This window comes from Nocardiopsis rhodophaea (genome assembly GCF_039530945.1).
GTDB classification, from domain to species: Bacteria; Actinomycetota; Actinomycetes; order Streptosporangiales; family Streptosporangiaceae; genus Nocardiopsis_C; species Nocardiopsis_C rhodophaea.
The window spans coordinates 1-44,397 of sequence record NZ_BAAAPC010000022.1 but is presented as its reverse complement, the minus strand read 5'-3'; the positions used below and the strand labels follow the sequence as shown (position 1 = coordinate 44,397).

34 protein-coding genes and 2 tRNA genes are annotated in these 44,397 nt (G+C 70.2%); 23 read left to right on the top strand and 13 right to left on the bottom strand.

The features are described from left to right. The first annotated feature begins 127 nt into the window (after window positions 1-127). Window positions 128-1,912, top strand: a complete 1,785-nt coding sequence (locus ABD259_RS21510) for an ABC-F family ATP-binding cassette domain-containing protein (protein WP_344103617.1) — start codon at window positions 128-130, stop codon at window positions 1,910-1,912. Window positions 1,913-2,543: 631 nt separating this feature from the next. On the opposite strand, the gene ABD259_RS21505 is transcribed toward ABD259_RS21510, so the two are convergent. The 3 genes from ABD259_RS21505 to ABD259_RS21495 all read right to left on the bottom strand — a co-directional run bounded on the left by ABD259_RS21505 (window position 2,544) and on the right by ABD259_RS21495 (window position 4,787). Beyond that, window positions 2,544-3,500, bottom strand: a complete 957-nt coding sequence (locus ABD259_RS21505; RefSeq protein WP_344103618.1) for a GDSL-type esterase/lipase family protein — start codon at window positions 3,498-3,500, stop codon at window positions 2,544-2,546. A gap of 90 nt (window positions 3,501-3,590) precedes the next feature. Beyond that, on the bottom strand, window positions 3,591-4,100 hold the full coding sequence (locus tag ABD259_RS21500) for a MarR family winged helix-turn-helix transcriptional regulator (RefSeq protein ID WP_344103620.1): 510 nt from the start codon (window positions 4,098-4,100) through the stop codon (window positions 3,591-3,593). A gap of 72 nt (window positions 4,101-4,172) precedes the next feature. Next, a complete protein-coding gene (locus ABD259_RS21495) occupies window positions 4,173-4,787 on the bottom strand; it encodes a TetR family transcriptional regulator (protein WP_344103870.1) in 615 nt (204 codons plus the stop codon). Between the two features lie 453 nt (window positions 4,788-5,240). Here ABD259_RS21495 and ABD259_RS21490 point away from each other — a divergent pair. The 11 genes from ABD259_RS21490 (at window position 5,241) to ABD259_RS21440 (ending at window position 17,483) form a co-directional block, all read left to right on the top strand. Next, window positions 5,241-5,312 (top strand) — tRNA-Gln (locus ABD259_RS21490). Between the two features lie 353 nt (window positions 5,313-5,665). Beyond that, complete coding sequence (gene glmU, locus ABD259_RS21485; protein ID WP_344103622.1) at window positions 5,666-7,117, top strand: bifunctional UDP-N-acetylglucosamine diphosphorylase/glucosamine-1-phosphate N-acetyltransferase GlmU; 1,452 nt, start codon at window positions 5,666-5,668, stop codon at window positions 7,115-7,117. A gap of 31 nt (window positions 7,118-7,148) precedes the next feature. Continuing rightward, window positions 7,149-8,120 (top strand): ribose-phosphate diphosphokinase, encoded by a 972-nt coding sequence (locus ABD259_RS21480; protein WP_344103624.1) that lies wholly within the window; start codon window positions 7,149-7,151, stop codon window positions 8,118-8,120. 244 nt (window positions 8,121-8,364) lie between these two features. Next, window positions 8,365-8,997, top strand: coding sequence for a 50S ribosomal protein L25/general stress protein Ctc (locus ABD259_RS21475; RefSeq protein ID WP_344103626.1), 633 nt, complete (start codon window positions 8,365-8,367; stop codon window positions 8,995-8,997). A 25-nt stretch (window positions 8,998-9,022) separates the two neighbouring features. Next, window positions 9,023-9,700 (top strand): aminoacyl-tRNA hydrolase, encoded by a 678-nt coding sequence (gene pth, locus ABD259_RS21470; RefSeq protein ID WP_344103628.1) that lies wholly within the window; start codon window positions 9,023-9,025, stop codon window positions 9,698-9,700. A 323-nt stretch (window positions 9,701-10,023) separates the two neighbouring features. Continuing rightward, a complete protein-coding gene (locus tag ABD259_RS21465; RefSeq protein ID WP_344164884.1) occupies window positions 10,024-11,490 on the top strand; it encodes a sugar transferase in 1,467 nt (488 codons plus the stop codon). A gap of 5 nt (window positions 11,491-11,495) precedes the next feature. After that, window positions 11,496-12,287 carry a 3'(2'),5'-bisphosphate nucleotidase CysQ gene (locus tag ABD259_RS21460; protein ID WP_344164881.1) on the top strand — a complete coding sequence of 264 codons (792 nt, stop codon included), beginning with the start codon at window positions 11,496-11,498 and terminating at the stop codon, window positions 12,285-12,287. Window positions 12,288-12,336: 49 nt separating this feature from the next. After that, the gene (gene cysD / locus ABD259_RS21455; RefSeq protein ID WP_344103634.1) at window positions 12,337-13,269 is read left to right on the top strand and encodes a sulfate adenylyltransferase subunit CysD; all 933 of its coding nucleotides are present in this window, start codon (window positions 12,337-12,339) and stop codon (window positions 13,267-13,269) included. Window positions 13,270-13,540: 271 nt separating this feature from the next. After that, entirely contained in the window at window positions 13,541-14,872 is a 1,332-nt protein-coding gene (gene cysN, locus ABD259_RS21450; RefSeq protein ID WP_344103639.1) for a sulfate adenylyltransferase subunit CysN, read from the top strand. 91 nt (window positions 14,873-14,963) lie between these two features. Beyond that, window positions 14,964-15,887, top strand: coding sequence for a sulfotransferase (locus ABD259_RS21445; protein WP_344103641.1), 924 nt, complete (start codon window positions 14,964-14,966; stop codon window positions 15,885-15,887). A gap of 645 nt (window positions 15,888-16,532) precedes the next feature. Next, on the top strand, window positions 16,533-17,483 hold the full coding sequence (locus ABD259_RS21440; protein WP_412759391.1) for a glycoside hydrolase family 26 protein: 951 nt from the start codon (window positions 16,533-16,535) through the stop codon (window positions 17,481-17,483). Between the two features lie 60 nt (window positions 17,484-17,543). Here the strand turns inward: ABD259_RS21440 and ABD259_RS21435 are convergent, their stop codons facing one another. From ABD259_RS21435 to mfd, 8 genes are all read right to left on the bottom strand, one after another. Further along, entirely contained in the window at window positions 17,544-19,034 is a 1,491-nt protein-coding gene (locus ABD259_RS21435; RefSeq protein WP_344103644.1) for a glycosyltransferase, read from the bottom strand. Continuing rightward, window positions 19,031-19,492, bottom strand: coding sequence for a UDP-N-acetylglucosamine--LPS N-acetylglucosamine transferase (locus tag ABD259_RS21430; RefSeq protein WP_344103646.1), 462 nt, complete (start codon window positions 19,490-19,492; stop codon window positions 19,031-19,033). The genes ABD259_RS21435 and ABD259_RS21430 overlap by 4 nt, the downstream gene beginning before the upstream one ends. A gap of 46 nt (window positions 19,493-19,538) precedes the next feature. Beyond that, a complete protein-coding gene (locus tag ABD259_RS21425; RefSeq protein WP_344103649.1) occupies window positions 19,539-21,125 on the bottom strand; it encodes a lipopolysaccharide biosynthesis protein in 1,587 nt (528 codons plus the stop codon). Next, window positions 21,122-22,003, bottom strand: coding sequence for a sulfotransferase domain-containing protein (locus ABD259_RS21420; RefSeq protein WP_425573555.1), 882 nt, complete (start codon window positions 22,001-22,003; stop codon window positions 21,122-21,124). The genes ABD259_RS21425 and ABD259_RS21420 overlap by 4 nt, the downstream gene beginning before the upstream one ends. 112 nt (window positions 22,004-22,115) lie before the next feature. Then, the gene (locus tag ABD259_RS21415; RefSeq protein WP_344103651.1) at window positions 22,116-23,366 is read right to left on the bottom strand and encodes a phosphotransferase; all 1,251 of its coding nucleotides are present in this window, start codon (window positions 23,364-23,366) and stop codon (window positions 22,116-22,118) included. Then, window positions 23,363-24,763 (bottom strand): ligase, encoded by a 1,401-nt coding sequence (locus ABD259_RS21410; RefSeq protein WP_412759393.1) that lies wholly within the window; start codon window positions 24,761-24,763, stop codon window positions 23,363-23,365. Before ABD259_RS21410 ends, ABD259_RS21415 begins: the two co-directional genes overlap by 4 nt. After that, a complete protein-coding gene (locus ABD259_RS21405; RefSeq protein WP_344164878.1) occupies window positions 24,763-26,391 on the bottom strand; it encodes a Wzz/FepE/Etk N-terminal domain-containing protein in 1,629 nt (542 codons plus the stop codon). The genes ABD259_RS21410 and ABD259_RS21405 overlap by 1 nt, the downstream gene beginning before the upstream one ends. A gap of 329 nt (window positions 26,392-26,720) precedes the next feature. Continuing rightward, complete coding sequence (gene mfd, locus ABD259_RS21400; protein ID WP_344164875.1) at window positions 26,721-30,329, bottom strand: transcription-repair coupling factor; 3,609 nt, start codon at window positions 30,327-30,329, stop codon at window positions 26,721-26,723. Between the two features lie 386 nt (window positions 30,330-30,715). Here mfd and cysC point away from each other — a divergent pair, with 386 nt between their 5' ends. Beyond that, window positions 30,716-32,353 (top strand): adenylyl-sulfate kinase, encoded by a 1,638-nt coding sequence (gene cysC / locus ABD259_RS21395; protein WP_344164872.1) that lies wholly within the window; start codon window positions 30,716-30,718, stop codon window positions 32,351-32,353. 32 nt (window positions 32,354-32,385) lie between these two features. After that, on the top strand, window positions 32,386-33,150 hold the full coding sequence (gene mazG / locus ABD259_RS21390; RefSeq protein WP_344164870.1) for a nucleoside triphosphate pyrophosphohydrolase: 765 nt from the start codon (window positions 32,386-32,388) through the stop codon (window positions 33,148-33,150). On the opposite strand, the gene ABD259_RS21385 is transcribed toward mazG, so the two are convergent. After that, entirely contained in the window at window positions 33,098-34,636 is a 1,539-nt protein-coding gene (locus tag ABD259_RS21385) for an FtsW/RodA/SpoVE family cell cycle protein (protein WP_344164868.1), read from the bottom strand. The two genes, mazG and ABD259_RS21385, sit on opposite strands and share 53 nt — an antisense overlap. 255 nt (window positions 34,637-34,891) lie before the next feature. On the opposite strand from ABD259_RS21385, the gene ABD259_RS21380 reads away from it, so the two are divergent. Together ABD259_RS21380 and ABD259_RS21375 are read left to right on the top strand one after the other, a co-directional pair. Next, complete coding sequence (locus ABD259_RS21380; protein ID WP_344164865.1) at window positions 34,892-35,092, top strand: hypothetical protein; 201 nt, start codon at window positions 34,892-34,894, stop codon at window positions 35,090-35,092. A 304-nt stretch (window positions 35,093-35,396) separates the two neighbouring features. Further along, complete coding sequence (locus ABD259_RS21375; protein WP_344164862.1) at window positions 35,397-35,564, top strand: PIN domain-containing protein; 168 nt, start codon at window positions 35,397-35,399, stop codon at window positions 35,562-35,564. Here the strand turns inward: ABD259_RS21375 and ABD259_RS21370 are convergent. Then, window positions 35,548-36,831, bottom strand: a complete 1,284-nt coding sequence (locus ABD259_RS21370) for an FAD-dependent monooxygenase (protein ID WP_344164859.1) — start codon at window positions 36,829-36,831, stop codon at window positions 35,548-35,550. The genes ABD259_RS21375 and ABD259_RS21370 overlap by 17 nt on opposite strands. Window positions 36,832-36,995: 164 nt before the next feature. On the opposite strand from ABD259_RS21370, the gene ABD259_RS21365 reads away from it, so the two are divergent. The 7 genes from ABD259_RS21365 (at window position 36,996) to ABD259_RS21335 (ending at window position 43,903) form a co-directional block, all read left to right on the top strand. Further along, window positions 36,996-37,532, top strand: a complete 537-nt coding sequence (locus ABD259_RS21365) for a TetR/AcrR family transcriptional regulator (RefSeq protein ID WP_344103676.1) — start codon at window positions 36,996-36,998, stop codon at window positions 37,530-37,532. 223 nt (window positions 37,533-37,755) lie between these two features. Further along, the gene (gene eno / locus ABD259_RS21360; RefSeq protein WP_344103679.1) at window positions 37,756-39,039 is read left to right on the top strand and encodes a phosphopyruvate hydratase; all 1,284 of its coding nucleotides are present in this window, start codon (window positions 37,756-37,758) and stop codon (window positions 39,037-39,039) included. Between the two features lie 458 nt (window positions 39,040-39,497). Continuing rightward, window positions 39,498-39,986 carry an FtsB family cell division protein gene (locus ABD259_RS21355; protein ID WP_344164857.1) on the top strand — a complete coding sequence of 163 codons (489 nt, stop codon included), beginning with the start codon at window positions 39,498-39,500 and terminating at the stop codon, window positions 39,984-39,986. Window positions 39,987-40,086: 100 nt separating this feature from the next. Next, window positions 40,087-40,650 (top strand): DUF501 domain-containing protein, encoded by a 564-nt coding sequence (locus ABD259_RS21350; protein ID WP_344164854.1) that lies wholly within the window; start codon window positions 40,087-40,089, stop codon window positions 40,648-40,650. A gap of 286 nt (window positions 40,651-40,936) precedes the next feature. After that, on the top strand, window positions 40,937-41,929 hold the full coding sequence (locus tag ABD259_RS21345; protein ID WP_344164851.1) for a Ppx/GppA phosphatase family protein: 993 nt from the start codon (window positions 40,937-40,939) through the stop codon (window positions 41,927-41,929). A gap of 363 nt (window positions 41,930-42,292) precedes the next feature. Next, window positions 42,293-43,672 (top strand): NAD(P)/FAD-dependent oxidoreductase, encoded by a 1,380-nt coding sequence (locus tag ABD259_RS21340; RefSeq protein ID WP_344103687.1) that lies wholly within the window; start codon window positions 42,293-42,295, stop codon window positions 43,670-43,672. Window positions 43,673-43,829: 157 nt separating this feature from the next. Continuing rightward, a tRNA-Leu gene (locus ABD259_RS21335) sits at window positions 43,830-43,903 on the top strand. Window positions 43,904-44,397: the final 494 nt, after the last annotated feature.

Sequence of the window (44,397 nt, the reverse complement as noted above, 5' to 3'; positions counted from 1 at the left end):
GTCCACCGCCGCCCAGCCTCCACAATGGGTACACGATCTGTATTTGCCCAGGGGGCGACCCCCTTCGACCCCCGGTGGGGCGGGCGTGGTCTGTCCACCGCCGCCCAGCCTCCACAATGGGTACACGATGAATCTCGTCAATCTTCAGGATGTTTCCCTGGCCTATGGGCCGCTCGTCCTCCTCGACAACGTCTCGCTCGGTGTGGAAGAGGGCGACCGGATCGGTGTGGTCGGCCGCAACGGTGGCGGCAAGTCCACGCTGGTTTCGGTGATCGCCGGCCTCACCGAGCCCGATTCCGGGCGGGTGATCCACGGACGCGGTCTGCGCGTCGGATACCTGCACCAACGCGACACCTACCCCGACTGCACCGTCGGTGAGTTCGTGCTTGGCGAGCTCGCGGAGCACGAATGGGCCGGTGACGCGCGCGTCCGCGACATCTTGCGCGGGCTGCTCAGCGGCTGGGACCTCGGCGGGGCGATGGCCAACCTCTCCGGTGGCGAGCGCCGACGGGCCACGCTGGCACGGCTGCTCATCGATACGCATGACGTGATCATCCTCGACGAGCCCACCAACCACCTCGACATCGAGGCCATCGCCTGGCTGGCCAGGCACATGCGGCAGCGGCGCGAGGCGCTCGTGGTCGTCACTCACGACCGCTGGTTCCTCGACACGGTCACCACCTCCACATGGGAGGTCGTCGACGGCCGGGTCGAGCAGTACGAGGGCGGGTACGCCGCCTACGTGCTCACCAAGGCCGAGCGCGAGCGGCGCGCCGCCATGGCCGAGGAGCGGCGGCAGAACCTCATGCGCAAGGAGCTGGCCTGGCTCAGCCGCGGCGCGCGGGCCCGCTCGACCAAAGCGAAGTTCCGGGTGGACGCGGCCAACGCGCTCATCGCCAACGAGCCGCCGCCGCGCGACACCGTCGAACTCGTCCGCTTCGCCAGCTCCCGCCTCGGCAAGACCGTCATCGACACCAAGGACATGACGCTCACTGCCGGGGACGAGACGCTGATCGACCGCCTGACGTGGCAGCTCGGTCCGGGTGACCGGATCGGGCTCGTTGGTGTGAACGGTTCGGGCAAGACGTCACTGCTGCGCGCGCTCGCCGGTGAGCGCGCGCTCGACGGGGGCTCGATCCGGCACGGCAAGACGGTGAAGCTCGCGCACCTGTCGCAGGCCCTCGACGAGCTGGAGCCCGGTCGGCGCCCGCTGGAGGCGGTCGAGGAGGTCCGCAAGTACGTCACGATCGGAAAGAAGGAGTTCTCCGCCAGCCAGATGCTGGAGCGCTTCGGTTTCCGGGGCGAGCGCCAGTGGACCCCGATCGGGGACCTCTCCGGCGGTGAGCGGCGGCGGCTCCAGCTGCTGCGGCTGTTGATGGACGAGCCGAACGTCATCCTGCTCGACGAACCGACCAACGACCTCGACATTGAGACGCTGACCGAGCTGGAGGACCTGCTCGACGGCTGGCCGGGGTCGCTGGTGCTGGTCAGTCACGACCGGTACTTCCTGGAGCGCGTCACCGACCGCGTGATGGCGCTGATGGGCGACGGCAAGCTGGTCTTCCTGCCCGGCGGCGTCGACGAGTACCTGGCGCGGCGGGAGGCCACCGCGGACGCGGGGGAGGTGCCCGGACTCGCGACGGCGGGGGAGAAGCAGGACGCCGCGGCGTCCGCGCCCGCCTCGGGTCTCTCGGCGGCCGAGCGGCGCGCCGTGCAGAAGGAGATGCAGCGGATCGAGCGGCGGATCGACCGCATCGGGACCCGTGAGGCCGAGCTGCACGACCTCATGGCCCAGGCCGCCGACGACTACACGCGCCTGGCCGAGCTCGACGCCGAACTCAAGAAGCTCGGCGCGGAAAAGGACGAGCTGGAGGAGTCCTGGCTACTCGAAGCGGAGAAGCTGGGCGAGTAGCCACGGGGGATGGGGCCGTCTAGGGGCATGGGTCTGCTGGGCGGCCTTGTCGGCGTTCTTCCTCTCCGATGTTCGGTGGTGAAAAGCGGCACCGAGGGCGGAGGGGGCTGGGGGCGCCGGTCCCGTGGCGGGCGCGGCGGGGCGGGGGGCTCGCAGCGTGAGGCCGTCTTCTCGCTTCGCGTGCGGAGCCTTCCGCGATCCGGGAGCACTCCGCCCCCGCAGGCCCCCTCTGGCGATGATCATGGGGATCCTCCCGGCAAAACGGACAGAACCGGGACTATTCCCATGATCATCGCGGGGAACGTGGGGCAAACCGGGCAAACCCGGCGCCCGGCGGCCCGCAATCCGGATTCCGGGCCGCCCGCATGCCCCGCCCGGGAGCCGACCAGGCGCGCCCCAGCCCCCACCTCATCGCCGCCGCCTGCGTTCCTCCACCCGGGAGAAGACCGGCGGGGCGGGCCGCCACCGCCGCCCCGCCGCATCCCCGGAGACGACCGGCGCCCCTCGCCCCACCGGCCTCGCTGCCGCTTTTCACCACAGAACACCGGTTACACGAACGCCGACAAGGCCGCCCAGCAGACCCCTGGCCCTGGCCTATCGATGCGCACCGGGGGACAGCGTGACCCCGAGGTCAGGAGGCGAGCACGACCTGGCTGAAGACCTCGGCGATCTTCTCGGCCCCGGCGCGGTTGGTGTGGATGTCCGGGCCGCGCTCGGTGTCGCACATCCAGGTGTAGTCGCAGATGTTGCGCACGTTGGACGGCATGCCGGTTTCGCTGTCGGTGGGGACGCCGAAGTTCTCCGAATCGAAGGCTTCGGCGACGTCCGCGACGTCGATTCCCGCCTCGGTATAGGACGAGCGCAGGACGTCGTTCATGTCGGTGAGGACGTCGTTGGCGTACTCGGCGATCTCCTGCTGGGACGGCACCGCTGCGTCGCCGCTGCCGCCGCTGCCCCCGTTGGCGGCGTCCTCCTTGTCGGCGTCGGCCTCCCCGTCGTCCGCCAGCAGCGCCGCCAGGTAGGGGTTGTAATAGGTCATGCCGACGATCTGCACGTCCGGGCCGGCGGCCGAGCGCAGACGGACGGCGATTTCCGGGGCTTCCTCCTTCAACCGATCCAGGCCCTCCTCGACGCACTCCTTGTCGACGCTGGCCTCGGCCTCCCCGTCGCCTTCGTCGACACATCCCGTGAAGTTGTTGCCGCCGATGTCGATGGTCACCAGGGCGATCCGACCCTGGTTGCGTTCCAGGAAGCGTTCAGCGGCGTCCAGCTGCGACATCTCGGCGTAGCGCTCGTCGCACCGCTCGATGCCGCCCTCGGTGAACGTGGTGGTGTCCTCGCCGCCGCAGCCCATCTTCTGGTGCTCCAGCGTGGAATCGGTGTCGTAGAGCGTTCGGAAGAGGGCGTCGGTGTAGCTTTCCGCCGTCACGGTCGGGTCGCCGTTGGTATCGGGTTGGACGCCTTCGGCGAGCGAGTCGCCGAGAGAGAGGTAGTAGCGCTTGGCGGGTGCCTCATCGTCGGCTGCCATGCAGCCCGTCGCCAGCAGGGCGGACGCCGCCGCGATGGCGGCACTCCAACGGATCTCCACGTGTTCGTTCTCCGCTCACCAGTCGAGAGGGGATCGCGCGCCAGGCAAACGCGGCGTCCCGGTGAGAAGGGCGGACACCGCTGTTGGTGATCAGGATCGCTGATGGGCCGGCGTTTCGTCGAGAGGCGCGAGAAGGGATCGCAGGAGTGCGGCCAGGCGTTCACGGTCCGCGTGCAGGATCTCGCAGAGGATCGACTCCTCGTAGCTGAGCAGGTCGGCCAATGCGGCGTCGACGCGCTCGCGGCCCTCGTCGGAGAGGCGGACCAGCACGCCGCGCTTGTCGTCGGGGTCGGGTCGGCGCGTCACCAGGCCGGCGGCGGCCAGCCGGTCGATGCGGTTCGTCATGGTCCCCGACGTCACGAGCGTGGCGCGGAGGAGCCGGCCGGGACTCAGTTCATAGGGTGGGCCGGAGCGGCGCAGTTCGGCGAGGACGTCGAACTCCCACGGCTCCAGGTCGTGTTCGGTGAACACCGAGCGCCGGGCGCGATCCAGGTGGCGTGCTAGCCGGGAGACCCGGCTGAGCACCTGCAATGGCTCGACATTGAGGTCGGGGCGCTCGGAGCGCCACGCCTCAACCAGTCCGTCTACCTCATCGCGCATACCGACAGCCTATCTCTCGATATCAAGATAGTGCGCGGTGTGCGGCGGAAAGTCGCCGACCCGCTCCGTCGGCTAGCCGTCCTTCCGCCTGCGCTGCATGACGTCGAGGCGGGGCTTGGTGTCGAGGTTGGACAGGCCGTTCCAGGCCAGGTTGACCAGGTGTGCGGCCACCACCTCGCGCTTGGGCTTGCGGACCTCCAGCCACCACTGGCCGGTCAGCGCCACCATGCCCACCAGGGACTGCGCGTACATTGGCGCCAGCTTGGGGTCGTAGCCGCGTTCGCGGAACTCCTCGGCGAGGATGTGCTCGACCTGGGTGGCGATATCGCTGATCAGGCTGGCGAAGCTGCCCGTTCCCGAGGCGGCGTGCGAGTCGCGGGCCAGGATGCGGAAGCCCTCGCTGCTCTCCTCCACATACTGCAGCAGCGCGAGCGCGGCGTTCTCGATCTTGCCGCGCGCGTGGTCGGCCGTCAGCGAATCGCCCACCATGCCCAGCAGCTTGCGCATCTCACGGTCGACGACGACGGCGTAGATGCCTTCCTTGCCGCCGAAGTGCTCGTAGACGACGGGCTTGGAGACGCCCGCCCGCGCGGCGATCTCCTCGATGGAGGTGCCGTCGAAACCGCGTTCGGCGAATAGCTCCCGTCCGATGTCGAGAAGCTGCTCCCGGCGCTCTTTGCCGGTCATGCGCTTTCTGGGCGACCGGGTCTTCTGCTGGCTCACGTCACGGCTCCCATGATGGCCTCTCACTCTAGCCTTCTCCATTGCTGGCGCGTTCGGAAGCGAGACGCTCAGGATCGGACCAGCGGACCTGCCTCTGCTCGCCCACCCCAGTTTCTCAAAGTTCCGGGTCACTCGGCGAGCGATATACGTCGGGCAGCGACGCAACCGTAACCTACGGATGCGTAGGTTTGACAAGGGGGAGTCGCGCGGCGATCTGGCGCACCGGGCGGTGAGGAGGTGCCGCGTCCCGCCTACCAGAAGCCGCGGCGCCACGCCGGCGTTCCGTACGCCCTCGGGCCGCTTCCTCCGATATGAGTGTGCTCGCGGTGAACCGAGCCGCTAAGCTAGGTCCTCGGCGAGCGGGCCCCAGCCGATACAACGGCCGCGTGATGGTGCCGCGGTTCGCCGGATTCTTCATCCCGGGTGGTCTAATGGCAGGACACAGGCTTTTGGTGCCTTGAGGTGAGGGTTCGAATCCTTCCCCGGGAGCACCCGATCCCGACCTTGCGCCCCAGCGCCGGTCGGCAAGGAATCTCACATAACAAACCTGAGGGCTCGGGCCCGTCGGCCCGAGCCCCGGGTATGACCGCATCCCTATCTGCCATCCGTGGGTCTTCCCACGTCAGCGCGTTTGTGACCGGCACCTTCGCCGGTATCTGGGCGCATGTATCCTTCCCATGTCGGCCGAGAGTCGCGTCTGTTCGCGTGCGCGTCGGGAGCTGTCAGCCCGCCTGACACGGCACGTCGACCTTGCGGGGTAACCGCGTCGAACGCCGATTGCAGACCACCTGCAGACCAATGCAGACCAGTTCATCCGCCAGCGACATGAGGAGTCTCCGCCAGTGAGCGTGAGCCGCCCGGCTGCCGTCATCGTCCTCGCGGCGGGCGAGGGCACCCGAATGAAGTCCAGGCTTCCCAAGGTCCTCCACGAGATCTGCGGACGCAGCATGCTGGGACACGTCCTTGCCGCTGCGGACGGCCTCGCTCCGGAGCGCACCGTGGTCGTCGTCGGACACGGACGCGAACAGGTGACGCAGCACCTTAAGGACACCGCCCCCCAGGTGGGCACCGCGCTGCAGGAGCAGCAGAACGGCACCGGCCACGCCGTGCGCGTGGCCGTCGAGTCGCTCAAAACACAGGGCGCCGCCCTGAACGGAACCGTCGTGCTGGCCTACGGCGACACCCCCCTGCTGCGCGCCGAGACCCTGTCCGACCTCGTCGCCGCCCACGAGGCCGCGGGCAACGCCGTCACCGTGCTGTCCGCCAAGGTGCCCGACCCCACCGGCTACGGCAGGGTCGTCCGCGACGCCGCCGGCGCCTTCACCGAGATCGTCGAGCACGCCGACGCCACCGAGGAGCAGCGCGCCGTCGACGAGATCAACTCCGGCATGTACGCCTTCGACGGCGCCCTGCTGGCCGACGTCGTCAACCGGCTCTCCACCGATAACGCCAAGGGCGAGGAGTACATCACCGACGCCGTGGCGATCCTGCGCGGCGACGGCCGCCCCGTTGACGCCGCGGTGGCCCGCGACTGGGTGGAGATCCAGGGGGTCAACGACCGCGTCCAGCTCGCCGAGGCCCGGCGGCTGCTCAACGACCGTCTCGTCACCGAGCTCATGCGCGAGGGCGTCACCGTCGTGGATCCCGCCACCACCTGGGTCGACGCCGAGGTCCGCATCGGGCGCGACGCCGTCATCGAACCACAGACCCAGCTCAAGGGCCGGACGACGATCGGCGAGGGCGCCCACGTCGGCCCCGGCGCTCTCCTGACCGACACCGCGGTTGGCGACGACGCCGTTGTGTGCCACACGGTCGCCGACGACGCCCGGATCGGGGCGGGCGCCAACGTCGGCCCCTACGCCTACCTGCGCCCCGGCGCCGTACTAGAGTCCTCGACCAAGGTCGGCACGTTCGTCGAGGTGAAGAACTCCACCGTCGGCGAAGGCTCCAAGGTGCCGCACCTGACCTACGTAGGCGACGCCGACATCGGCACGGGCGTCAACATCGGTGCGTCTTCCGTGTTCGTCAACTACGACGGTGTCAACAAGCACCGCACCACCATCGGAGACCATGCCCGAACCGGCAGCGACAACATGTTCGTCGCGCCGGTGAAGGTCGGCGACGGCGCCTACACCGGCGCCGGGACCGTGGTCCGCGAAGACGTCCCGCCCGGCGCGCTGGCGGTCTCGGCCGGTTCCCAGCGCAACATCGAAGGGTGGGTGCGGCGGAAGCGTCCGGGTACGTCTGCGGCTGAGGCCGCACGGCGCGCGGACGAGGACGATCAGCGCCGCTAACGGCGAAGACCAGTGTGGGGGATGTAGAAAAGTGACCGGCATCAAGGCCGCGGGTCAGAAAGAGCTGAAGCTGTTCTCCGGGCGTACCCACCCGGAACTGGCCGACGAGGTCGCCGAACAGCTCGGCATCGCTGTCGTCCCGACGAAGTTCCAGGACTTCGCCAACGGTGAGACCTATGTGCGGTACCTGGAGTCGGTGCGCGGCAGTGACGCGTTCGTCCTGCAGTGCCACTCCGACCCGATCAACGAGTCCATCATGGAGCAGCTCATCATGGTGGACGCGCTCAAGCGGGCGTCGGCCAAGCGCATCACCGTGGTGACGCCGTTCCTGGGCTACGCGCGCCAGGACAAGAAGCATCTGGGTCGCGAGCCCATCTCGGCGCGGCTGATGACCGACCTGTTCCGGACCGCGGGTGCGGACCGGCTGATGGCTATCGACCTGCACACCGACCAGATCCAGGGCTTCTTCGACGGCCCGGTGGACCACCTGTTCGCACTGCCGATCCTGGCCGACTACGTGAAGTCCCGGGTGAGCGGCGTCGAGGCCACCGTGGTCTCGCCGGACGCCGGGCGTGTGCGCACCGCCGACAGATGGGCGGACCGCCTCGGGGCGCCGCTGGCCATCATCCACAAGCGGCGCGACCCGAACGTGGCCAACGAGGTGAAGGTGCACGAGGTCGTCGGCCAGGTGGAGGGCCGCACCTGCGTCCTGGTCGACGACATGATCGACACCGCCGGGACGATCGTGAAGGCCGCCGACGCGCTGTTCGAGAACGGTGCGCGGGAGGTCATCGCGGCGGCCACGCACGGTGTGCTGTCCGGACCCGCTGCGGAGCGCCTGCAGAACTCGCGGATCTCCGAGGTCGTCATCACCAACTCGCTGCCGATCCCCAAGGAGCGGCAGTTCGAGAAGCTCACACAGCTGTCGATCGCCCCGATGCTGGCCCGTGCCGTCAGCGAGGTGTTCAGCGACGGCTCCGTGGCGAGCCTCTTCGAGAGCTGATCAGCGGCCCCGCCAGCTGATTCCTTCCCGGCGGGGAGGGTATGAACCTCCCCGCCGGTTGGGACATGTTCGGAGCCGTCGGTACAGCCAGTAGACTTGGCTGAGTTTCCCCGTGCCCGCGGACCCGCTCCGCCGGTGCGGCAGCCCCTTTTCCTGGGCGGCTGAGGATGTCTGCGCAATGCGCGTGTGTCGTAACTAGAAGTCGTTCCCCGTCTTTGCGGGGATGATCCCGAGGAGTTTTGTCGTGTCCGAGGTACGCATCGCTGCCGAGCCGCGCACGGAATTCGGCAAGGGCGCCGCACGTCGCGTCCGCCGCGCGGGTAAGGTGCCGGCCGTCCTCTACGGCCACGGCACCGACCCTCGTCACATCACCCTGCCGGGCCATGACCTGATGCTCGCCCTCAAGACGCCGAACGTGCTGCTGCGCGTCGACGGCATCGAGGGCAAGGACAACCTGGCCCTTCCGAAGAGCGTGCAGCGTGACCCCATCAAGGGCTTCCTTGAGCACGTCGACCTGATCGTGGTGTCGAAGGGCGAGAAGGTCGCGGTCGAGATCGCGGTGAACCTGACCGGTGACATCGCCCCGGGGGGTGTGCTCACCCAGGAACTGGTCAGCGTCGAGGTCCAGGCCGAGGCCACGCACATCCCGGAGGGCGTGGAGTTCTCCGTCGAGGGCCTGGAGGTGGGCGCCCACGTCACCGCCGGCGACCTGAAGCTCCCGGCCGGTGTCGAGCTGCTGACCGACCCCGAGACCCTGCTCCTGTCGATCTCGCCTGAGCGTGCCGCCGAGGAGGGCGAGGAGGCCGCCGAGGCTGAGGGCGTCGAGGGCGAGGCCGCTGCCGAGGCGCCGGCCGCGTCCGCGGAGTCCGCCGAGTAGTCGTCCAGCGGACATCACCTAGTTCATGCGTGCGATGCGCGGTCTCCTGCAGCGATGGCTGCGAGGCCGCGCGTCCGCATGCGACCGCGGGTCCGTCGAGCGGGGAGAAGAGGACGTGGGCGAGGGCGGCGCCGAGCGCTGGCTGGTGGTAGGCCTGGGCAATCCCGGACCGAAGTACGCGGGAAACCGGCACAACATCGGCTTCATGGTGGTCGACGCCCTGGCCGAGCGCCGCGGCGAGCGGTGGAAGGCCCACAAGGCCCACGCTGAGGTCGCCGAGACCCGTATCGACGGCGTCCCCGTGGTGCTCGCCAAGCCCCGGTCCTACATGAACCTGTCCGGGGGGCCCGTCGCCGGGCTGAGCTCCTTCTACAAGGTCCCCAAAGAGCGGATCGTCGTCGTCCACGACGAACTCGACATCGCCTACGGAGCGCTGAAGCTGAAGCGCGGCGGTGGAGCCGGTGGACACAACGGGCTGCGGTCGATCACCTCGTCGCTGTCGAGCCCCGACTACATCCGGGTGCGCGCGGGTATCGGCCGCCCGCCGGGCCGCATGGACGCCGCGGCCTATGTGCTCAAGGACTTCTCCTCGGTGGAGCGCAAGGAGCTCGACCTCAATATCGAGCGCGCCGCCGACGCGGTGGAGTGCGTCCTGACCGAGGGCCTGGAAAAGGCCCAGAACGTGTACCACACCGCGTCCTGAACGCGCCGTGCCGACGGTCGGGAATGACCGGATTCGTTACTTAGCGTCATCTCATCCTGTGTGCTGTGGTTTGTGGCGCGACACGGCATTCTGAGTTAGGTCCCGTCCACTACCCGGTCTTTGGCCGGGTTTTTTCTGGGGCCAGTGCAGTCACGTCGCGCGACTTCGCGACTTCGTTTGGCTACTGTTTGGGTAACAGAGCGTATTCCGCTCCTCTGGCTCCGTTCGCCATGGCTTTGTCGTGCCATGTCGCTACTCCACAGGGATCCGCCGCAGTCGGGGCCAGGGGCCATGTGTAGAGGCCGAGTACGGGGTGGGGGATCATGACCGTCGTCGACAGGGCAGCGGTCGGCGTGGGACGGCGAGGTTCCGGACCCGCGTCGTCGTCATGGATGCGGTCCTATATCCGGGGTCTGGTCACTATCGACCTCTTCGCCGCCGCGGCCGCGGGGACGGCGGCGCTGCACCTGCGTTTCCACGGGGAGTTCACCGCCCCGGAAACCCTGCCCTACCTGCTCTCCTCGGTGCTGCTCCCGCCGCTGTGGGTCCTGGTCGCGGCGGTGGCCGGCGGCTACGCGCGCCGGTTCATCGGCGTGGGAACCGAAGAGTTCCGCCGCGTGCTGAGCGGCGGCGTGCTCCTCGTGGCGGCCGTGACGATCACCGCCTACGCCGCCGACATCGATGTGGCGCGCGGCTATGTTCTGGTGGCCCTGCCCGCGATGGTCCTGCTCTGCCTGGTGCTGCGCTACGCCTGGCGTAAGCGGCTGCACCGGCGGCGCGGCGGCGGGAAGTGCATGCGCGGCGTCGTGGTGGTCGGGCATCGCGACAGCGTCCGCGACCTCGTCGGGCAGTTCCGCCGCGAGCCCTACCACGGCATGGAGGTCGTTGGCGTCTGCCTGCCCGAGCACGAATGCGATGCGCGGGCCGCCAGCGTCGACGGTTATCCCGTGCTGGGTGACTTCACCTCGGCGGCCGATGCCGCCGAGGCGGTCGGCGCCGACACGGTCGCCGTACTGAGCTGCCCGGAGATGGACGGTGCGGAGCTGCGCCGCCTGGCCTGGCGGCTGGAGAAGAGCGACACCGACCTCACCGTGGCCCCCGCGCTGATGGAAGTGGCCGGGCCGCGTACTTCGATCCGCGCGGTCGCGGGCCTGCCGCTCCTTCACGTCGAGCACCCCGAGCTGGGCGGGGCGCGCCGGGTGGTCAAGGGCCTGTTCGACCGGGTGGCGGCGGCGTGCGCGCTGGTGCTGCTCGCACCGCTGTTCGTGGCGCTCGTGATCATCATCCGCTCGCGCGACCAGGGTCCCGCGCTGTTCCGGCAGACCCGCGTCGGCAAGGACGGGGTCGAGTTCACCCTGTTCAAGTTCCGTACCATGGTCCCGGAGGCGGAGGCGCTCAAGGACATGCTGCGCCACGCCAACGAGCACGATGGTGTGCTGTTCAAGATGCGCGGTGATCCCCGTGTCACGCCGGTGGGCGGGTGGTTGCGCCGCTACTCCCTCGACGAACTCCCGCAGCTGATCAACGTCCTGCGCGGGGACATGTCGCTGGTAGGCCCGCGGCCTCCGCTGCCGGAGGAGGTGGCCGAGTACGGCCATGACGTTCGTCGGCGGCTCGTGGTGAAACCGGGTATGACGGGGCTGTGGCAAGTCAGCGGCCGAGCCGACCTCTCGTGGGAGGAATCCGTCCGTCTGGACCTGCGTTACGTGGAAAACTGGTCGCTGACCCTTGATGTGCAGATTCTGTGGAAGACGTGGTCAGCCGTGATCCGTGGGGCGGGAGCATACTGAGTCCGGTGAGCAGCATCCGAAACGATCATGAAGTCGCCCGCGACCTCGCGACCGAGGCGGGACAGCACTTACTACGCCTGCGGGCCCGGCACGGATTCGACGAGCCGGAGGTACTGCGGACGCTCGGCGACCGGACCGCACACGAGTTCCTCTTCTCCGCGCTGGGGCGGTTGCGCCCCAGCGACGCCGTGTTGTCGGAGGAGGGCGTCGACGACTCCGCGCGGCTGCACGCCCGCCGCGTGTGGATCATCGATCCGCTCGACGGCACGCGGGAGTTCGCCGAGGCGAACCGGACCGACTGGGCCGTGCACGTCGCCCTGTGGGAGAACGGCCAGTTGGCGGCCGGTGCCGTAGCGCTCCCCGCCCAGGGCAGCACGCTGTCGACGGTCGACCCGCCGTGGCTGCCGGACCAGCGCCCGTCCGGGCAGCGGCTGCGCATCACCACCAGCCGCACCCGCCCGCCGGAGTTCGTGCAGCGGATGGCCACGTCGCTGGGGGCCGAAGTGGTGCCGATGGGCTCCGCGGGGGCCAAGATCTGCGCGGTCCTGCTGGGCATCGCCGATATCTATGTGCACGCGGGCGGGCAGTTCGAGTGGGACAGCGCCGCGCCCGTCGCGGTCGCGCATGCCGCTGGCCTGCACGCGTCCCGGATCGACGGCACGAGGCTGACCTACAACCAGGTCGACCCGTCCCTACCCGATATCCTTGTATGTCGACCGGAATTGTCGAGTATGTTGTTGGCAAACATCCGCGACGTGGCGGAACGGGATGACGCGGGCCCACACGCGGGAGGCTGATCCACAGCCCCCCGCGTTCGTGAGTCACGCAGAAGCGTGAGGCGGGTTCATGACTCAGGCCGATACGGTGGCGCTCCGGCGGTACCAGCTCTCTCAGCTGGACTACCTGGAGGCCGAAGCGATCTTCATCATGCGCGAGGTGGCCGCGGAGTTCGAGCGGCCGGTTCTGCTCTTCTCAGGCGGCAAGGACTCCATCGTCATGCTCCGCCTCGCCGAGAAGGCGTTCTGGCCCGGACCCATCCCGTTCCCCGTGATGCACGTCGACACGGGGCACAACTTCCCCGAGGTCATGGAGTTCCGCGACCGCCGTATCGCCGAGGCCGGGGTTCGGCTGGTCGTCGCCTCGGTACAGGAACAGATCGACGCGGGGAAGGTCAGCGAGCCCACCGGGCGCTGGGCGAGCCGCAACCGGCTGCAGACCGCCGCGCTGCTGGAGGCCATCGAGGAGAACCGGTTCGACGCAGCGTTCGGCGGGGCCCGGCGCGACGAGGAGAAGGCGCGCGCCAAGGAGCGCGTCTTCTCCTTCCGGGACGAGTTCGGTCAATGGGACCCCAAGGCCCAGCGCCCCGAGCTGTGGAACATCTTCAACACCCGGACGAACATGGGCGAGCACATCCGGGTCTTCCCCATCTCCAACTGGACCGAGCTGGACGTGTGGGGCTACATCGCCCGGGAGGGCCTGGAGCTCCCGCCCATCTACTACGCGCACGAGCGGACTGTCTTCGAGCGCGACGGTGTCCTCCTCGCCGACAGCCCCTTCGTCGCGCGCGACGAGGACGAGGAGCTGTTCCAGGCGACGGTCCGCTACCGAACGGTCGGCGATATGACCTGCACCGGCGCGGTCCGCTCGACCGCCACCGAGGTGGACGAGATCATCACGGAGATCGCCGCGACCCGCATCACCGAGCGCGGCCAGACCCGGGCCGATGACCGGACCAGCGAGGCGGCCATGGAGGACCGCAAGCGCGAGGGTTACTTCTGAGCGCGCGCCCGGCGGCGGCCTGGCGGGGGTCCGCCTGGTGGGGATCCGACAGACGAGCGTCCGCTAGGCGTCGGCCCGCCGGGCGTCGGCCCGCCCGTCGCCCGCCCGCCCGTCGCCCACCGCCACCCACTCAGTGGGCGCTTCGCGCAAGGGGGCGTCCCGAGCGGGCGCTTCGCGCAGGGGGGCGTCCCGAGCGGGCGCCTCGCGTAGGGAGGCTCTCCGCGCGGGCGAACGTCTCGCGAGGGCGCTCTCGCACAACGGACCTTTCCGCATGGGCGTCGGGCGCGCACCAGAACGCGACCGCGAATCCCCTGAGACCTTTTTGGACACGTGCATGAGTACTGACATCCTGCGGTTCGCCACGGCCGGCTCCGTCGACGACGGCAAGAGCACCCTGATCGGCCGACTGCTCTACGACTCCAAGTCCATCTTCGAAGACCAGCTCGACGCGGTGGAGCGCACCAGCCGCGGCCGCGGTGAGGAACAGACCAACCTCGCGCTGCTCACCGACGGCCTGCGGGCCGAGCGCGAGCAGGGCATCACCATCGACGTGGCCTACCGCTACTTCGCGACACCGCGTCGGACGTTCATCATCGCCGACACCCCCGGGCACATCCAGTACACCCGCAACATGGTCACCGGCGCCTCCACGTCGGACCTGGCGGTCATCCTGGTCGACGCCCGCAAGGGACTCCAGGAGCAGAGCCGCAGACACGCGTTCCTCGCCACGCTGCTGCAGGTCCCGCACCTGGTGCTCGCGGTCAACAAGATGGACCTCGTCGACTACTCGCAGGAGCGGTTCGAGGAGATCAAGGAGGAGTTCTCGGCGTTCGCCACCAAACTGGACGTCGCCGACCTTACCTTCATCCCCCTCTCGGCGCTCAACGGCGACAACGTGGTGGACCGCTCGCCCAACATGCCGTGGTACGACGGTCCCTCGCTGCTGCACCACCTGGAGAACGTGCACATCGCCTCCGACCGGAACCTCATCGATGTGCGGTTCCCGGTGCAGTACGTCGTCCGCCCGCACCGGGCCGACGACGCCGAGCTGCACGACTACCGCGGGTACGCGGGCCAGGTGGCCGGGGGCGTGCTCAAGCCGGGCGACGAGGTCATGCACCTTCCCTCAGGGCTGACCAGCCGCATCTCCCGGATCGTCACCGCCGACGGGGACGTGCCCGAGGCGTACCCCCCCATGTCGGTCACGCTCCTGCTTGAGGACGACATCGACATCTCGCGCGGCGACATGATCTGCCGCCCGAACAACCAGCCGTGCGTGTCCCAGGACATCGACGCGATGGTGTGCTGGATGTCGGAGTCCCGGAAGCTGACCCCGCGCTCCAAACTGATCCTCAAGCACACCACACGCACGGTAAAGGTCATGGTCCGCGACCTGCTCTACCGGCTGGACATCAACTCGCTCCACCGCGACGAGGACGCCGACGGCCTCAGCCTCAACGAGATCGGTCGTTTGAGCATGCGGTCCACACAGCCGCTGTTCGCCGACGAGTACAAGCGCAACCGCATGACCGGCGGCTTCATCTTGATCGACGAGACCACGAATGCAACGGTCGGGGCGGGGATGATCGTCGCCGCCGACTGACGACAGATGTTCGTGTTCAATCATTGACGAAAAGGGAAAATTTAGTCGTTTAGTGAGCGAGTAGCTACGCGAAGTAATAGTGTGGGCGATTGTGAAGCGATTTCGCCTGCTCTACGTCGGTGGCATCGGTCGATCCGGGTCCACGCTTATTGAGCGCCTTCTGGGGGAGCTGCCCGAAGTGTGCTCAGTGGGCGAGGTCGTGCACATGTGGCGGCGCAGTCTGGTGGACGACGAGAAGTGCGGCTGCGGCCGCCCCTTCGGGGCGTGCGACTTCTGGCGTGCGGTGGGCGTCGAGGCCTTCGGCGGCTGGGACCGGGTTGACGCACATGAGCTGCTCGCCCTGCAGCGCGGGGTGGACCGCACCCGCTACATCCCCTGGCTGATCTGCGGGCGCGCCCCGGCCGAGCTCGCTGCGCGTGTGGAGCGCTACACCGACTTCTACGACCGCCTGTACACGGCGGTCGCCAAGGTCAGTGGCTGCTCCGTGATCGTCGACTCCAGTAAGCACGCGTCGCTCGCGGTGTGCCTGCGCCACCGCTACGGGGACCGGCTGCGCCTCCTGCACGTCGTACGCGACCCGCGCGCCGTCGCCTATTCGTGGGGCAAGCGCATGGTGCGTCCCGACGCCACCCCGACCAGCCCAGAGCAGGAGATGGCGCGCTATTCGCCCAGCCGCGCCGCGGTGCAGTGGATGGCCCAGAACACCGTGCTCGCCGAGCTGGCCCGGCGCGGGACGCCGACAATGCGGGTGCGCTACGAGGACTTCGTCGCCGACCCCCTGCGCGAGTTCCGCGCGATCGCCGAGTTCGCCGGCGGCAGCGGCACGACGCCGATCGGCCCCGACGGCGCCGCGCTCCTCTCCCCCGGACACACGGTTTCGGGCAACCCCCTGCGCTTCTGCACGGGCGCTGTGGAGGTGCGGCCCGACGTGTCCTGGCGCGGTGAGCTCCGGCCGCGCAACCGGATCATGGTGTCGGCGCTGACCTTCCCCACGCGGCGACGCTTCGGCTACTGAGCGGGTGGTCCGGCCCTCCCCACGCCCCGAAATCGGCGCGGTTCCGCCATGCTCGCAGCTCACCGGAGCCGATCTGGTCAATCGCCACCCGTGGCAAGGTCATGCGTGTGCAACGCCGGCCTAAGGTGCCACGCCCGGATCTCATTACCTTGCGTGATTACGTTCGCTCGTCTGATAGCAAGTGATGCATGTGTGGAAAGTGCACTTCCGTGTCCGTGGGAGGGGCGACGGGTCAGGGGCAGCCGAACGACGGCGCGTGAGCGTCGAGCGCGGGGGGTGGTAGTCGTGTGTTCTCACCGCACACAACGCTTAGTGCGCGGGTGGAGGTGGAGGGCGAGCGGGAGCGGAGCGCTCGCTGTCCTCATCCTCCTCGCCGCGGCGTGCGGCAGCCACGACGCCCAGGTCGTGAGCGGCACGCTCGCCCCCGTCCCGGCGTCGCCGTCACCGAGCCTGTCGCCCATGCGGCACCCCAACGTCTCCGCCCCGCCCCATCCGCAGCATCCGTCCTCGCGCCCCGCCCACCCGTTCTCGACCCGGCCTCCGCTTTCCTCCTATCCGAACGGCCCGGTCCCCCCGTCGCCCGTCCCGAGACCGCCGTGGGCGCCCAGTTGCGAGGTAAGCCAAATTCTGGAGACGTCCTGCGGGGTGTGGTGGGGGGCCAGCCCGTGGGAGCGCGACATCCGGCCGCTGGAGGCCGTCACCGGGCGGCCGATGGACATCGTGTACACCTGGCACGGCATCGACCAGCGGGAGGTCCCCCGCGAGCAGGACATCCGCCTCATCGAGGAGGGCCGCTTCCTGCACGCCAACATCGAGGCCCGGCTTTTCGAGGAGGCGGGGCACCCGCCGGTGGAGTACTGGCAGATCATCGAGGGGGAGTTCGATGACGCGCTCCGTGCGCAGGCCCGCCGGATCGCGGAGTTGAACGCACCGTTCTTCCTCACCTTCGACCACGAGGCCGACGCGTCCAAGCGCTACGGCAAGCGGGGCAGCCCCCACGAGTTCGTGCTGGCCTGGCGGCACATCGTCGACCTGTACCGGGAAGCCGGCGCGGACAACGTGATCTATGTGTGGAACGTGACCGGCTGGCCGAAGAACCTTGAACGGCTGCCCGGACTGTGGCCGGGCAACGACTACGTGGACTGGATCAGCTGGGAGGCGTACAACATGACCGGCTGCGAGCTGCAACCGGACTGGGACCACGTGGTCAGCTTCGAGGAGGCGCTCGCCCCCGCGTATGAATGGGTGCAGAAGGAAGGTCCCAAACACGGGATCGACCCGGAGAAGCCGGTTATGATCGGGGAGATGGGCACCGTCCCGATCCCGGGCAACCCGCGGGCGACCTACGACTGGTACGCCGAGATCCCCGAGGTGCTGCCGAAGTACGAGCGCGTCCGCGCGGTCAAGCTGTGGGACGGGATCACCGCACCCACCTGCGACTTCCGCGTGCTGAGCGATCCGTACGCGGCCCGCGGCTTCGCCGTGGCGAGCGGGAGCGACTACGTCAACATCCCCGAGGCGGCACGCCAGGCGATCGAGGCCGCCTTCGACCTGCTCCTGGACACCCAGGAGAGCCTCGCGCTGCTGGAGCAGTGACGCTTCTGCGGCGCGCCCCCGCCAGACGCGCGAGCGGCCCGGCGGGCGGCGCGCCTCGGCCTACACTCCTTTGCCCCGGCGGTGCAGGGTGCGCAGCACCAGTCCGGCCGGGAGCCCGCCGATGACCGCGAGGGCGAGATAGGCGCGGGCCTCGGCCGGGTGAGCGCGCAGCGTGGTCAGCGCCCACTCCAAAGAGGCGCCGCGGCGCCCCGACGCCGCCTCGGCGAACGCGATCTGCCCGGCGACACGCGCGAAACCGCGCCGCACCAGCCGAAACTCCGGGTACTGGGCCAGCAGCCAGCGCAGAGCGGTGGAGATGGTCTGCCATCGGCCGCTGAAGTGCGAGTTCCGGTGCCACAGCACCCGCACGCCCTCCTCGGGGATGTTGCGGATGGGGGCGCGCCTGGCCAGCCGCAGCAGGAGCTCGTAGTCCTCCCCGTAGGAGCCGGGGATCGTCTCACTGACCGGGCCGCAGCCGCCGACCAGCGCCTCGCGCCGGATCAGGAAGGTCGAGGGGTGCAGCTCGGTCAGGCGGGACCGCAGCAGGTCGGCGAAGGTGACGGCGGTGCGGTCGAGGACGCGCCGCGCCTCGGTCCGGTCGTAGACGACCCGGATCCCGCAGCAGACCACCTCGGTCTCAGGCTCGGCCAGCAACACCGCAACCTGGGAGCGCAACTTCCCGGGAAGCCAGGTGTCATCGTCATCGCAGAAGGCGACGAGGTCGGTCCGCGCCGCGAGGATGCCGGTGTTGCGGGCACCGGCCAGCCCCGGGGAGGACGCGTTGGTGAGGACCCGTACGGGCCGGTCGCCGCCGGCGGTGGCCAGCGAGACGTCGGGATCGTCGTGGTCGTAGACCACGACGCTGATGACGCGGCCCGGGTAGTCCTGCGCGGCGATCGAGCGCAGAGTGCGGCGGAGCAGCTCGGGGCGGTCGCGGGTGGGAACCACGACCGTCACGTCCGGCCATCCGCTGTCCGCCGGTGCCGCCTCGGCCGAGGGGATCGGCGGCTGCTCGGGTGTGTCGGCGGTGAGCAGGTCGATGATCCGGCCCGCCTGCAGGGCGGTGGAGCTGGCGCCGTCCGTGCCCTCCGTGTCGATCCGGAAGTCCGCGGGCTGGTCGAGGGCCTTGTCGAGGGTGGCGGTGAGCTGCTGCTGGCTGCAGCAGGAGCGGACCAGCCGGGCGCGGTCCAGGCGCGCGATGAAGCGCAGTTGGTGGTCGTCGACGTGCTCGTCGAGTTCGGGGTCGCGGGCGACGGCGATGGGCAGCCGCCCGGCGCGCCGGGCCCCGGTGATCGTGGCCGGGCCGCCGTGCGTGACGATCGCGGTGGCCTCGCCCATCAGCGCGCCGAGCCGGGCCGGATCGATGAAGTCGATGCCCTCCGCCCTCGCGGGAGCGCGGGTGGCGCCGTGCTGCACCAGGACGCGGACGTCGGGGTGGTCCGCGGCATACGCGTCGAGCCAGTCGACCAGCCGATCGAACGGGTGGTGGTCGGTGCCGACGGTGGCCAGGATGAGCGGGCGGTGGTCGGTGGTGGTCTCGGGTTGTGTCACAGCAGTGGCCCCACGGTGATGGCGGTTGACGGCAGGAAGGTGCGCTGTTCGTCCCACTGGGCGAGGAAGAGCCGGGTGAAGGGACGGCACAGCCGGGTCGTCAGCGTGGGGCGGTCGATGCGGTCGTAGACCTCGATGTAGACGGTCGGGACGCGCAGCAGCCAGGCCAGGACGAAGAAGGGGAGGGCCACGCCCGCTCCCGTGCTGATGACCGTGGTCGGGCGGCGGCGGCCGAACGTGCGCACCGCCAGCACCGTGTTGCGCAGTAAATTGCCGATGTTCCGCGTGGTGGGGTGGTACGCCCAGGTGACGTCCTCACCTTCGAGCAGGGATACGGCATCGGGCGTACGGAACGTGACCCAGGCGCGCTCTCGATCCTCCCACCAGGGGCGCAGGGACCATAACTGGGCAAGGTGGCCCCCACTGGATGCGACGAAGAGGATCGGGGCGGTAGGCATGCGGCCATGATGGCACAACGCGGAGTAGTTTTATCGTCACTTGACGTCAGCGTTTCGAGATTCGCGGACGGGGGAAACCCACGCCTGCCAGAGGCGCGGCACCCCGCGTGGCCGGCTCCAGGACCCCGCGGAGCCGCCACAGCGTCGGGAAGTAGCCCGCGCATCCGACGCCCAGAGCGACCGTCAGCGAGATCCACCCCGTTCCCAGAGTGGCCGCGCAGGCCAGCGGGACACCACCGAACCACACCAGGCAAACGGCCACCGCGACGAGCCAGCGGCGGCTGAAGGGATGCAGCCCCAGCGCGACCGCGAGCTGGAACAGCGGAAGCACCTTGCGGACGGCGATCGCCGCCAGCCACCCCGCCGCCGCGCCCGCCGCCCCCAGGTGCGGGACCAGCACCAGGCAGAGCGTCACGTTGGCCGCCAGCGCGAGCAGGTTGTCGACGAGGTTCCAGGCGGTGCGCCCGGCCATCGTCAGCACCAGGTCGCCCATACCCAGGGCCGCCGCCGCCAGCTGTGCCGCGCAGATGACCACCAGGACGTCGGCCCCGGCGGTGTAGCCACCGCCGAACAGCCCCATCACCAGCGGGGCGTAGACGATCACCGGGAGGAAGAGCGGCCACGTCAGGCAGATCAGCCAGACGGTGGCCGACTGGTAGAGCGTGGCGGCGTCGCGCCGGTCGTCCACGGCGAGCAGCTCGGCCAGCCGCGGCTGGGCCGCCAGCTGGATGGCCTGCGTGGTGAACTGGCCTACCGCGATGAATCGCGTCGCCGCGGTGAAGACCGCCGCTTCCGCGGCGCCCTGCAGCGCCGCGACCAGCACGACGCCGAGCCGCTGATTGCCGAGCTGGGCGACGCTCGCCACCGACCGGGGCAGGGAGAAGCCCCAGAACTCCCGGGCGTTCACAGACGCCGTGGGGGAGGAGCCGAGCTCCGGTTCGCTGTCGGGGGCGTCGGGCCGCCCCTCGGCGTCCTCGGGCCGCGCGCGGGCCATGATCGCGTGCAACCAGACCCCGACCAGGGCCGCGGCGGGCAGATACGGCCCGGCCCACGCGATCGTCAGCAGTCCCGCCGATCCCGTCACCGCGACACCGCCGACGAGAGCCAGCTGGGCCAGCGGGCGTCCCACCCGGTCGACCAGAGCGGTCGCCCGCATGTCGTGGAAGGCCCTAGTCGCCGCCAGCAGGGCGTCGGTGAACACGGCGAACGGCAGGAACACTGCGAGGATCCGCACGTAGGGGAGGGCCTCAGGGGAGCCGATCAGCGCCGCCACAGCGCCCGCGAACGCGAACATGGCGGCCCCGGCCGCCACCGACACCACGACGACCGGGCCGAGCGCCATGCGCAGGACGCGTCCCACCTGCCCGGCCGCTCCCACGGCGCGCAGCCGCGCTACGAAGTACACGATGCCGTTGGACGTCCCCAGGTTGGCGATGGCCGCGACGATCAGGAACACCGATGTGGCGGCGAACAGGATTCCGGCCGTCCGCTGGTCGAAGCCGCGGGTGACGGCGATGACCAGCAGTGTGTTCAGGACGGCCCCGGCCACGGCTCCCACCAGGTTGACCGCCCCTCCCCGCGCCACCCGGCGCAGCAGCGGTGCGGTGGCCGCGCCGGTCGCTGCGCGGCTCACGCGCGCCACGAGGGGGTGCGGCCCCACCAGGCGGCGAGTCGCGCGTCGGGCTCGGTGAAATAGGAGACCAGTCGCTGGCGCAGGGCGTCGGGCATGTCGGCTCGGGGCCGGGCGTTGTGGCGGTCGAACCGGATGCCGTCGGCGTGCGGTATCCCCAGGAAGCGCTCGACCTCGGTGAACAGCGGCTCCGGCGTAGTGAAGAAGGACTCGCTGTCCATGACGAGCATGCGGTCGCGGCCCACGTGCTCCTCCAACCGCAGCAGCTGCTCGACGTAGCGTCCGCGCCCCAGGTAGGCGTGGTGCTGGTGGGAGTGGGAGTGGGAGTAGGCGTCGGGATCGGCGCGGAGCCGGGCCTCCTCACCGGCGAGACGCTCCTCCTCCAGCTCCAGGGCGCGCTCGAACGGCTCGGACTCGAACCCCCGCGCCCGCTCGTGGCTGTGCGCGGAGTAGGCGCGCTCTACCGGGTCGCGCAGTAGCACGATGACCCTGACGCCGGGCAGGTCGCGCGCGATGCGCTCGGCGGCCAGCGGGTGGAACAGGTAGTAGGGGCTGGACTCGCCGACCTCGACCCGTGGGCGGTCACCGCGCGCCCGCGTGGCCGCACGGGTCGGGAAGTGCCCCCGGTACCAGTCCTCGCCGCGATCGTAGGAGGTGTCGAAGTAGTGCACGCCCTTGCGCAGCACCGGCCCGACCACGTGCGGGTGCTGGATGAGCGCCTTGAACAGGGACGTGGTCCCGCAGCGCTGGGCGCCGACGATGAGGAAGGTGGGCAGCACCCGCGTCCTGCGGGTGGCCTGGCCGAACACGCCCCAGGTGGAGCGGACGGTTCGCTTCAGCGTGTCGGGCACGTGGCGTGTTGCGGATGAGATCGCAGCCAAGAAACCAATCCTTCACAGAAAGTAACTATTGGCGGGCGGGTGGCACCGCGGTCGGGGCGTGGAGCCACGGGCGCGGGGCGGGCGCGTCGCGCGGGTGCGTCCCCGTGGCGGGCTAGCCGACCCGACGCGCCTCCAACGCCTCCTGAACGGCGCGTTCCCCCAGTCCGGAGAGGACCGGGAGCAGCCAGTCGTCCACTGCGGCCAGCCGCCCGCCGGCTTCCAACTGCCGGTCGTGCAGGTAGCGGGTGGCCAAGTCGATGAGGTACAGGGCCATGACGGTGGAGACCGCCTCCGGGCGGAGCCCGGCACCGGTGATCAGGGGATCGCGGAGCAGCCGAGCGCCGCTGTCCACCCAGCGCTGCACGCCCTGGTGGGTGCCGGCCTGCACGCACTCGTTCAGCTCGTAGTGCAGCGCGTCGAAGCCCAGCGGGGCGTCGAACGCCAGCCGTTCCCAGTCCCACACGAACGCGCGGCGCGGGGTGCTGGCGACGTTCCACCGGGTCAGGTCGCCGTGCCAGGCACCGAACGGAAGCGTCACATCGGGCAGCTGGTCGAAGGCCTCGCGCAGCGCGTGGGCCTCGGGGCGGTCGCCGAGGGCGGCGATCCTGTTGGCCAGGGTCCGATGGTACGGGCTGGCGAACAGCCGGATCTCGCGGACCGTCTCCAGGTCGCAGATCTGCAGCACGCAGCGGAGGAGTTGGCGGCGCGTCGGCCGGTCGGTCTGGTCACCGACGGGGAGCGCCTCCTGCACCAGCAGCGGGTGGCCGTTCCACTCTCCGGCGTGGATGAGCCGGGGGACGGTGATGTCCCGCAGGCGGGCTTCGGCGAGCCGGCGCAGCGCGTCGGTCTCGGCCCGGACCAGCCGCGAGGTCAGGTCGTTGACCCCGATCTTGGCGTAGCCGATGGTGCGTCCGGCCGGGGTGAGCAGGAGGAGGACCGGCTTGCGGTTAGCGCGCGGTGGGCCGATGTGGATGGCGATGACGACGTCGCGGTCCAGCGCGGTGGCGAGGGCGTGCTCGATGGTGCGCCCCGATCCCACGTGCAGCCGGTCGCGCAGGAGCAGCGGGGCGAGCCCGCTGGAGAACGCCGTCGCGAGCAGGGCGGTGCGGACGCGTTCGCTGAAGGAGTGGCGCTGGGCGAAGGCGGAGATCCCGCGGGCCGCCGCGTAGCGGTTGGTGACCGGGAGGATGACCCTGGGGTTGTGCGCGGAGGGGACCGGGAGGTATTCGCGCACCTCGGCATCCCGGGGCGGAGGCACGGGGTCCCTGCGCGGCGGGGTGGTATCCGTCCCGCGTCCCAGGAGCCCGCCGCACGGCCACAGAACCTCGGCCAGGTCGGTCAGATAGGTGGTTTCGCCGTTCATGCCGTCTCACCCCCCACCGTCGCGGCAGGCGCGGCACCCGCGTCCGTGGCCCGCCGCCACAGCAGAGCGACGGCGATCATGCTGATAGCCAGGGGCGCCGCAAGCGCGACATAAAAGAACATGTACCAGAAAAGCAACAGAATCGTCAGTAGTGCACCCGATCCAATCAAAGAGTGGTCGCCTCGGTACCGCCACGCCGCACGCGCGAAGAACCCGAGAAACAGGGCGGTTCCGACCCATCCGGTGGTGATCAGCAGAAGCCAGAATTGGCCGTTGTTCCCGATGGTGTGGTTGCCGCAGGCCGGGCACTCGGGCGACGCGCCGATGGCGATGGACTGGGAGCTGCCGATCATGTCCCGGGTGGTGCCCCAGCCCAGGATCGGAGAGGCGTTAGCGGCCTCCCGAGCGGCCGCGCTCGTGGTCGCCCTGCCGGTGTTGCTGTGGGGATTGTTGGCCCGCTCACGCAGGGTGGAGCCCAGTGGCGACACCATGATCATCGCCGTTACCGCGGCGACCAGCAGCACGGACGTGGCCACCACCGTCGGTCGGCCACGGCGGGCCAGCTGGACCAGCGCGAACACCACCGACAGCACCAGCCCGGCCCACACGGCGCGGTTGAGCGAGGTCACGACCGGTGCCACCGCGACCGCGACGGCCGCCGCACCGATCCACCGCCGCGGCCCCGCCGCGTACCACACCCAGCCGATGATCAGCCAGGTCAGCAGCAGCGAGAGCATGTAGCCCCAGGTGTTGGTGAACTCCCACGGCGCCTTCGGGCGCGCGGACTCATACCCCAGGACGTCCATGATCTGCGCCGCCTCGGGATGCACGAGCGCCCGCACGTAGGAGTCGGAGGCGATCGAGGCGGGCAGCGCCATCTCCAGCGGCGAGGTGAACCCGAAGTGCGGCGCGAACATCCCGAGCAGCCCGCCGGCGACAGTGACCAGGCACAGCCACCCCAGCACGCGCGCCACCACGAGGTCGGGCAGCTCCCGCCGGGACAGGTTGCCGATGTAGAGCAGGAGCACCGTGAGGGCCAGGTAGTGGAGGACCCGGGCGAGTGCCCCGAGCAACCCTCCGCTGTCGGCCAGTGTGCCCGGCGGGGTCAACCCGATGAGCGCGAGCCCGGCGATCGCCCACAGCAGGAAGAGCCCCCAGAGCCCGAAACCGGGCGGCAGTCGCAGCCCCGGGCCCCGGTGGCGTCGGACCAGCTCGGCGGCCATGGGAACGGCGAAGATCCAGAAGGCGAACTGCCCGATTCCCAGCGCCCACCACAGCGGGTATCCGGCGATCAGCCAGATGAAGGGCCATCCGGTGGTCCACAGGCCCGGGGTCCACGCGCCCGGGGTCCGGGCGCCGTCCGCAGCGCGCGCCAACGGCGCGCCCCCGGCCGCCATCAGCGCCGCAGGGAGGGCGCCGCGGAGGACAGGTCGTCGTTGGAGGACGTGTCCTCTTGCGCGCCGTCCACCGGCGCGTCCGGCGTCGGGTCGGACGCGGCCGCCGCGCCCGCGGTGGCCGCGGTGCCGTCCGGCGCCTGCGTGGGCACGGCGACCAGGCCGGGGACGTCGGCGCCGATGGCCTCGAAGCGGTCGAGCGCCGCCCGGAGCTCGGGCCCGGGGGTCCGTCCGAGCTCCACCACGGGGAGCACCAGGTCGCAGACTCCGGCCATGGCCTGCGCGTCGGCCCGCTCCGACATCGGCGCGCAGGCCACGACGACGTACCGGCTGCCTCCGCGAACCGTCCGCAGCAGGTAGGCCATGGCCCCGCACTGCAGCAGCCCGGTGGCATCGGACTCGCCGAAGCGCAGGACCCGCAGGCCGGGGACGCCCGCGGGACGGCACGCCAGGTGGCCCGGGTCGGCCCCGCTGGTCAACACCTCAGCGAGCCCCGGGCCGGGCGGGATGCCGAGCAGTGCGCGGGCGGCACCGTCATCGGGGTCGGCGCAGATCAGCAGCACGTCGGTGTCGATGCGGGCGAGCGCGGCGGCGAGGTTGGTGGCGACGGTGATTCCGGATGGGCCGGAGGAGACGCCGGGGACCAGCACCACGCGTCCGCCCTCGCTCGACCGGGCGCCGAGGGTGTGGGCGAGGCCGTGGACGCGCTGTCCGGCGGGATCGCTGGCGGAGATCAGCCCCGTGGGGCTTCCGCCGACGCTGCCGGGCCCGTCCTCGGAGAAGTCGAGCAGGACCGGGGTCGATGTGCACTTCCGCAGCTCGCGCGTGCTGTGTAGGCGCGGGTCACGGCGCTCGCGTACGTAGGCCGCGGCCAGTCCGGCCATGAGGCCCAGCATCATCCCGCTGGCCAACCACATGAGGAAATCGGGGGATGCCGCGGACTCGGGTGTGGAGGCGGGGCTGAGTACCTCTCCGGGGGCCAAGGACGCCCGGAGCGCGTTGAGCGGGTTGATCTGGTTGTTCAGGTCGGTGATCTCGCGCTGCACCGACCGGATCTCGGCTTGGGCGCGGGAGCTGCCCTCCTCGTCGTCCGTGGCCTCCGTGAGCGTGTCCAGCTTCTCGGAGCGGTCCTCCACCTCGGCCCGCAGCGAGGCGAGGTGGCCGTCGATCCGGTCGATCACCTCGTCCCGGCGGTAGGTGAGGTAGGCGTCGGCGAACGCCACGGACCCGCTACGGGCCGCCCCCGGCGTACCGGCGGAGTAGGCGATGTTCAGAACGGTGCTGTTCGGCGGAACCGTGACGTCGACACGCTGCCGCAGTTGCGCGGGTTCCGCATCGGTCCCCAGCAGCTTGGCCGCCGCCCGGGCCACCCGCGCCGAGCGCACCACCTGCGCCTCGGTGTCGAGATTGACCTCCCCGTTGGTGCGCCCTGTTCGTTCACCGGTCAACGCGGCCAGCCCCGTCGGACGGACCTGGACCGATGTGGTCGCCGTATAGGTCTTCGGAGCGAGAGCGAGGGCGACGGCGGCCAGTACCAGCCCCACGAGGGCGGCCGCCACCACAACGTGCCACTGACGGCGCAGCATGGCCAGGTAATCGCTGAGCTCGGGTTCGGAGGTGGCGGTCTGCATGCGGGTACGAATCCTTTCAGCGGCTCCACGTTAGGTAAATAAATATGTACCAACAGTAGTCGCTCAAGGGTTGCCGAACAGTGACCTCGACCGGAGATTTCCGCGCCGACGTGAAGCTTTACGTTCGGAGTCCGCTCGGGGCGCACTACCTCGCGACGATCACGGCGTCTGTCCCGGTTCGTCCCCTTTTGTCGCGAGAGGCGCCGTGACCATCGCGGGGCAGACCCGGGTTCCGCACTCCGCCGCATCCGGCGGTGATCACGGCAACCGCTGGGAGACAACGGGCGAAATCCCTGAGAACTGCCGTGGTTACCTCGGGCGAGCGCGGATCACGGCGTGGCGGCCGACCCCTTCTGCTTGTTCGGCTCGAACAACGCCTCCACCAGCTCGGTGCACCACTGGAGCAGTTCCAGGTCGCGCAGTTGGCGGCCGCCGATGCCGCCCGCCTTGGGAACGGGGACCAAGAGGGTCTTGGCGGGTTCCTTGTAGATGGCCTTGGGATAGAGGCGGCGCAGGCGCAGCTGCTGGGACTCGCGCAGCTCCACCGGGCTGAACCGGATCTGGGTGCCCTGCAGGACGACGTCGGTCAGGCCCGCGCGCTTGGCGAGCACACGGAAGCGGGCCACGCTGAGGAGGTTGTCCACGGGCTGCGGCGGGGCGCCGAAGCGGTCGGTGAGTTCCTCGCGGGCCGCGGCGATGTCGTCGTTGCCGGTGACGCCCGCGATGCGCTTGTAGGCCTGCAGCCGGAGCCGCTCGCCCGGCACGTAGTCGTGTGGGATGTGCGCGTCGATGGGCAGCTCGACCTTGGTCTCCGCCTCGACCTCGGCCGCGCCTTCACCGCCCTTCAGTTCGCGGACGGCCTCGCCGACCATGCGCACGTACAGGTCGAACCCGACCCCGGCGATGCTGCCGGACTGCTCGGCGCCGAGGATGTTGCCCGCGCCGCGGATCTCCAGGTCCTTCATGGCCACGTACATGCCCGCACCGGTCTCGGTGTGCTGGGCGACCGTGGTCAACCGCTCGTGGGCGGTCTCGGTCAGCGGCTTCTCCGGCGGGTAGAGGAAGTAGGCGTAGGCCCGCTCCCGGCCGCGGCCCACGCGTCCGCGCAGCTGGTGCAGCTGCGACAGCCCGTAGGTGTCGGCGCGGTCGACGATCAGCGTGTTCGCGTTGGGGACATCGAGCCCGGACTCCACGATTGTGGTGGAGACCAGCACGTCGAAGTTCTTCTCCCAGAAGTCGACCATGACCTTTTCGAGCTGCTGCTCGTTCATCTGCCCATGCGCGTAGGCCACCCGCGCCTCGGGCACGAGTCTGCTCAGGGTCGCGGCGAGCTTCTCGATCGACGCCACCCGGTTGTGCACGAAGAACACCTGGCCGTCGCGCATGAGCTCGCGGCGGATGGCGGCGGCGATCTGCTTCTCCTCGTAGGGGCCGACGAACGTCAGCACGGGGTGCCGCTCCTCCGGCGGAGTGAGGATGGTGGTCATCTCCCGGATGCCGGTGAGACCCATCTCCAGCGTCCGCGGGATCGGGGTCGCCGACATCGCGAGCACGTCGACCTGGGTGCGCAGCCGCTTCAGCGCCTCCTTGTGCTCCACACCGAAGCGCTGCTCCTCGTCGATGATGATCAGGCCCAGGTTCTTGAACTTCGTCTCGTTCGACAGCAGTCGGTGCGTGCCGATGACGACGTCGATCTCGCCGGTGCGCAGCCCCTCGCGGGTCGCCTCGACCTCGCCGTCCGTCTGGAACCGCGACAGCGGCTTGACGTTGATCGGGAAGGACGCGTAGCGCTCGGTGAACGTCGACATGTGCTGCTGCACCAGCAGGGTGGTCGGCACGAGCACGGCCACCTGCTTGCCGTCCTGCACCGCCTTGAACGCCGCGCGAACCGCGACCTCGGTCTTGCCGTAACCCACGTCGCCGCAGATCAGCCGGTCCATCGGGACCGGCTTGGCCATGTCGCGCTTGACCTCTTCGATGGCGGCCAGCTGGTCAGGCGTCTCCACGTAGGGGAACGCGTCCTCCAGCTCCCGCTGCCACGGGGTGTCCGGGCCGAACGCGTGGCCGGGCGAGGCCTGCCGGGCGGAGTACAGCCGGATCAGGTCACCGGCGATCTCCCGGACGACCTTGCGCGCCCGGCTCTTCGTCTTCGACCAGTCGGCGCCGCCCATCTTGGACAGAGTCGGGGACTCCCCACCCACGTAGCGGGTGACCTCGTCGAGCTGGTCGGTGGGGACGAACAGCCGGTCGCCGGGCTGACCGCGCTTGGTCGCCGCGTACTCGATGACCAGGTACTCGCGGGTGGCGCCCTGAATGTTGCGGCTGACCATTTCGATATAACGGCCCACACCGTGCTGCTCGTGCACCACGTAATCGCCCGGCTTGAGCTGGAGCGGGTCGACCGTGCCGCGGCGGCGGCTGGGCATCCGCCGCATGTCGCGGGTCGAGGACTTCTGCCCCACGAGGTCGGTCTCGGTCAGCACGACCAGGCGCACGGACTTCCACACGAAGCCGTGCTCGATCAACCCGGTGGTGACCGTCGCGATCGCGGGGTCGGGCGCCGACTCCACGGCCGGGGTGAGGCGCGCGCCGAGGCCGGCGTCCTTCAACATGTCGACCAGACGCTCGGCCGGGCCGTGGCCCGGCGTGAGGAGCACAACGCGCCACTCGTCGTGCAGCCATGACTTCACGTCGGCCAGCGCCCGCTCGGTGTCGCCGCGGTAGGCGTCGGCCGCGGCGGCCCCGAGTGTCACGGACTGCTCGGCGCCCTCCTCCTCGGCGACCTCACCGGAACTGAAGGGGCTCAGCGTCCACCAGGGGAGTCCGCGCGCGTCGGCGTCGGAGCGCAGCTCGGCGATGGACTTGTAGGCGGAGGCGCCAAGGTCGATGGGGGCCTCGCCGCCGGAGGCGGCGTTGATCCACGAGGCGTCCAGGAACTCCTTGCTGGTCGCCTCCAGCTCGATGGACCGGGTGCGGATGCGCTCGGGGTCGCAGCCGATGATGTGGGTGCCCTCCGGCAGGTAGGCGAAGAGCGGTTCCATCCGGTCGGCGAGCACCGGCGCGAACGCCTCCATGCCCTCGACCGAGATGCCGTCGGCCAGCTTGCCCAGCACATCGGCGAGCGACGGGTGCTCCTCGGCGAGCGTTCGGGCGCGCTCCCGCACCTGGGGGGTCAGCAGCAGCTCGCGGCAGGGCGGGGCGAACAGCCCGGCCGCGGACGCATCGTCCGCGCCGCTCTTGGTCTGCCCTCCGTCGATCGAGCGCTGGTCGGCCACCTGGAAGTAGCGGATCTCCTCGACCTCGTCGCCCCAGAACTCCAGCCGCAGCGGGTGCTCCTCGGTGGGCGGGAACACGTCGAGGATGCCGCCGCGGACGGCGATGTCGCCGCGCTTCTCCACCAGGTCGACGCGGGCGTACCCGGCGTTGACGAGCCGGCCGACGACGTCCTCCAGGGCGACGGTGTCACCCGGGCGGATGCGCACCGGCGTGAGGTCGCCGAGCCCCGCCACCAGCGGTTGCAGGACACTGCGGACGGGCGCGACGACGACGCGCAGGGGAGCGGTCAGCGGGTCGGCGGGGTCGGGGTGGGCCAGGCGGCGCAGCACGGCGAGCCGCTGGCCGACCGTGTCGGAGCGCGGCGACAGCCGCTCGTGCGGCAGCGTCTCCCAGGCCGGGAAGAGCGCGACTGAGTTCTCCGGCAGCAGCGACCCCAGGGCGTCGGCCAGGTCCGCGGCCTCGCGCTCGGTGGCGGTGATGGCGAGGATCGGACGGTCGGCGCCGACCGGCGCGTCGGCCGCCAGAGCGGCTACTAGGAACGGGCGCAGGGCCCCGGGCGCGACGAGGTCGAGACGGGGGTCGTGACCGCTGCGCGCGGTCGCGATCGAAGCTTTGAGCGCCGGGTCGTCGGCGACGACGGCGAGAAGTCCAGAGAGGCTCATATCACCAAAAGGGGTGTGTGACAGTGGGACCGATCAGTGCGGTGGATCGCAGCACGCACGGCTGCGCTCCCCGTTCGCTCACGAGACAGGGTTCCCCGGTGCCAAGAGTACGCGTCGCGCCCCACCCGTGGCGCCCGGAAGGTACCGGAGTGGATCGATCTGTCGGGCCGGTGCACGCGGGGCCGGACTCGTGTGGAAGAACATCGGAAACCACCTTGAGTAACGCTTCAGGACACCGGGGTGTTCCCCGGGGGCGTGCCGGTGGCGCGGCCGGAGTGAGGGTGAATCGGGGTGGTGGGGGGCGTTCCCCCGGGGGCGTGCCGGTGGCGCGCCGAGCCCCGCGGCATACGCTGGACCTCGACAGGACCGAGAAACAGGACAGTGAGATGACAGCCGGACGAGCGGAGGTCGGGTTGGACGCCAACCAGCAGGGGCAGGGTCGACAGGACACGGCGCCGGTGTTCACGCCGGACCCGGCCACGCTGGCCCATCTGGAGCTGATCCTCAACGGCGGTTATCCCCTGCCCGGCTTCATGACCTCGGAGGAAGCCGCGTCCACGATCAAGCACGGGCGACTGCCCGGCGGGACACCCTGGCCGGTTCCGGTCACCCTCCCCGTGCCCGACACCCTCGCCGACGCCGACCAGCTGGTCCTCGCCGACCCCGAGGGTGCCCCGCTGGCCGAACTCCGGGTCAGTGAGCGATGGTGGTGTGACGATGGCGACCGCGACGACGGCCACGGCCACCGGCTGGCCGGAGAGGTCCGCTTCTCCCGGCCGCCGATGTACGGGGTCTTGCGCCACCTGCGGATGGCCCCGGCCGAGATCCGCGGACAGCGCGAGATCGGGGGGTTCGCCGATCGCCCGTTGCTGGCCGTGCTGGCCGGCCGCCCTCTGCACCACCGCTCCCTGCACCAGATCCGCGCCGCCGCCGAGGAGGTCGCCGAGGACGGCCGCGCCGAGGTCCTGGTGATCATCAACACTCCGTTGGACGACGAGGGGCTGACCCCGGCGATCATCGCCGCCGAGCCGTTGCTGCCACCGCGCACCCGGTTCGTGGTGGCCACCCTGCCCACGCCCGCCTGCGGCGACGTCCACCCGTCACCCGCCGCCCCGAGCGGACGCGCTCCGGGCGGCACTGCCCCGAGGTTGCCCACCGGTCGCTATGACCTCCTCGCCGCGCACGTGGCCCGCGCTTATGGCGCCACCCACCTGCTCATCGACCGCGCTCCGAGGACTCCGGCGCCCTCGGATGAGGATCTGGAGCCCGCGCCGATCCCGATCCTCCCGGCCGCGGAGTGGTGCTACGACACGCGTGATGAGCTGTGGCGCCAAGCCGATCAGGTGACGGCCGACCGCGCCGAAATCGAGCCCAGCGACGCCGAGGTCGAGGAGATGCTCGCGCGCGGGCGGGAGCTGCCCGCCTGGTTCACGCCGGCCCGGGTCGCCGCCGAGCTCCACCGGCTCCGTCCGGCGCGGACCCGGCGCGGCCTCACCGTGTTCTTCACCGGCCTGTCGGGGTCGGGCAAGTCCACGGTCGCGCGCGGTGTGGCCGAGGGGGTGCGCCGCGCGGGGCGCACCGTGACCCTGCTCGACGGCGATGTCGTCCGGCGGATGCTCTCGGCCGGGCTCACCTTCTCCCGCGAGGACCGCGACCTCAACATCCGCCGCATCGGCTACGTCGCCGCCGAGATCACCCGGCACGGCGGTGTGGCGATCTGCGCTCCCATCGCCCCGTACGCCGCGACGCGCGCCCAGGTGCGCGCGATGGTGGAGGAGACCGGCGACTTCTTCCTCGTGCACGTCGCCACCCCGCTGGAGGTGTGCGAGGCGCGCGACCGCAAGGGGCTGTACGCGAAGGCGCGCGCCGGGGAGATCCCGGAGTTCACCGGCGTGTCCGACCCCTACGAGGAACCGGCCGACGCCGACCTGGTGCTGGACACCCAGCACACCACCGAGGGGGAGTCCGTCGCCGAGGTGCTCGCGGCACTCCGCGCCGGCGGCTGGCTCCCGGACCACAACTGACCGCGGGGGAATGGGGAAATAGCATCGATCGCATGAGCGACGCGTCCACCACAGACAACGCGGACAACAGCCCCGCGGCTCCCGCCACCGGCCACCGTCTCCTGGCCCTCGTCGAGGTCATGGACACGCTGCGCCGCGAGTGCCCGTGGGACTCCCGGCAGACCCACGAGTCGCTGGCCAAGTATCTTCTCCAGGAGGCCTACGAGACGCTGGAGACGATCGAGGAGGGCGACTACGGCACGCTCCGCGAGGAGCTCGGGGACGTGCTGCTGCAGGTGCTCTTCCACGCGCGGATCGCCCAGGAGCGCGGCGCGGACGGGTGGACGATCGACGATGTCGCCGACGCCATCATCGACAAGCTCACCCGGCGCCACCCGCACGTCTTCGGTGGAACCGAGGTCGAAGGCGTGGACGACGTCCGCGCCAACTGGGAGACGATCAAGGCCGCGGAGCGCGCCCGCAAGGGCGACGCCGAGGCCTCCATCCTGGAGGGCGTCCCCTTCGGCCAGCCGGCCGCGCTGCTCGCCTATGAGCTGCAGAAGCGGGCGGTGCGCAACGGGCTGCCCGAGGATCTCATTACCGACGACGGGGACGCGGGCGGCGGACTGTTCGCCGGGGTCGACGCGGAGCGGCGGCGCGGTGCCGACCCGGAGATCGACCTGCGCGCCGCGGCCCGCCGGTTCGATCAGCGCCTCCGCGCGGCGGAGGCCAAGGCGCGGGCCGACGGCCACGACCCCCGCGCGCTCACCCCTGCGCAGTGGCGCGCTTACTGGGGTTCGGAGCAGCCGAGGACGTGACGTTCGCGCCGTCCGCGCTTTTGGCTTCACTGTCCTTCCCGCGCGTGCCGTCTCCCTCCTGGTCGGACCGTGCCGCGTGCCCGGGCAGCTGGATGACCTCCGTGGCGTCCTCCAGCTGAGCGTCGACCTGTTCCGGTGGCGCGGGACGCCGTGCGCTGTCGCTCAGGCGCAGCCACAGCCCCATCATGAGCCAGCTCGACACCAGGGATGACCCTCCCGCTGCGAGGAAAGGCGTGGTCATCCCGGTGAGCGGGATGATCTGGGTGACCCCGCCCAGCACCACGAACACCTGGAAGGCGAGCAGGAACGCGAAGCCGGTGGCCATCAGTTTCACGAAGATCTCGCGGGAGGCCAGCGCGATCCTGAAGCCGCGCTCGGCGAGGAGCAGCAGCAGGACCACCACGGCCATCAGCCCGGTAAGCCCGAGCTTCTCGCCAATGGAGACGAGGATGAAGTCGCTGTCCGCGGCGAAGATCCCCGCCGCCCGGCCGCCGGAGAAGCCGGTGCCGAACAGCCCGCCGTCGGCCAGCGCGAACAGGGCCTGCACGAGCTGGTAACTGCCGCCGTCGGCGCCGTAGACCTGCGGGTCGAAGGGGTCCAGCCAGATGACCACGCGCTGGCGCACGTGGACGAACATCGCCCAGGCGACCGTCGCCCCGGCCGAGAACATCAGCAGGCCGATGCCGACCCAGGACTTGCGTCCGGTCGCCGTGTAGAGGATGGCCAAAAAGACGCTGAACAGGAGCAGTGAGGCACCGAGGTCCTTGGTGCCCACCAGCAGCAGGATGGCGAACCCCCAGGCGACCGTCATCGGGCCCAGGTCGCGCATGCGGGGGAGGCTGAAGACCTTCACCCCGCGCACGCGCAGCTGGCGGGCGGCCGTCGACAGCACGTCGCGCTTCATGCCCAGATAGGCGGCGAGGAAGACGACCAGCAGGAGCTTGGCGAACTCGGAGGGCTGGACGGTGAACCCGCGCACCCCGATCCACCGGTGGGCGCCGTAGGCGTCGATGCCGATCACCGGCATCATCGGCAGTGCGAGCAGCACCAGCCCGGCGACCGCCATGAGGTACGGATAGCGCTGCAGCCGGCGCGGCTCCCGGACCATGAGGAGCACCACCAGGCACCCCGCCATCCCGAGTACGGACCACATCAGCTGCTTGCCCGCCTCGGACTGGGTGGGGCCGCCGACGCGGTGCAGCCCCCAGATGACACTCAGCCCGAGACCGTTGAGCGCGGCGGCCAGCGGCAGGATCAGCGGGTCGGCCCAGGGGGTCAGGCGCCGCAGCGCGATGTGCAGCGCCAGCACCGCCCCGCCGAAGCCGCCGACGAACAGAGCCAGGTCATCGGGGACGCGTCCATCGATTTCCAGACCGGCCAGGCACAGCCCGACCGCCAGGATCACGACCGCGAGGAGTAGCAGCGCCAGCTCGACATTGCGCCGCCGTCGCGGCTGTATCGCCTCATCGATGGGTTCGGGTGTCACGATTCCGCCTCGCCTCACCGTCCACGGTCCGTGTCCCGGCCGACCACGGACGGGAGCGCTGTCGTGCGAGGGGACTTTGACTGGGTACCGAACGTCGACCGAAGTGAACTAACAAAGCACTATAAGTGGCCGTCCACGGTGTTCCCGACAGCGAAGCCGGGAAACCCGCGTCACCCGACCGGAGCGGTCCCGGCCCCGCGCCGTCGGTCTGGGGAATCGCTGGCACGGCTCATCGAGAACGGGCACTTTAGTCATATGAGTACGCCGCGCGAGGAGCTCGCCCAGCTGGTTGAGGAGCTTCCGGAGAGTGAGGTGTCCACGGTGCTGGCGACGGTGCGTGCTCAGCTCGCTCTGGCGGGTTCGTGGCCTCCGGCGTGGTTCGGCCCAGCCGAGACCGGAGAGACCGACGTCTCGGGACGGGTCAACGAGATACTGGCCGAAGGGTTCGGCCAGTAGTTATGGCCTCTAAGGCGGACATCGCAGCCGTGATGGTCCGTGGTGCGCGCGAGCCGATAGTCGTCGACACCGGGCCGGTAGTCGCCGCCGCGCTCCCCCGAGACAAACACCATCATGCCTCCCGTGAGCTCTTCGAACGTTGCCATCACGAGGGCATTCCACTGACTCTTCCACCTACGGTGGTCGCCGAAGCCGGCTACCTGTTGGGGTCAAGGGAGGCCCCTCCATCGAAGCGGGTTTCCTCTCGTCCCTCGCCACAGGGCACTTCAGAGTCGCAGAGCTGACCCAAATCGACGTTCAGCGCATGGCCCAGCTTGTCACCCGTTACGGTGACCTTCCTCTCGGAACGACCGATGCTTCAGTAATCGCACTTGCCGAGCGACTCGGCACGGATCAGGCGGCAACTGTCGACCACCGGCACTTCACCGCCGCGCGCCCCGCGCACGTCGAGGCCTTCACGCTCCTTCCCTGAGCCGCCGGGGCGAGGAGTAGTCCGGCAGGTCGATGGCGTTGGCGGCCTTCTGGACGGGGTCCGCCCTGCGGGCGAGGCCCGGCATGCGGGAGGCGAGGCGGAGGCCCTCGTCGCGCAGCCAGATGCCGGTGCGGGTGGTCGGGGTGATGATGCCAAGCCCGCTGCTGGCGATCGCTTGGTTCTGTTCGGCGAACCCCCGCATCCGCGATTCGTAGCGGGCGAACGCCGTGGTGTGGTCCCCCGTGGCCGCCGCGAGTTCACCGGCCAGGGTGTAGGCGCCCACCAGGGCGAGGCTCGTGCCCTGACCCGACATCGGCGATGGACAGTGCGCGGCGTCCCCGACAAGCGTGACGCGTCCGTGCGACCAGCGGTCCATGTGGATCTGGCTGACCGTATCGAAGTAAAAGTCGTCGGCGTTCCACATCTCCCGCAGGATCCGGGGCGCCTCCCACCCTTCTCTGGCGAAGACCGCGGCGATGATCCGCTTCTGGGCCGCGGTGTCGCGATGGTCGAAGGGCACCTCGCGCCGCGTGGCGAACGCGACGATCGCCTTGGCCTCGGGGTTCGCCCCGGGGTCGGTCTCCTCACCCGGGAGTGGCGGCTCGATGCGGCCGGTGTGCGGGGCTGAGCTGTACACGGCGGTGAGCCGGTTCGGTGTGTTGAACAGCCGCACCTCTCGGTCGAGGCCGAGGTGGTTGGGGACGCTGAAGATCGAGATGTAGCGGCCGAGGTAGCGCCGGAACCGCTCCTCCGGTCCGAAGGCGAGGCGCCGCACATTGGAGTGCAGCCCGTCGGCGCCGACGACGAGTCCGAACGTGCGCGGAGCGCCGTTCTCGAAGCTGACCCGCACACCTTCGGCGGTCTCCGTCATTTCGGTGATCGAGTCGCCGAACACGTACTCAACGTCGTCTCGCGTCGCCTGATAGAGGAGTTGGCTCAGGTGACCGCGCATCAGCTCGACGTCCGGAGTGGACTCGTCCTGGCCGAACAGCGCGAGGCTGACCTCGATACCGGGGCGGCCGTCGCGCTTGACAGTGGAGAACGTCCGCATCTGGGTGTACGCACGGCGGGCCGCGGGGAGCAGGCCCATCCGCTCCACGACGTCGACGGCGGTGCCGCGCACGTCGATGGCGTACCCGCCATGGCGCAGACGCGGTGCCCGTTCAAGGACGGTGGGGGTGAAACCGTGCGCGCGCAGCCAGTACGCCAGCGCGGGCCCGGCGATGCTCGCGCCGGAGATGAGGACGCTGCGGTCGGTGGTGGTCATGGGCACCGCCCCTTTTCGTGTGTGTCGCGGGATCGCCTGGTATGAGGGTAGACGGGAAACTTGCCGGTCGGCAAGTAAGTTACCGGTCGGCCGGACGGTTGCCCCGATAGAATTGGGCCGCGCGGCGGACGGCCGCGCACCTGTGACCAGGGAGGGGTGTCGGCGTGGCACGGAGGCAGACGGACACCAGGGCGGAGATCCGCGACGTCGCCCTGGAGCTTTTCGCCCAGCGGGGCTTCGAGAAGACCAGCCTCCGCGAGATCGCCGAGCGGCTCGACATCACCAAGGCGGCGCTCTACTACCACTTCCCGTCCAAGATGGACCTGCTGCGCGAGGTCGTGAACCCCCTGCTCACCGACGTCCCGGCGATGCTGGACGCGGCGGAGCAGGCGCCCGGCGCGGAGCCGCGCCGGATTTTGGAGGGCTACTTCGACGTCATCGCGCGCCACCGCGTCGTTTTCATGGCGATGCTCACCGACCTCGGATCCCTGGCACGGCTGGACGTCATGCCCGCCATCTTCGTCTGGCGTGACCGGCTCCAGGCGCTCCTCGTCGGCCCGAACCCCAGCCCGGCCGACGCCGCCCGCGTCACGGTCGCCGTCGGCGGAGTGCAGGACGCCGCGGTCATGGTGGGGGACGGCCCAGTGGACGAGATCCGCGCCGCCGCCATCGACGCCGCCTACCGGGCTTTGCAGTCCTGACGAGGGACGATCTCCTGTGACGGGCGGACTGGCGGTTCTCGCGGTGCGGACTAGACCACTATCCCGGAGCGGGTGAGGCGACGTGCCGTCCGGGTCGCTAGGCTCGTAGTCGGCTCGCGTCATGGCGTCGTCGCTGCGAGAGGCCGGTGTCGCTGAGGTGGGGCCCAGGCCCGACCGGGCGCGTGTGTGAGCCGGGAACAGTCGCTATCGAAGGAGTGCAACGTTGTCGTCGATCGAGGCAGTGCAGGCGCGGGAGATCCTGGATTCCCGCGGTAATCCGACGGTGGAGGTCGAGGTCCTGCTCGACGACGGGACGATCGCCCGAGCGGCGGTACCCAGCGGGGCGTCCACCGGGCAGTTCGAGGCGGTGGAACTGCGTGACGGCGGTGAGCGCTACGGCGGCAAGGGCGTCGAGAAGGCCGTGGTCGCCGTCAACGACGACATCGCCGAGGAGATCCTCGGGTTCGCCCCGGACGAGCAGCGGCTGATCGACCGCGCGCTCATCGACCTGGACGGCACCCCCGACAAGTCGAAGCTCGGCGCCAACGCCATCCTCGGCACCTCCCTCGCGGTGGCGCAGGCCGCCGCGGAGACCGCGGGCCTCCACTTCTTCCGGTACCTCGGCGGCCCGAACGCGCACGTGCTGCCGGTACCGATGATGAACATCCTCAACGGCGGCGCCCACGCCGACACCAACGTCGACATCCAGGAGTTCATGATCGCCCCGATCGGGGCGGCCAGCTTCCGGCAGGCGGTCCGCTGGGGCGCCGAGGTCTACCACGCGCTCAAGGCCGTGCTGAAGGCCCACGGCCTGGCCACCGGCGTCGGCGACGAGGGCGGGTTCGCCCCGAACCTGGAGAGCAACCGGGCCGCGCTCGACCTGATCATCGAGGCCATCCAGAAGGCCGGGTACACCCCGGGCCGCGACATCGCGCTCGCTCTCGACGTCGCCGCCAGCGAGTTCTACGCCGACGGCGCCTACAAGTTCGAGGGCACGACCCGCACCGCTGAGGAGATGGCCGCCTACTACGGCGAGCTTGTCGACGCCTACCCGCTCGTCTCGATCGAGGACCCGCTCAACGAGGAGGACTGGGAGGGCTGGCAGACGCTGACCGCCTCCCTCGGGGACAAGGTCCAGCTGGTCGGCGACGACCTGTTCGTCACCAACCCCGAGCGACTGCAGCGCGGCATCGACTCCAAGGCCGCCAACTCGCTGCTGGTCAAGGTCAACCAGATCGGCACCCTCACCGAGACCCTCGAAGCGGTCGCGCTGGCCCAGCGCAACGGCTACACCGCGATGATCTCGCACCGCTCCGGCGAGACCGAGGACACCACCATCGCCGACATCGCCGTCGCGACCAACGCCGGCCAGATCAAGACCGGTGCCCCCGCCCGCAGCGAGCGCGTCGCCAAGTACAACCAGCTGCTGCGCATCGAGGAGGAACTGGACGACGCCGCGATTTATGCGGGTGTGTCGGCCTTCCCGCGCTTCAGGCCGCAGGACTAGGCTGACACCTCATGCGCAAGGTGCCAGAGCAGCCGAAGGGGTCCCGTCCGGGGAAGGCGGGACCCCCGGCCTCTGGCGCCTCGGGTCGCAAGGGCGCGAAATCGTCGGGTAAGGATGCCCGGCCCGCGTCGACCGGTAAGCCGACCGGTAAGCCGACGGGGAAGAAGTCGGCGAAGGCGGCGGCTACGTCTCGGAGCGCGAAACCGGCAGCGCCGAAATCCGCGTCGTCGGCGAAGCTCCCGGCAAAGTCCGCACGGTCCGCTCGGGCAGGGCAGGGAACGGCCGCGGCCGCGTCGGGTCCGAAAGCCGCGAAACGCGCTGCCTCCGCCGCGAGCGGGTCGGGTGGACGGTCCTCTCCCGGCCGGACCAGGGCGGTACCTACCGCACCTACCGCGAAGGCGTCGGAGAAGGGCGCGACGCCGAAGACGGGTCGGGGGGCGGCCACAGGATCGGGCAAAGTGAGCACGGGGCCGGGCACGCCGGCGGCGAAGCCCGCCCGCACTCCCCGGAACATGGGCGCCGCCGCGGCCGGACGCATCCGCCCCGCCCTCACCAGCCGAGCGGCCATCCTGGGGCTGGTCATCTGCGTGATCGCGCTCAGCCTCGCCTATCCCCTGCGCGAGTACGTCACCCAGCGCGCCGAGATCGCCCGACTTCAGGAACAGCGCAACAGTGCCCAAGACAGCGTGAGCGAGTTGAAGAAGCGCAAGGAGCAGCTGCAGGACCCCGCCTACATTGAGCGCGAGGCCCGCACGCGGCTCCACTACCAGTACCCGGGCGAGCGCGCCTACGTCGTCATCCCCGCGGATCGTGGCGAGCAGACGGACGACGGCGACGCGGCGTCGTCCGAGCCCTGGTTCACCAAGCTCTGGAAGTCGGTCAAGGGCGCCGACGAGGCCGGGTCCACCGCTGACGAGGTCCCCGACGCCGACGTCCCACGGGATTGACCCCACCGCCTAGCGCCCCGCCGCACCCCCCGCGTTCCGCCGCGCGTTCCCGGCGGGCATGTCACCGGTGCCGTTGTCCCGCGGCTAACCTGAGTCCGAGATGACTTCCAGAGATCACGACGCGGCGGAGTCGCATGTCTCCGCTGATGACGTCGCCGCCATCGAACTTCAGCTGGGCCGTGTCCCGCGCGGGCTGCGCGGTGTCGCCCACCGCTGCCCCTGCGGCCTCCCCGACGTCGTGCGCACGGCGCCGCGGCTGGAGGGCGGCACGCCGTTTCCCACGCTTTACTACCTGACCTGCCCACGCGCCGCCTCGGCCATCGGGACGCTGGAGGCCGACGGCGTGATGCGGGAGATGCAGGCGCGCCTGGCCGACGACCCCGAGCTGCGGGCCGCCTACACCAAGGCGCACGAGTCCTACATCGCCGAGCGCGACGAGCAGGCGCGCCGCGATGGCGTGGAGCCGCTGCCCGAGGGGATGCAGAGCGCTGGAGGCATGCCGACCCGGGTCAAGTGCCTGCACGCCCTGGTCGGCCATGAGCTCGCCGAACCCGGCACGAACCCGTTCGGCCGGGAGGCCCTGGAGGCCCTCCCCGAGTGGTGGGCCAAGGGCCCGTGCGTGTGCGCGGAGGACAATGGAGACGACAGCGAGGACAGCGGGTGAGCTCTCCCACGGCTGACGCCGGCGGTTGGGGGGCCACACCGCTCGGGTGCTCGGCCAGTGGCCGAGCCGCCCGCGATCGAGACCGCCCGGGTTGGACCCAACCCGGTTGATATCAGAGGGCAGGGAGAGTGGCGCACGCGCGGTTCTCGCGGCGCGCTGCACCCGGCAGGCCGATCATGTGAACGGTTCTTCGCCATAGCGGCGGAACGCCGTCCCCTTTTCCCCGCTCTGCGGGGTTCGATTTTTCCCGGATCTTAACGGCCGGGGCATCCACGGAGGTCAGTCAGTGAGCACCAAAAGCGTCGCGGCCATCGACTGCGGGACCAACTCCATCCGCCTGTTGATCTCCAGCGTGATCTCGCTGGACGAGGACGAGGTGCAGCTTCTCGATGTCGAGCGCCGCATGGAGATCGTCCGCCTCGGCCAGGGGGTCGACAAGACCGGGGCGTTCGCGCCCGAGGCGCTGGAGCGCACCTTCTCCGCGCTGCGCGGCTACGCGGAGCTGATGCGGGAGCACGGCGTCGGGTTCGGCCCCGAGTCCGTGCGGATGGTGGCCACCAGCGCCACCCGGGACGCCGCCAACCGGCAGGAGTTCGTCGACGGCGTCCGCTCGATCATCGGCGTCGAGCCCGAGGTGATCTCCGGTGACGAGGAGGCGGAGCTCTCGTTCATCGGCGCCACGGCCGAGCTTGAGGGCGCCGACGACGGGTTCAAGCCCCCGTTCCTCGTCGTGGACATCGGCGGCGGCTCCACCGAGTTCGTTCTTGGCTACGCCGGTGACGAAGAGGCCGGTGTGGTGCGCGCCGCGCGGTCGGTGAACATCGGCTGTGTCCGCATGACCGAGCGGCATCTCACCCAGGATCCGCCCACAGCCGAGCAGATCGCTGCGGCGACGGCCGACATCGACGCGGCGCTGGACGAGGCTGCGGCGGCCGTGCCGCTCGACGAGGCGGCCACGGTCGTGTGCGTCGCGGGCACCGCCACCACCGTGGCGGGGATCGCCGAGGACCTGCCCGAGTACGACCCCGACCGTATCCACCACACGCAGGTGTCGGCGGAGCGCACCCACGCCATCGCCGAGGAGCTGCTGGCGATGCCGCATGACCGGCGCGCCGCCATCGGTGTCATGCACCCGGGGCGGGTGGACGTGATCGGGGCGGGCGCCCTGGTCCTGGACCGTGTGGTGTCGCGCACAGGCGCGGGCGGGTTTGTCGCCAGCGAGCACGACATCCTCGACGGGATCGCCTGGAGCCTCTGCCTTTCCGAGCTTCCGGAATAACATGTGCGGCCGCCCCGGTTATACGGGGCGGCCGACCCCCGGTTCCGGTGTTCCGCGTGAGGCGCGTCACCCGCGCGCGAGCCTGTGAAAGCATTCACAAGCCCTCTCACCTGGGAAAACGCCGCGTGAGTCGCGCGTAACGTGGTCTAAACCTTCGCGAAATGTCTCTTTCTTGACGGGATGAGCTTGTGAAAGAATGCACAAGCGTCAGCCCGGAGAAATAGGCGAGCTCCGGGGATCGCCGGACAGTACCGGTTCTCATGAGTCGGGTCCCGACGAGAACTGGCAGGTCAACGAAGACTTACCGATCTCCGCCGCCCCCCGCGCGGGCGGCGGAACGGGCATTCAAAGGGCGGATATGCGATGACCGAGAGCAGGAACTACCGGCTGGTGCACGGTGGTGGGGACGAGTCGGAGATCCCGCACATCCTCATCGTCGGCGGCGGGTACCTCGGGATGTACACCGCGAGGCGGTTGGAGAAGAAGCTGGGACCGGGCGAGGCCCGGATCACGGTGGTCGACCCGAACTCCTACATGACCTACCAGCCCTTCCTCCCGGAGACGGCGGCCGGCAACATCTCCCCGCGCAACGTCGTCGTCCCGCTGCGCAAGGTCTTCAAGCGGGTCCGCGTCCTCAACGGCCGCGTCATCCAGATCCAGCACGCCGACCGCAAGGTCGTCTTCGAGCCGCACCACGGCACACCCACCGAGATCGCCTACGACTACATCGTCATGGCGGCCGGTGCCGTCTCCCGCACCCTGCCCATCCCCGGCCTGGCCGAGTGGGGCATCGGTATCAAGACCGTTGAGGAAGCGGCCTACCTGCGCAACCACGTGCTGGAGCAGCTCGACATCGCCGACTCCACCGACGACCCCGAGGTGCGCCGCAAGGCCCTCAACTTCGTCTTCGTGGGCGGCGGGTTCGCCGGTGCCGAGGCCATCGCGGAGCTGGAGGACATGGCCCGCGACGCCACCCGGATCTACCCCTCGATCAGCGTCGACGACCTGCACTTCTACCTCATCGAGGCGGCCGACAAGATCCTCCCGGAGGTCGGCCCCGACGTCGGTACCAAGGCCATGAACCAGCTCAAGGCCCGCGGCATCGACGTGCGCCTGTCCACCTTCCTGGAGTCGGCGGTCGACCAGCGCATCAAGCTGAGCGACGGCACCGAGTTCGAGGCCGGGACGCTGGTGTGGACCGCGGGCGTCAAGCCCAGCCCGGTCGTCCAGGCCAGCGACCTGCCGCTCGGCCCGAAGGGCCACGTCGACACCAACGAGTACCTGATCGTCAACGGCGTGGACAACGCGTTCGCCGGCGGCGACAACGCGCAGGTCCCCGACGGCAACGGCGGCTTCTACCCGCCGAACGCGCAGAACGCCGTGCGCCAGGCCCCGGTCCTCGCCGACAACGTCATCGCGACGCTGCGCGGCAAGAAGCCCACCGCCTACGCGCACAAGAACCTCGGCGCGGTCGCCGGACTCGGTCTGCACAAGGGCGCCGCCCAGCTCTTCGGCAAGGTCAAGCTGACCGGCCGCCTGGCCTGGTACGCGCACCGCGCCTACCACCTCCTCGCGGTGCCGACCTTCAACCGCAAGATGCGGGTGCTGGCCGACTGGACGCTCGCGCTGCTCTTCCGCCGCGACTTCGCGGCGCTCCACGAGATGGACGACCCGCGCCAGGCGTTCGAGGAGGCCAGCCAGCCCCCAGTGGAGAAGGGCGCGCCGTTGCGCCGCGTCAGCTGACCCGGCGCCGGTCCGGCGTCCTCCGCCGGACCACGTGGCAGGCACCCATCCAACGACGGACGAATCGGCCGGCCCCGCACCCGCGGGACCGGCCGATTCGGTTATTCCGGGCGCGGGGGTGCACCTTTGGCCCCGTGGTGGCCGGTATGATGGTCGCGCCCTCGTAGCCCAATGGAAGAGGCAGGCCCCCTAAAAGGGTCACAAGTGTCGGTTCGAGTCCGACCGGGGGCACTCACGCGAGGACCGCCCGGACCACCCACCCCCGCAGCCCCCCTCGGGCGATGCCCATCCCTCCCGTGGGTGACCACGGGAACTCGGTCGGTTTCCGCTGGTCTTTCGACAGAATCCCTATGGCCGTCGCCGGAAGCGGCGGGGTGCGGGGTCCGGGTCTGCTGGGCGGCCTTGTCGGCGGTCGGCCCATCCGGTGTTCGGTGGTGAAAAGCAGCACCGACGGCAGCAGGGGGCTGGGGGCGCCGGTCGCCTGGCGGGTGCGGCAGGGCGGTCCTTTCGCTTCGGGTGAAGGACGTTCCGCGATACGGGAGCACTCCACCCCCGCAGCCCCCCTCGGGCGATGATCATGGGCATTGTCCCGGCGAATCGGACCTCAAGTTTCGGGTTTTTGGGGTGGAGGGGTGAGAGATTGCTTGCCCTGAGGTGAAACGACCCCCGCCCCCTGCAACGCAGGCGCAAAACAAGGGAAGCATCGGCAGTGCCAAAAAAGACCT

Bases quoted from the DNA above. Each gene is read 5' to 3' on its own strand.
- ABD259_RS21465 (WP_344164884.1), top strand. From the start codon at position 10,024: ATGACCGTCGTCGACAGGGCAGCGGTCGGCGTGGGACGGCGAGGTTCC.
- ABD259_RS21500 (WP_344103620.1), bottom strand. From the start codon at position 4,100: ATGCGCGATGAGGTAGACGGACTGGTTGAGGCGTGGCGCTCCGAGCGC.
- mazG (WP_344164870.1), top strand. From the start codon at position 32,386: ATGAGCGACGCGTCCACCACAGACAACGCGGACAACAGCCCCGCGGCT.
- ABD259_RS21495 (WP_344103870.1), bottom strand. From the start codon at position 4,787: ATGACCGGCAAAGAGCGCCGGGAGCAGCTTCTCGACATCGGACGGGAG.
- ABD259_RS21370 (WP_344164859.1), bottom strand. From the start codon at position 36,831: ATGACCACCACCGACCGCAGCGTCCTCATCTCCGGCGCGAGCATCGCC.
- ABD259_RS21410 (WP_412759393.1), bottom strand. From the start codon at position 24,763: ATGGCGGCCGGGGGCGCGCCGTTGGCGCGCGCTGCGGACGGCGCCCGG.
- ABD259_RS21510 (WP_344103617.1), top strand. From the start codon at position 128: ATGAATCTCGTCAATCTTCAGGATGTTTCCCTGGCCTATGGGCCGCTC.
- ABD259_RS21430 (WP_344103646.1), bottom strand. From the start codon at position 19,492: ATGCCTACCGCCCCGATCCTCTTCGTCGCATCCAGTGGGGGCCACCTT.
- ABD259_RS21415 (WP_344103651.1), bottom strand. From the start codon at position 23,366: ATGAACGGCGAAACCACCTATCTGACCGACCTGGCCGAGGTTCTGTGG.
- ABD259_RS21375 (WP_344164862.1), top strand. From the start codon at position 35,397: ATGGCCCAGCTTGTCACCCGTTACGGTGACCTTCCTCTCGGAACGACC.
- pth (WP_344103628.1), top strand. From the start codon at position 9,023: ATGCGTGCGATGCGCGGTCTCCTGCAGCGATGGCTGCGAGGCCGCGCG.
- cysD (WP_344103634.1), top strand. From the start codon at position 12,337: ATGACTCAGGCCGATACGGTGGCGCTCCGGCGGTACCAGCTCTCTCAG.
- ABD259_RS21380 (WP_344164865.1), top strand. From the start codon at position 34,892: ATGAGTACGCCGCGCGAGGAGCTCGCCCAGCTGGTTGAGGAGCTTCCG.
- mfd (WP_344164875.1), bottom strand. From the start codon at position 30,329: ATGAGCCTCTCTGGACTTCTCGCCGTCGTCGCCGACGACCCGGCGCTC.
- cysN (WP_344103639.1), top strand. From the start codon at position 13,541: ATGGGCGTCGGGCGCGCACCAGAACGCGACCGCGAATCCCCTGAGACC.
- ABD259_RS21350 (WP_344164854.1), top strand. From the start codon at position 40,087: ATGACTTCCAGAGATCACGACGCGGCGGAGTCGCATGTCTCCGCTGAT.
- ABD259_RS21340 (WP_344103687.1), top strand. From the start codon at position 42,293: ATGACCGAGAGCAGGAACTACCGGCTGGTGCACGGTGGTGGGGACGAG.
- ABD259_RS21405 (WP_344164878.1), bottom strand. From the start codon at position 26,391: ATGCAGACCGCCACCTCCGAACCCGAGCTCAGCGATTACCTGGCCATG.
- cysC (WP_344164872.1), top strand. From the start codon at position 30,716: ATGACAGCCGGACGAGCGGAGGTCGGGTTGGACGCCAACCAGCAGGGG.